This window comes from Metabacillus sp. FJAT-52054, assembly GCF_037201815.1.
GTDB lineage: Bacteria > Bacillota > Bacilli > Bacillales > Bacillaceae > Metabacillus_B > Metabacillus_B sediminis.
This window is the reverse complement of record NZ_CP147407.1, coordinates 1,718,541-1,776,211: the sequence shown is the minus strand read 5'-3', so window position 1 is coordinate 1,776,211 and position 57,671 is coordinate 1,718,541. Positions and strand designations below refer to the sequence as shown.

The following is a 57,671-nucleotide window of genomic DNA, read 5'->3' as shown; positions in this document are numbered from 1 at the left end:
TTCGTTTAAGCAGGGTCAGCCTCATCTAGTTTATATTCTATTTAATATTTTGCATATCTGCTGATATTTAGCAAGACCCCGATTCCCATCAGCATGAGCGTCAGGGAAGAACCGCCGTAGCTTAGAAACGGAAGGGTGATTCCGGTTACAGGCATCATTCCAGTGACCACCCCTATATTAATCATCACCTGAATGGCGACCATTGCAATGATTCCCACTGCCAGGAATGCTCCATATAAGTCAGGAGCGCCAAGTGCAATTCGGATTCCTCTCCATAACAGCAGGCAGAATAGAAGCAAGACCAGTGATCCGCCGATAAAACCTAATTCTTCAGATAGAATGGCAAAGATAAAATCTGTTTGCGGCTCAGGCAAGTAAAAAAACTTTTGCCTGCTTTGGCCCAGACCCATTCCGAACAATCCGCCAGGTCCAATGGCGTAAAGCGACTGAATGATTTGAAAACCGCTTCCCAATGGGTCCTGCCATGGATCCAGAAAAGACGTGATCCTTTTCATTCGGTAAGGAGCGGAAAGGACCAGAGCAGTAAATCCGCCAACACCAAGCAGTCCAAGAAATCCAAAGTGCCATATTCTCGCACCTGCCGTAAAGATCATGACAATACACGTTCCTACCATTACGGTTCCAGTACCAAGATCCGGCTGCAGCATGATCATGCCAAATGCAATAAACACAAGTCCTAATGAAGGAATCAAACCTTTTTTGAAGGACGTTATTTTTTTTTGATGTTCTGATAGATATTTAGCCAAAAAGATAATCATGGCAAACTTCATAAATTCAGAAGGCTGAATCGAAAATGCACCTACACCTATCCAGCTCCTGGATCCATTCCGTTCCATTCCAATCCCTGGAACCAAGACCGCAATCAGCAGTACAAAACAGATTAAAAGAATGATTTTTGCCCACGTTCTCCACGTCCAGTAGTCCACATTCATAATGAAGAACATCCCGGCAATACCTACTCCGGCAAAAAGGAGCTGCCTTTTTGCAAAGAAAAAGGAATCATCAAATTTATAATCTGCCCAGATTGCACTTGCACTGTAAACCATAATGAGACCAACCGTCAGAAGCAAAAGCGTCACAATAATCAGTATAAAATCCGGAGTCGTCCTTTTCGCCGTCAAAGCCGCACACCTCTATTTCCTCTAAAGGTCAGGCTCTAACTGGTACGAGCCCTTATTCTAGCTTATGCACGGCGCGGACAAACATGTCTCCTCTTTGTTCAAATGTCTTATACTGATCCCAGCTTGCACATGCAGGAGAAAGCAAAACCACATCCCCCGCTTCAGAAAGTTCATAAGCCGCGCCGGCTGCCTGTTCCACATTATCGACACGATTGATCACTTCTATTCCGAGTTCTCTGCAAGTCTTCTCGAGCTTAGGGGCTGTCTCACCAAAGCTTATCAATGCCCGGACGTTTTTCATCGCCGGTTTGAGCTCATCAAACTCATTTCCCCTGTCCAGTCCGCCGGCAAGCAGAATGACAGGCTGATCAAATGCTTCCAGAGCTTTTGAGGTCGCAAGGATATTCGTTGCTTTGGAGTCATTATAAAATTTACGGTCTTTCAAGGTACGTACAAACTGCAATCTGTGAATAACACCTGAAAAAGAAGTAAGGACGCTGCAGATTGCCTCATTTGAACAGCCTCTTGTTTTCACCAGCGAAACCGCAGCAAGGATATTCTCCAGATTGTGTTTCCCTGGAAGGACCACCTCGTTGACAGCGATAATACGCTCCTCGTTGTACCAAATTGCATCCTCATGAATAAACGCACCATGATCCAGCTTTTGTTTTACCGAAAAATAAAATTTAGTTCCCTGCGTCTCCTCAGAAAGTCTGCACACTTCCTTATCATCTGCATTTATGACTGCAGCATCTGCGGAGGTTAAATTTTCGTAGATCTTGCCTTTTGCCTGAGCGTAGGCATCTCTCGTTCCATGGTAATCCAAATGAGCATCAAATAAGTTCAAGATGACAGCTGCAGAAGGCTTGAATGAAAGGGTGCCCTGAAGCTGAAAAGATGAAAGCTCCATTACGATGACCTGATCAGACTTCGCTTTTTCTGCAACTTCACAGGCAACCGTACCAATATTTCCGGCAATAAGGGGGTTCTTTCCGTCTTTCTTCAGCATTTCATAAACGAGCGTAGTTGTCGTTGTTTTTCCATTTGATCCTGTTATTCCAAGGATGTCAGCTTCTGAAATCTCATATGCCAGCTCCACCTCTGTAATAACCGGAATGCCCTGATCCGCTGCCTGAAGCAGGATCGGATTTGAATAAGGAATACCAGGATTTTTCACAATCATCTCAATCTGCCGGTCGGCAAGCAAGTTTTGAGGATGGCTGCCGCATACAACATGTATTCCCAGCTCATGTAATTCCTTCGCTGCTTCATTTTCTTCAAACGGCTTCATATCATTTACCGTCACTGCAGCTCCGAGTTTATTAAGCAGTTTCGCTGCAGCAAGGCCGCTTTTTGCCAGCCCTAATACAAGTACAGGTTTCTTTTGATAGGATTCAATGGTTTTCACTTACATCCACACCTCAATATATATTCCGATCATGGCAAAAATTAATCCTACAGTCCAAAATGTCACAACCACACGCCATTCCGACCATCCGGAAAGTTCATAGTGATGGTGAAGCGGACTCATTTTAAATACTCTTTTTCCTGTTGTTTTAAAACTAATAACCTGAATGATGACTGACAGTGTCTCAAGAACAAAGATTCCGCCAATCAGAACAAGCAGAATTTCAAGCTTCGTCAAAATGGCCACGGTCACAATCGCACCGCCTAAAGCAAGCGATCCCGTGTCACCCATAAACACTTTCGCAGGATGGGCATTGAAAACAAGGAATCCAAGTACTGCCCCTGCAACAGCGACTGAAAAAATCGCCACATCATACTGAGACTGATTCCAGGCTAAAATGGCAAATGCACCAAATGCAATCGCAGCCGTTCCTGAAAGAAGTCCGTCAAGTCCGTCTGTAAGATTAACTGCATTAGATCCGCCGACAAGCATGAATACGATTAATAAAACATAGGCCCAGCCAAGATCGAATCCAAATTCTGTTCCCGGGACTCTAATTTCTGTTGAAAAGTTGTATTGCCTGAATACAAGATAAAAAACAATGGCAATCATGATCTGGCCAATAAGCTTCTGCTTGGAGGTCAGACCCAAATTGCGCTTCATGACCACTTTTATAAAATCATCGAGAAAGCCCAGGACGCCATATCCGAAGGTAACAAAAATCAGAAGCCACATTTCTACACTTGGCTCTGAAAATTTCCCAGTCATAACCAGCGTCGTCACGATAATGGATAGAATAATCATAATTCCGCCCATCGTCGGCGTCCCTGATTTTTTCATATGGGATTTCGGTCCTTCATCCCTTATGCTTTGTCCAAATTTCAATCTTCTTAAAAATGGAATAAAGATAGGAGAAAGCAGGACGCTTATTAAAAACCCCATCATAATGGTAAATAAAATGACTTGCTCAAGCACTGCGTTTTCCTCCTTCAAGCTCCATCCTTGTCTCTTTGAGACCATCATATGCTTCTGCTGATCTAATATGTTTACAACGATTTAACATTTCCATTTTCTTCACTGCTCTCTTTCATGATCTTTCTCTGCGCTCTGACTGATTTTCAGGGTGCTGATGGCTTTCAGTGCCACTTCCCTGTCATCAAAATCATAAATTTTGTCACCTATTTGCTGATACGTTTCATGCCCTTTTCCTGCGATGAGGACTACATCACCAGGACGTGCATTTGCAGCAGCGAAATAAATCGCCTGCTCTCTGTTAGCGATAGAATGGTAATAGGAATTCCGAACCCCATTTTCCATATCGGCCAGAATCGCAAGGGCATCCTCGCTTCTTGGATTATCCGATGTAAAGATTGGTTCGTCTGCATATTTCACAGCAATCTGAGCCATGATGGGCCTCTTCGTTTTGTCGCGTTCCCCGCCGCAGCCTACAACAACAAAAGTACGCCCGGAAGAAAACTGCTGGATGGTTGTCAGCACATTTTCAAGACTGTCCGGGGTATGTGCATAATCAACAATAACCGTAAATGGCTGACCGGCATCTACAAGCTCAAATCTCCCTCTTACACCATCTGCTTTCTCAAGAGCAGCAGCCGCTGTTTCTAGTGAGATGCCAGATGCTAAGCAAGCACCGATTGCAGCAAGGACATTGTACACACTGAATTTACCGATGAGTTTCAGTTTCATCGTTCGCGAACCGTATGGAGTTTGCAGGAGAAAAGCCGTTCCGCTTGACGTCATTTTTATATCAGAAGCCATAATATCCGCCTTCTGATCAATACCATAGGTAAGAATATGGGCTGCCGTCATGCTTTTGTATTCCTCAGTAGCAGGGTCATCCTGATTTAGAACCGCAAATTTAGGGTTTTGATGGTTAAAAGTATTTCCAAGCTGGGAAAACAGCAGACCTTTCGCCTGTTTATAAGCATCCATCGTTCCATGATAATCAAGGTGATCCTGTGTAAGATTTGTAAATACAGCCACATCATAGTCGCACCCATGGGCTCTGCCCATATGAAGGGCATGAGAGGATACTTCCATTACGGCATTCGATACCCCTGAATCTGCCATTCTTTTAAAAGTCTTTTGCAGAGTCAGACTTTCCGGGGTAGTGTTTCTAACTTCCAGGGTTTCATCCCCGATTTTTATGTACATCGTGCCAATCATACCGGTTTTCTTTCCGGCAGACTGCATAACCATATCAATTAAATGGGCGGTTGTTGTTTTCCCATTTGTGCCGGTTACTCCAATTAAATGAAGTTTCTGGGTCGGCTGTCCGTAAAATGCATCTGCAAGTACAGCCATCGCTCTGCTTGAATCAGGTACGATGATGACAGGTACAGGAAGATCCAGCTCTCTCTCTGCGATAACAGCGGCGGCTCCCATGTCTACTGCCTGCCTTGCGAAATGATGGCCATCTACCGTGTATCCTTTAATACAGATAAACAGGCTTCCTCTTCCTGCATTTCTAGAATCCATCTCTATCGATTCAATGTCAGGATCCTCGCTTACATTTATTTTTCCAAAATGCAAACGGGAAAGCAAATCAGTCAACTTCATCCTTATCAAACCTCTCAATTCACACTCTTTAAGATAACATTATGCCATTTATGCATACAGTTCATATTTTATCTCACTTCCTAGAAAAGAGCCATGATTAATTTAGAAAAGCAGTGTACCCTTTGGAATCGCAGGATATAATGCAAGTACCATTCTGATTAAACTAACCAAATGCCCCTCCGTACAGGTTCCTGACAGGAGCCATCCTTTATCGGAACGCAGACTCTGGCTGATCAAACCAAAAAAATCAGTCCGGCAAAGCTTTGACTGCGCTCAACCAGACTGATTCGCCTTTAGACAACAGCTAATCCACTATTTAAGGATTGATATGAAAAAGTGCCGCTTTAGGATATCCGCTTATCCATGGACGAGCGGCATTGCTCCAAGGTGGGCTTCACTTGCGGGTGTTTTTTAAATAAAACCGGATTATGGGTTTCCCATAAATACACGTATAGACGAACCCTCTTTAACCTTCGTTCCAGCTGCCGGTGATTGCTGGACTACAACCTCGCCGTTGCCCGCTACATCAAATTTGACATTCAAAAGCTGTTCTCTCAGTTCATCCATTTCCATCCCTAAAAGATTCGGAACCTCAACGGACTTTATGTCTCCCCATTTGTATACTTTATCCATCTGATCTTTACGCGGCTTAACACCCATTTCAGGAAGGCTGTCTCTCATAATATTGCCGACAATCGGAGCTGCCACCGTTCCCCCGAATTGAACAGTTCCTTTTGGATTATCAACAGCTACATAGACGACAAGTTCTGGATCATCTGCTGGAGCAAAGCCAATGAAGGAAACGATGAAATTGTTTTTTAAATAAACTCCATTGCTTACCTTCTGGGCTGTTCCTGTTTTCCCTCCGACCCTGTACCCTTCTACAAAAGCATTTTTACCTGTCCCGCCAGCTACTACGCTTTCCAGCGCGTATCGGATTTTCTTGGAGGTTTCTTCAGAAATGACTCTGCGCTTCTCTACTGGAGCTTTTTTGCTCGTTACTTTTCCGGTCACTGGGTCAACCAGCTCTTTAGCTACGTACGGAGTATATAAAATCCCTCCATTAACCGCAGCTGAAACAGCGGCTACCTGCTGAATCGGGGTTACCGAAACTCCCTGTCCAAATGCTGTTGTTGCCTGTTCCACTGGTCCGACTCTGTCAAGATTAAAAAGAATTCCTCTTCCCTCACCTTGCAGATCAATTCCCGTTTTTTGGCCAAATCCGAAATCCTTAATATATTTGAACAGCTTTTCTTTCCCTAGGCGCTGACCCAATGCAACAAATCCGGGGTTGCAGGAATTCTGAACAACTTCCAAAAAACTCTGCGAACCGTGTCCGCCTCTCTTCCAGCACTTCAGTCTGGCTCCCGCTACCTCAATCGATCCAGGATCATGAAAATGATCGTGCTCCAAATCGACCTTTTGTTCCTCTAATGCTGCAGCGAGAGTAATAATTTTAAATGTAGATCCGGGCTCATATGTGCTCCATACAGGCAAATTGCGGTTGTATACAATTGGTTTTACATCTTGATAATGGGCGGGATCAAAATCCGGCCTTGAAGACATCCCTAGAATTTCACCATTTTTCGGATTCATGGCAATTGCAATCATTCCATCGGGGTTATATTGTGCCTGAGCAAGATCAAGCTCCCTCTCCATGATTGTCTGCACCTTGGAATCAATTGTAAGTTTCAGAGTCTGGCCGTCTGTTGGGGATTTATAATCATCCGCTTCATTCGGCATTCGTTTTCCTTTTGCATCTGAATAAAATTTAACAAAACCCTTTTCGCCTTTAAGCTCTTTATCATATACTGCTTCAAGTCCAAGCAGCCCCTGGTTATCAATCCCTGCGAATCCGAGTACATGTGATAGGTAGCTGCCATTCGGATAATATCGTTTACTGTCCTCTCCTATATAAACACCCTTAATGCCAAGAGCTCTGACCTCTCCCGCTTTTTCATGGGAAATTTTCCGGCCTTCCGGCTTCAGCGTGACAATCATTTCATTTTTTGTCAGAAAATCATACGCTTTCTTCGCAGTCATATTCAATACCGGCGCAAGCTTTTCTGCCGCTTCTGCAGGATTCTCCACCTGTCTTGGCACGGCATATACCGTAGGCGCACTGATATTTGTAGCAAGCTTTACACCATTCCTGTCCAAAATTTCTCCCCGTTCAGGTTCAAACGGAAGATTACGGCTCCACAAATCCTTTGCTCCTGCAGTCAGCTTATCACCGAGTATGAATTGGACATATCCGAGCCTTACATCTATCACAGCAAATACAAGCACACCTATCAGCAAAACAGCGGCAAGCCTTTTTCTGACGGTAACCTGAGATACCCGCACCAAACATCACTCCTCGTCTATGCTCCTCCCACTATATGCTTGTACAAAGGACAATAGAACAGGCCGGGGACTGCATCAGGAAAGCAATCAGTATCTCTTCATAAAAAGAGAGGCGTTTAATAAGTCGTGCTGAGAGGAAATGCTTGAACCAAAAACCCCCTGAACGCTTTGTGAGCATTCCGGGGGTTTTGGTTTTGACATAGGTACTATGAACAATTATGGGTTAGGCTGATTGGAGCGGAAGGTGCGCGACTCCTTGCTAAGAGCAGCGGGACAGGTGAGACCCCACAGGCGCTTGCGCCGCGGAGGCTCACCGCCCTCCCCGCTGCAGCTTGAGCATCCTGCAGCTGAAATTAGCCAAAACACATCCAATTTAAAAATGTGAGAGGAGCTATAAAACTGACTTTCCTGAACAGTACATCCCGTTTTATGAAGGCGGCTTTAATTCAACAGTTAAAAGAGTTTCCTTACTGACAATTGTCCCTTTAGGTATACTCTGCTTGGCTGAAAAACCCTGTCCTGAAAATGAAACTCTTAACTGAAGCAAGTCAGCCAGTTTCATAATATCCCGCTTGGACCATCCGGAAAGATCCGGCATTTTTACTTTTCCGCCCGTTTGCAGAAATACTCTTTCCCCTTTTGAAATCACAGTCCGCTCTGAAGGGGATTGGGCCTCAACAGAAGGACCGGAGCCAAGAATAAGTGGTTGATACGCACTTGATTCAAGAAGTTTGGCAGCATCCTTTGCGTTTTTCCCAATATAAGATTCCATCACTGGATCCTGCGCTTTAGGTGCAGAATCATTCTCTTTTCCTTTACCTTCTTCAGGCTGAATCTGCAAATACTGCAAACTGTTCTGCATAACTGTTTTAAAAATAGAGGAAACAGGCATCGATCCGATTTCAGTCGGCTCAAGCTCAGGCTGCTGGACAGCTACGTACACGAGCAGCTCCGGATCATCTTTTGGCGCCATTCCCATGAAGGAGAAAATGAAGTTTTCTTTTCCGCTCATATAGCGTCCGTTATCTCCAGGAATTTGTGCTGTACCCGTTTTCCCCGCTACATCATAGCCTTCAATCGCAAAAGGCTTACCGGTACCGTTTTTAGAAGTTACGACCTTCCCCATCAAATCGCGGACCTGAGCAGCCGTTGCTTCTGAAATAGGCCGGCTAATCTGCTTTGGTTCATTCTTTTTTATTACTTTATTAGCGTCGGCATCCACGATCTGATCAATCAGATATGGCTTCATCAGCTTGCCTCCATTGGCAATAGCGGTTGCAGCCTGAATTTGTTCAATGACCGTAGCTGTAGAACCCTGGCCGAATGAGGCGGTTGCCAATGAAATTTTACTGTCACTATTGATCGTACCGGCTTTCTCACCCGGCAGATCAATTCCTGTCTTTTGTCCAAAACCGAATTTCTTCATATAGCTGCTATAAGCATCCGGACCGAGTTTCATTGCCAGATTGATCATCGCTACATTTGATGAGCGCTCAAAGCCCTCATCATAGGTGATTGATCCCCAGCCGGTTTTATTATGGTCTTTAATAACCTTGCTGCCGATTTTATAGCTGCCGGATTTATAGGTTGAACTGCCTTTATACACACCCTGCTCTATAGCAGATGCCACAGTATACATTTTCATTGTTGATCCCGGCTCAATCGGGTATCCGATTATATCATTATTAAAATTGGAAATGTCTCTCGTGTTGGGATTAAAGCTGGGACGCTGGCTCATCGCTAAGATTTTGCCTGTCTTTGGATCTGCTACAACAGCCATAATTTTTTTCGGACTGTATTCTTTTACAGTCTGATTCATTGCATCCTCAAGGAAGGTCTGAATCTTTTGATCAAGCGTCAGATAAATATCGCTTCCATTGTCGGGAGGTGTAATTTCATCACGTGTCCCAGGAAGCTTCCAGCCATAATGATCACTATTGTATTTTATGGATCCGTCCCTTTCCTGAAGGTAACTGTCCAGGCTTTTTTCAAGCCCCAGCATTCCAGAGGTAACGCCGTTCTCTTCATTTTTTTGAGCGTAGCCAATAATGTCAGAAGCGAAAACACCATTCGGATAAAAACGCTTTTGATTCTTCATAAAGGCAATACCTGGCAGCTTTAACTTTTCGATTTTAAGCTTTTCAGTTTGGCTTAAATTTCTTCCATCCGCACCAAACTCCACCTGCTTTGCATCTTTGTGAAGAATTTCAAGAGCTTTAGACGTGTCAATATCCAGAATCGGAGCAAGCTTTTCTGCTGTGGTTTCTTTATCTACCACATGCTGGGGCTTTTTGGGATCCGATGTCAATGACTCGTCAAGGATCGCAACGAGCGTATATGCTGACGTATCTTCCGCAATGGCTTCTCCGTTTCGATCGAGGATCGAGCCTCTCGACGCTTCCAGAATCTGCTTTTTTTCATATTTTTGTGCTGCGCGCGCAGCAAGCACCTGCCCATCAACTTGTCCAGTCAGCTGAATGTACAAAAATCTGCCTGTAATGATAAAGAAGAGCACCGCAAAAAATGTTGCTAATACGGCTGCTCCTCTATTCATGTTTTTATTCTTTTTCAGCATGCTCTAGTCCTGAACAACCTTTACGTTGTTTTTGTTAAGAGTCAGTCCAAGCTCTTTCGCTCTTTCCCAAATTCTCTCATAATTGCTCAATTCTTTCACTTGGATCTGCAGATCGGCATTTGTCTTGCCTTGAGCATCAACCTGTGCCTCCAGCTTTTGGATATCCATGCTGGCTTTATAGGAGGCCACACTGTTTGCGATAAGATGAATGCTCGCTGCTGCCAGTCCAAGGACAAAAAGGACAATCAGGACCTTTTCCCCTAGCGTAATCGGCAGTCTTCTTTTGACCGGCATTGCTTTTGGCTGAGACTGGGGCTGCGATTGGCGTGTCGTTTGTTCCTGTGCGCGCTGATTAACTTTAACAGCTAAATTACTCATGGCTGGACCTCCTCTTCTACCTTCTCATATTTTACTTTTGCTGATTTTCCATCAAAGGCTTTTCTCTCTATTTATCGGCCGATTATTTTATTTTTTCTGCAATTCTAAGTTTGGCGGAACGTGACCGGTTATTATCGGTCAGCTCCTCTTCAGCTGGCAGAATCGGCTTTCTCGTGACAAGTTTAATTTTCGGCTCAAATTCTTTTGGAATAACCGGCAGTCCTGGCGGAAGCTGCGGAAGCTCAGCCGCCTGTTTGAATGTCGTTTTGCAGATTCTGTCTTCAAGGGAATGGAACGTGATGACACTTATTCTCCCTTTCGGATTCAGAAGCTCAATAGACTGTTCAATCGCCTCTTCAAACACCTTCAGTTCATCATTGACAGCAATGCGGATCGCCTGGAAAATTCGTTTAGCCGGATGTCCTCCCGTACGTCTTGCAGGAGCTGGAATGCCATCCTTAATCAGTTCCACAAGCTCGCCCGTCGTTTTTATGGGTTCCTTTTCACGTCTTGCTTCAATTTTCCTGGCAATTTGCTTGGAAAATTTCTCTTCCCCATATCTGAAGAAGATTCTAACAAGATCTTCATAGCTCCAATGATTCACAACATCGTATGCGGACAAGTCAGATTGCTGATCCATTCTCATATCAAGGGGTGCATCATGGTGATAGCTGAAGCCCCTTTCAGGAGTATCCAGCTGCGGAGAGGAAACGCCTAAATCGAAGAGTATCCCGTCTACCTTTTCCACGCCTTGCTCTGCAAGCTTTTCTCTAATGTGCCTGAAATTGCTTTTGATGAGGATGGCCTGTCCTTCATATTCCGCAAGTTTGTGTTTTGCATTTTCAATGGCTGTGTCATCCTGGTCAAAAGCGAACAATCTGCCTTCTGAAGATAATTGTGAAAGCAGGTATTCACTGTGGCCTGCACCGCCAAGAGTGCAATCAACGTATGTACCGTTACGTTTAATATTCAGACCATCTACCGTTTCTTTCAGTAATACTGTTTTATGTTCAAACATGGATGAACCCACCTTTTTATCAAATTCGAATGATACAATATGCAGCCCGATTCGTATCCTTCGCAGCACATGCACAATGATTCATTATATATCAAAATCAATCATGTTTTCAGCAATTTCTGCGAAAGAGTCTTCCTGCTGGTCTATATAGTCTTCCCAAATCGGCTTGCTCCATAGTTCAATTCGATTTGATACCCCAATGACAACGCAATCTTTTTCAAGCTTAGCGTAATTCAGCAGAGGGGATGCAATATTAATCCGCCCCTGTTTATCCAGTTCACATTCAACTGCACCTGAAAAGAAGAATCGTGTAAACGCCCGAGCGTCTTTTTTAGTTAGCGGCAGAGTTTTGAGTTTATCTTCCATGATGATCCACTCTGACATGGGATAGCCGAATAGACATTGGTCCAGCCCTCTTGTTAGGACAAATGACTCACCTAACCCATCACGGAATTTTGCTGGGACGATCATGCGGCCTTTTGCATCGATTGTGTGCTGATATTCCCCCATGAACATGCCTTGTCCCCACTCTCTCTCCCAAACTCACCACTTTCCCCCACTTATCTCCACTTCCCATTCTACACGTTTTGAAAACAAAAAAAAACCCTGTACAGCACAGGATTTTTAAAAAAATTACGTTAAATTTTGACAACCTTATGTTGATTATTAAAGGAATATGACAAACCTGCAAGATTTTGCGGGAATTGACTTCCGTACTTGTTTAAATAGTAATATATGTTCCAGATTCTTTCCTGCAGACTGCCTTCCGGAGAAATAGCCCATTCTGCCCTGTCAAATTTCGCTAAAATGTGATGGTGTTTCAATTCGATGTTCTTCTTGGTTTCTTTCTTCAACAGGTCTATTTGCCTAACGATGAACTGCTTATTCTTATGAGAGTAAGCTTCCATACCGCGATATTCTCCAGCAATTTTAATTGCAAGCTGATCATGAATTCGGGTAATTTCACGAATAGCATCATCTGCCAGCCCATCAACTTCAATCTCCTGATTTTTAATCAGCCACTGTTCCTTCATTTTGGCAAGGTTTCCGTTTAATGCTTCAGGAATGCCCACTTGAATATCCTTCAAGTCAGTTTCGATTGAACGCTCCAGGATGGTTACATTTAATCTTGGCACGACCGGCGGCATTTTAATATCCATTGTTTCAAAGGCGAGCTTCAATTCCGCCCAGTAGGAAAGCTCACCTGGACCCGCAATAAAAGCCAGAGTAGGGAGAACAAGCTCCTGCATAATCGGTCTTGTCACAACATTGTTGCTGAATTTCTCTGGACAGGCAGCTAACTCGCTCAAAAACTCCTGCTTTGTGAAGGAGATTCGATTTTCTTTATCTGCGAATCCGCCTGATTCGAGGCGCTGCATAAGAAGCCGCTCATCATCCGCTTCATAAAACAGGTTAGCACTTTCAAAAACCGTTTCGATAATGGGCGAGAATCCATTTTCTCTGATTATTTGCTGCTGATCCATTACACCGCGCGCAAGTTTATCATTTTTATGAATCATAGCAGAGAAATACTCTGTTTCAAGCTCACGAAGACCTGCGTCTGCAGACTGAATCAGGACAATCCCCTCTGAGCCAAATAGATCCATAATCAGCCATTCGAAAAATTCGGTATAAGTAGAGGACTTCTCCATATACATAGTGAGTTTCTTTAAAAGCCCTTTTGTATGCTGTGTTTCTCCAAAGGACTGAATGACTTCTTCCATCCACCTTTTACAGGCTGCGTGATCGAGTTCCGCATAGGCTACAGAGCGCTTATTCAAATACCGCTGACTGATGGCTTTCTTTTTCACCCGATCATTTTTTTGAATATAAACATGATTGATTTCATCAAAATCATGGTCCTCACCCGCTACCCAAAACACAGGGATAACCGGAGACCCAAGCTTCTCCTCCTGCTGTTTGGCCAAAGCAAGGATGGATATGACCTTATGAATGGTATATAGCGGACCGGTTAATAACCCAGCCTGCTGTCCGCCTACTACAACAGTGCTTTTCTCATCAAGCAGCCGTTCAATATTCCTCATTGCGGCAGGAGCCTGAAATTTTTCATTGTAGGATTTTAAATAAGAGCATAATTCTGTTCGGTTAAATGACCGCTTTAATAGGTCATCACGTCTTTTTGTATAGACATCCTCCTGGCTGATGTCATAGTCAAAATATGTATGAATATCTAACGTTTTCTCAATCATTGCATTGACAAACGGATTCGCCGATTGCAGGGAGAACTCGAATATCTCCATGATGTACTTCCTTTCTCGGTTAAAAATGCATTCCGTCAAAAAGTATAGCACTTATTGATGGCTTTGTTAAAAAATACGTTTCCGTAAGCTAGTTGAGTTCATTCAGGATATAAAGACCGGCGCCATAAATCAATAAAATAAAGGACGCCATGAAATATACTAAGAAGGATAGTCTCCACATCTTTTTCAAAGCTTTCCTTGGCCTTTTCCATTTAGACATCGCAAAGAATAGTATGAACACGAGGAACCAGCCAACTAAACTCCAGTACAAATAGATTAAGGAAGGCATCTCCCAGATTGTGGTCATTTTTATATACACTGAGAAGAAAAAAAGAAAAACACTTAAATCAGATGCGGCGAGCAAAGCCTTTTTCCCATTTCCGGTCAAAGCTTTCAAAGTAAAGATTAACAGCATAAAGCATATAGCAGGTGCAAACGCTGCAGCACCGAGTAATACTGAAACTAGTCCCTTCACCAGCATCCGCTCCCCTTTAGTTGTTTTCCAGTCCTTTTATTGCGTTCGTTAAGAACGAAAGAATTGGAGCCGTTATGTTTTTATCTGATGCCAGATCCAGGACATAGCCTGCTATTGCATCAATCTCAGTTTTTCTGCCCATACGCAAATCCTGAAGCATCGACGACACGTTATTGGATGTTGCTCTGCATATATCCTCTACTGTTTTCCACTGATCGGCTTCATCCCCCAGTTCCAAAACCGGGAAAACCTCATCAAAAACTTGTTTTAGCAAAAGATGATAATGAGGATCTTCTATGAGCTGGCCATTACGGACATTGAGCAGCCCTGTAAGCGGATTAATGCATGCATTTACGAGCAGCTTTCCGGCAAGAATCTCATACCAGCCAGAACGATAGACAAACGGAAAATCTGCTGTGCTGAGAGATTCAATCATTTCACTGCCGGTTCCTTCCGGAAAGGGTGAGAAGATCGTCGTTCCGATGCCGTTTTCCTGAACTTCCCTTTCTCCTTTTTTTTCGGCGCCATGACTAACGGAGCCAGTGTAAATGGTGTGTCCTTTTAAATTAGACAAACTCTTAATGTGCCCCATTCCATTTTGTAAAAAGAGAAGGGTTTTTGGTTCTTCTGGGGAAAGATGATTGAAGATGAAAGGGAGGTGAAATTGCTTGACAGTCACAATCAGCAGCTTCTCTTCATAATGCCTGGCAGAAGAAGCATGAGGATAACTGATTTCAGTTTCTCCATCTTTAATAACCGCAATCCCCTGATTGCGTATATCAGCTGCCTGCGCTTCTGTATTTGTATAGACGGTAAGCTGATGATTCCGGTTTAAATAGGCTGCAAATAATAAGCCGATCGCCCCGCCGCCAATTATTCCGACTTTCATATGCCAAGCCCCCTTTTTCCCTAATCATACCAAAAATTAATACAGCAAAACATCCGTTTGGTTGCACTTCATGAAAAAAAGATGACCTGCGCTGCACACTAGCTGCAGGCAGCTTACTTGTGCAAGTATACAGGTCATCTCTTCTTAGTTATACCGGATAAACCGGGTGCTTACGGTAAGGCAGCGGTTCTTCCTTTGATTCATATTGTTTAAACCGGACAATCAATTCCTGTCGCAGATCATCCGCTCCAACAATATGGTCAATAATCATTTCGGATGCAAGCCTGTATATGTCGATCGTTTCTTTGTATTCCTGCTGCTTTTCCATCACATATTTCAGTCGTTCTTTTGGATCCTCTATTTCATTGATCTTATTGGAGTAAACCGCATTGACAGCGGCTTCAGGTCCCATTACGGCAATTTGCGCTGACGGAAGCGCAATACAGCAATCCGGTTCAAATGCCGGACCTGACATCGCATATAACCCTGCTCCATATGCCTTTCTTACAATAACAGAAATTCTCGGCACGGTGGCAGAACTCATCGCTGCAATCATTTTCGCCCCGTGGCGGATGATTCCCGCTCTTTCCACTTTTGTTCCAATCATGAAACCCGGTACATCTGCAAGGAAAAGCAGCGGAATTTGAAAGGCATCACATAATGCAACAAACTTTGCCGCTTTATCAGCTGAATCCACGAAAAGCACCCCGCCTTTAACACGCGGCTGATTGGCAACAATGCCTACAGGCTTTCCGTCAATCCTGGCAAGTCCCGTGATTAACTCCTGTGCGAACAGCCTTTTAATTTCAAAAAAGCTGCCCCCATCGATCAATGAATCAATTGCGTCATACATATCAAATGGAGCATTTTGATTTTCCGGAATAATCGAAGACAGCAATTTTTCACTTACCGGAGCTGCCGGTTCTGTTTCGGAGGGCCTGTTTTTAAAATTTGCCGGAAAATACGTCAAGTATGTCCGGGCTTCAGCAATTGCTTCTTCCTCAGTAGATACGAGCACATCACCGCAGCCGCTTACACTGCAATGCATTCTGGCTCCTCCCATTTCCTCAAGCGATACCTTCTCCCCAATGACCTTCTCTGCCATTCGAGGCGAACCAAGATACATGGACGCATTTCCTTCCACCATAATCACAATGTCACAGAATGCAGGAATGTAAGCTCCTCCAGCTGCAGATGGGCCAAATAGCAAACAAATCTGTGGAATCATTCCGGATAGCCTGACCTGATTATGAAAAATCTTTCCTGCGCCTCTCCGGTTTGGGAACATATCCAGCTGATCCGTAATTCTTGCTCCGGCTGAATCCACTAAGTACAGGAGCGGCACCATTAATTTCTCTGCCGTCTCCTGGATCCGGATAATTTTTTCGACAGTTCTTGCTCCCCAGGAACCTGCCTTAACTGTTGAATCGTTGGCCATCACACATACCGTTTGCCCGTGTATCTGTCCAATCGCCGTTACCACTCCATCAGCCGGAAGATCTCCTGCAAGGTGATTCGCAAACTTGCCGTCCTCCGAATACTGACCATTATCAAAAAGCTGTTTTAGCCGGTCCCTGACAAAAAGTTTTCCCTGTTCTCGGGATTTATCATGATATTTTTGATGACCGCCTGCTTCTGCTTGAGCAATTTTTTGCTTTAATTGATCGTTCAGCTCTACCATTTTCATTGCAAAGCCCCCCTTAATCCTCTAGTAAAACGAGGACATCCCCTTCGTTTACGAAATCGCCCATTTGAACTTTTATTTCCTTAACAGTTCCTGAATAAGCAGATTCAACAGGAATCTCCATCTTCATTGATTCAAGCATCAGTAAATCCTGTCCCGATGCTACGGCTGCACCTGCTTCAACTAATACGTTTAATACTGTACCTGCCATGCTTGCTGTAACTTCTTTCATGTTTGTCCCATCCTTTACCCGACGATTTTTGATTTTTTTAATAATGATGTAGTGTACTGGCCTGATTTAAACTCTTCGTCCTTTATCACCTTTACAAACAAAGGCAAATTGGAATTAACCCCTTCAATTTGCATTCCTTTAAAAACTTCGGCCGCCTTTTCCATAGCTGCATCGCGAGTTTCACCATATACAACCGCTTTTGCGATTAGGGGATCATAAAATGGCGTAATTTGATTTCCTTCTGTATAGGTCCGGTCCAAAATGAAACCTGTTGGCTCAGGGTATGTAAACACATTCAATTTTCCAGGTGACGGAATGAATTTTTCCGGGTCCTCTGCATAAAGTCTGAATTCAAATGCATGGCCAATTTTACGGATCTCACCCTGATTGAGGGGAAGAGTTTCTCCTCTGGCAGCCAGAATCTGCCACTTTACCAAATCCAGCCCTGTAATCATTTCAGTCACACGGTGCTCCACCTGCAGGCGGGTATTCATTTCAAGAAAATAAAATTGCTCCTGATCATCCATAATGAATTCGACGGTCCCCGCGTTTCTATAGCCCACATGAAGAGCTGCCTGAACGGCTGCCTTGCATATTTTTCCGCGTGTTTCTTCTGAAATACTTGGAGACGGCGCTTCTTCAATTACCTTTTGATTTCTGCGCTGAACCGAGCACTCCCTTTCATACAAGTGAACGATATTCCCATGCATATCCCCGAATATTTGAACTTCAATATGGCGGGACTCAGCAATATACTTTTCAATAAAAACCTCGTCATTACCAAAGTAAGCTTTTGCTCTGTTTTTAGCGGATGCATACACTTTTTCAAGATCTGATTTGTCCTGGCAAAGATGCATACCGATCCCGCCTCCGCCCCCGCTTGCTTTCAGCATCACAGGATAGCCGATTTGTTCTGCTTTCTCAGCAGCCTGCTCCAGTGTGTCCAAATCAAGCTCACTGCCCGGCACTACGGGTATTCCTGCTTCCATCATGGTTTTTCTTGCAAGAACCTTATCGCCCATTTTTTCAATCACATCAGACGATGGTCCAATAAACAGTAATCCAAGTTCCTCTGTTTTTCGGACAAAATCACTATTCTCCGAGAGAAATCCATAACCCGGATGGATTGCATCTGCCCCTTCTCTCACTGCTAATTCCAAAATAGAATCTGCGAGAAGATATGATTTCCCTACAGGTGCCTCACCAATGCGGAAGGAATAATCCGCTTCCTTTACATACGGCAGGTCCTGATCCGCATCTGAAAAAATAGCAATCGTCTCAATCCCCATCTGCTTGCACGTCTCAATGATCCGCGAAGCAATTTCACCCCTGTTTGCAATCAATACTTTTTTCAACGATTCCCACCCCCAGTTTAAAAAAGACCATCTTCAAATATATGTTTCTACAATATAATGCAATATCCTTTATTTTTTTGAAAGCGTTTCCTAACCCTTTGTGAAAAGTACTGAATACATGGTATAATGGGATTAGTCAATAAATTTAAAATTTTACTACTTTTCATCTGCATCAAGGGGGAAAAAATATGCATAAGGTTGAACGCCTTCTTATTAACTACAAAACACTTGAAGAGTTTAAAAGATTTAAAGAATACGGACTTCAAGAGCTATCCATGCTTGAGGATCTTGAAGGAAACATTATTGAGAATGACAGTGACTCCCCGTTTTACGGAATCTATTTCGGAGAAAAACTGGTTGCACGGATGAGTCTTTACAGAGTCGATAAAAAATTTGATCAATATTTTTCTCCACAGCAGGATTATTTAGAGCTTTGGAAGCTTGAGGTTCTTCCCGATTATCAGCGGGAGGGATATGGCCAATCCCTGGTGGAATTCGCGAAATCCTTCAAGCTTCCGATTAAAACGAATCCACGTGTCAAATCCGCAGATTTCTGGAGTAAAATGGATTTTGAAGCTGTTAAATACGATATGGACCGGGATAAAGGGGAAAACCCGCTGCTCTGGTCGCCGGACGCCTCCCGCCATTCCTCTGAATCCGCTTAAACGAACAGGACCGCTCTCAACGAGCGGTCCTGTTCGTTAGTCCTGGCTATTTTTCTATTCTCTCAAGATTCCCATTTCGATCCATCTGAAACTTCACTTTACGGTTCCGTTCATCTTCCTGCGAAATGGCCATCTTTCTTGCACGATCCATAATTTCAATAAGCGACTGATAGTCTTCCTCCACAAGCAAAAGCTGATTCTGCAGAATCTGCTTTTCCTTCTCCAGAATCGTAACCTGCTGCTCAAGCTTCTGCACTTTATCCGAAAGAAGCTGATTGCTCTCCTTTAAAACTCTCGCATCCTCTGAATCATCATAGGCTTCTAAAAATTTCACAATCTCTTTTATCGTCAGCCCGTTTTTATCATCCGAAACGGACGTAATCTCCTTCACCGCTTCCTTAACAGGTTCCAATTTCCCTCTAGACTCCTTGCGAAGCCTTTTCGCATGATCAATTCCGGACTTATACTGTTTTCTCACATATGAATTCCATCTGAATCCGCACGCTGCAGCCGTCCTGGACAAATGTCTGCCCACCTCTTCAAAAGCAGCCAGCTGGGTCCCGCCCTCTCTAATATGGCGAAGCACCACTTCAGCAAGCAAAAGATCCTCATCCTGCGTCCAAGCATCCTGTCTTGTAGCCGTCATCCCCATTTCCCCCCAATATCGTTTTCATATACATATGCTGATGATAGATTCGATAGACTATGTACTAAAACAAAAGCGGAGTTGATATGGTGTGGACGTCAGGCTGCGGATCAAAAGGTTATTAAGAGACGAAGGAAATCCATTTTGCTAATGAACATCTCCAGGTTACAATTTTCCGGCCTTGAAGGAGAATTCCCAAGCCTACTTAATGCGGGAACTGAAAAATTCTTATTTCCTTTTAAAAAACAGATCCACCGCATGATGATGCTCTTCTTTTCCCCATAATCTTGCACATTGGCGAATTTCTTCTTCCATCCTCTCCCACAGCTGACTGCTTTTCAGCTTTCGTACTTGAATCGTTTTATAAGCCCTTGTAACAGCTGGATTTTTCGCTAGCATGGTTTTTATGTATTGCACTCCTTCTTCCTGGAAAATGGGTTCCGGCAATATTTCATCCAGGACTCCTTTTTGAAGGAGCTCATGAGCACCATATATGTTCGCTGAACATAGAAGACCGATGGCTTTGGATGAATCCACTCTTTCCATTAATAAAGAGCCGCCGCCCCAGCCGGTAGTAATCGATAGCGTTCCTTGAATAAAGCCCATACGGATTCCCTTTTTTGCATATCGGATATCCGCTGCCATTGCAAGCTCGCAGCCTCCACCTACAGCCGTTCCATTTATAAGAGCACAAACAGGTGCCGGGAACATAGCAAAACGGTAAAGAATCTTTCCCATTCTATGAAGCATCCTAAATGATTCCTCTTCTGTTTTTAAAGAATGGAACGCTGAAAGATCACCTCCTGAACAAAAGGCTGCGTCTCCGGATCCTGTCAGAATAAGCCCCCGCACTTGATCATCCTGTTCATACTGATCCAAAAAAGCTTCCAGTTCCTCCATTACACCAAAATCTATTGCATTCCGCTTCTCAGCACGATTAAGTCTTACTTCGATCATCCCATCTCCAACATCTGAAACAAGTACCTTGTTTTCCACGATAACCACCCCTGTTATGTATATAAAACTATTATATCACCGGGATTATGAAAACGGATTCATTTTGGTGCTTACCCTTTTGTATTGCAGGACAGAAACTGTGGTTTAACTGGCAGGCTGCTCCTGTCCTCGTTTGTCTGACTACTTTGTCTGACAAACCGCTCTTTGTCTCGTTCGTCTGACAATTTTGTCTGACAAGCTGCTCTTTTCCTCATTTGTCTGACTACTTTGTCTGACAAACCGCTCTTTTCCTCGTTTGTCTGACAACTTCGTCTGACAAACCGCTCTTTTCCTTGTTCGTCTGACAATTTTGTCTGACAAACCTCTCTTTTCCTCGTTTGCTCGTTTGTCAGACTAAACAATTTCCAGACAACAAAAAACCCGCTCCGAAGCACTGGGCTTTGAGCGGGTTTTTTATGGTCTTATTTTTCCACTACTTCTTTTCCTTTGTATGTTCCGCAAGCTTTGCAGACACGGTGAGACAATTTCATATCACCGCAGTTAGGGCATTCTACCATACCAGGCACTTGCAATTTGAAGTGTGTACGACGCAATCTTTTTCTTGTTTTAGAAGTTCTTCTAAAAGGTACAGCCATTCTTCCCACCTCCTTAAAGAGTGTTAAACTTACATGTACTGGATGAAGACGGCGTAAATCCGATCATCTGGTTTAAAGCTAAAAATCAGCCTTTAGCTTTCATTATTGTTATCGAAGAATTTGGCCAGTTCAGCCATTCTTGGATCCACTTTGTTTTTGTTTTCCTCTTCAGACACGACCTTCCAGTCCCTGCCTTCCTGAGGGGCGGCTCCTTCTTCGTTAACGCTGTCGCTGAAGACCTGCATTGGAATTTCGAGAAGAATCAATTCTTTAATTGCTGGAATTAAATCAACTTCATCGCTATCAAGCGTATGAATTTCTCCTTCAAGTTCCTCGTCATAGTCTGTCGGTTTCAATAGGTATACTTCAGTCGTCTCAATATGAAAAGGGAATCGAACATCTACAAGCGTTCTGGCACATGGAAGAGTCAAGACCCCTGTTACAGTCAGCTGAAACGTTGCTTTATCCGATTGGATCGCGGCTCTGCCGGTTACATGGACAGGCGAAATATCTCTCACGTCTTTATGCTCATTGATGAGCTCGGTGAGATCGATTTTCTCGTCCAATTCCAATCCTTTGCTTTGATATTGATATAACTGGTTGATTAACCATTTCATTAGGTATCACCTCAAGGCAACAAAGGTAATTATAGCTTTCACTATTCCATTTGTCAATATTTTTTCTTTACACTATAATATAGTCATTCAAGCCGTCTTTCCATACATGCCGGGCACAATATTCAGCATTATATCACACTTTCGCAGAAGTGTGTTTTATGTTGGATATACTGTATGAATACTCTACCATATGAATGACCCGGAATTCAAAATAAAGGAGCCACTCTAATTGAATATTTTAGGGCTTGTTGTTGAATACAATCCTTTTCACAACGGACATTTATATCATATGCAGGAAGCAAAAAAGGCGGCTCAAGCCGATGTTACAATTGCCGTCATGAGCGGAACCTTCCTCCAACGAGGCGAGCCTGCTCTTTTGCCTAAATGGGAGCGTGCAAGAATGGCTCTGGAGGCAGGTGCTGACTTAACAGTAGAGCTGCCTTACGTTTATTCTTCACAAAAAGCAAGTACGTTCGCAAACGGGGCTGTTTCAATTTTGGATATGCTCGGTGCTTCTCATCTGTGCTTTGGCAGCGAGGATGGAAGAATTGAGCCTTTTTTCAATTCAATCAATCAAATCTCTCAACATGAAGAAAAATACAGGTCGAGCATTAAAGAATACATGAAACAGGGTCTGAGCTATCCAAAGGCTCTCTCCCTTTCATTTGAGGCCATCAATGGCTCTAAAGGAGATCTTGCTGATCTGACGAAACCGAACAATATACTTGGCTTTCAGTATGTTACCTCTATTCTTGAGCAAGGAAGTCCGATGAGGGCTCAAACCATCCAGCGGACTTCAGCGGGCTATCACGATGAAGAGCTTCCGTCAGGAAAAATCGCGAGTGCTACCAGTCTCCGCAAAGCCATTTTCAGCGGAAATGGAACGATAAATGAAATAAAACCATTTGTTCCGGAATCCACATATCGCATTCTATCCGGCTGGTCAAATGAGGGCAATCCATTCCTCAGCTGGGATCGATACTTTCCATATCTGCAATATAACGCTTTATTCATGACGGGTAAGGAGCTTTCTGAAATTTATGAGGTCGAGGAAGGTTTGGAAAATCGTCTAAGGTCCGCCCTCAAAGAAAGCTCTTCATTTCAGGAATTTATGGAACAGTTAAAAACTAAGCGGTATACATGGACAAGACTTCAGCGAATGTGTGTTCATGTGCTAATGAGAACGACAAAAAAGCAGATGGAAGAAGCCGTAAATGGAGAACGAAGTCCTTATATTAGAGTTTTGGGGATGAATCCAACCGGGCAGCGTTATTTAGGAAGCATAAAAAAGAATGTGAAAGTGCCGTTAATCACGAATGTTCATTCATTTGAGCATCCAGCCCTCTCACTGGATATAAAAGCAGCAAATCTCTATGCAATGGGTTTTCCAAAACAAAGCAGGATCTCACGATTAAAAGCAGAGTATGCAACACCGCCTGTAAGAATTGGGTTTGACAAATAAACAGCCGCCATTACATGGCGGCTGTTTTCTACTTAACCTTAAGCTGATCAAGATAATTTACGGCATCGCTGAACCGGTCAACTGGAACAATTTTCATTTTGGTTTTGATGTCTTTCGCGGTTTTGACGGCTTCTTCATAATTCGAGCCTTTTTTACCGTTCTCGCTTGGAGCAAAAAAGATTTCGGCTCCTGATTTATCGGCTGCGACAATCTTTTGTGAAATCCCTCCAATTGGACCTACCTCGCCAGTTTCAGCGATCGTTCCTGTTCCGGCAATCTGATATCCTCTCGTATAATCCTCTTTCGTCAGCTGATCGTATATTTCAAGGCTCATCATAAGGCCAGCGGAAGGTCCGCCTATGTCCTCTGTATCGAGCTTAATGTCGGGATTCACGGTTACTTCTCTGTCTGTCATAAGGGTAATCCCTATACCCGCTCTAGATTGACCGCCTTTTGTTAAGCTTTCAGGAAATTTCGCAATGGCAACGGTGACGGTTCTTTTGCTGCCGCGGCGCTCGAAGGTAATCGAAACTTGATCTCCTTCTTTTTTCTTTTCTACATAACTGACGAATTCTTCTGAACTTTTTAGTGCTTTTCCATCAACTTCGTATACTCTGTCTCCCGCCTTCAAGCTTTTTGCAGCTGGCATGCCTTTGATAAGCGAGTTTACATACACTCCGTTAAATTTGCTTGTCACTTCTTTCCCTGCCTTATGGTAAGCAAGGATCAGTGCAGATTCCTGGGAGCCTTCCATCAGCTTAAGCTGTCTATTCAAGTATTCCTCATCGGATTCTTCCGGTGCTTTGACCTGATTCATTGGGAGAATTTCAGCGTATTCATCGAATTGGGCTGCGAGATAGCCTAAAATGCTTGCCCTTCCTATACTTACAGTGGTAAGAGAAAAACTGCCTGCTGAATCGTATCCTCCATCCACTTTAATAATGGGTTCAAGAGCTGAAGCATTTCCGGGCTTTGTTACGTAATACGGTAATTTTATGTAGGAAATCGCCATGGCTATAATAATGCCGATGACAAAAGCCCGGATTGCCCCTTTTCGTTTATTCCTCATTCTGAGACTCCTTCCAATTTTCAATCAAAGAACGGATCGCCGGGAGGTTTTTTTGAGCCTCCACTTCTCCGCTTAAAATAATCTCTTGTATGTTCGTAAAAGACCTGGAGCTGAATTTCTCTACTTGGGGCCGTATCATGATGTCGGAGGCAACTGCACGGTGATGAACCAGTTCATCCTGCATAATATCAAGACTTTGAAGGATTACATCAAAAATCGATGTGATCGCTGCCTGTCTTTTTACAACAGAGACATCAACTGAAATAACCAGATCCGCTCCCATATCCCTTACAACGGATACCGGAACCCGGTCGACTACTCCCCCGTCAACAAGCATTCGGCCATCGATGATTTCCGGAACAAAAATTCCCGGAATGGCAATGCTCGCGCGGACGGCTTCTGCAACCGGACCTTTCGTGAATACTACTTTTTCACCTTTGCATAGGTCCGTAGCCACGATGGAAAGCGGGATATTCAAATCTTCAATATTATTGCCCTTTGTAAAAGCACGTATCAATCCTTTCACTTTTTCACCAGCAATAAAACCCATTTTAGGGATGGTCAGATCTAAATAATAGCTTCTTTTAAAGGCAGCAGCGATTTGGTACAGACTTTTTATATCAAGCCCCGCTGCATAAAAGCTTCCAACAAGTGCTCCCATGCTGCTCCCGGCTATCATGTGAACCGGAATTCCCTCGTCCTTCAATACTTTCAATACACCGAGATGTGCAAATCCTCTCGCTCCCCCGGATCCGAGCGCCAAACCGATTTTAGGTTCCATGTTCACCAGCCCTCCTTAATCATTTAAAGGCAGATACTGAATCTTATGGTCTAAAATAGAAGGCTATTCTCGTATATTAAGGTAATGAAGAGGTACATGCCTGACAACTATTTTATCATTACACGGTTCTCGTTGTATAGAACATAGAGAGGGGGAGCCTGATGGGCCGTGAAAAGTGGAATACCCTGCTGATCGCATTTTTATTGCTTACGCTCACCGCTTCAATTATCTTGCATCCAAAGGCTTCTCTGGAGGCCTCAAGGGGCGGGCTGGAAGTTTGGTGGACCATAGTATTTCCTTCCCTGCTCCCTTTCTTTATCATTTCCGAGCTGCTCATAGGCTTCGGTGTTGTCCGGTTTGCCGGCGTTCTTCTTGAGCCAGTCATGAGGCCGCTGTTTAAGGTCCCTGGGTCGGGCGGATTTGTTTGGGCAATGGGAATTGCATCTGGTTTTCCTGCAGGTGCAAAACTTACTTCCCGGCTGCGTAAAGAAAAGCAGCTAACCAGTATTGAAGCAGAACGGCTCGTATCCTTCACGAATTGTTCAAGTCCCCTTTTTATGTTTGCTGCCGTTTCTGTTGGAATATTTAAAAACCCGGCATTGGGCATTTTGCTCGCATCCGCGCATTATTTATCAAACCTGCTGGTAGGCATCCTCATGCGATTTCATGGAAGCCAAACAGAATCGAAAGAAGAAGCAAGGGTCAAGAAACTCCCTTTCCCTTCCTTTTCAGAGGCCTTTTCAGCACTTCATGAGACCCGGTTAAAAAATAAAAAGCCAATTGGAAAGATGCTTGGGGATGCTGTACTTGGATCTGTTCAAACGCTGCTAGTCATTGGCGGCTTTATCATACTCTTCTCCGTATTAACAAAAATTCTGGATATTGTTGGGTTTTCAAATATGGCTGCTGGGATTTTAAGCCAGCTTTTCACTATATTCTCCCTCCCGGAAAGCCTTACAAAGCCACTGATAGCAGGTATTTTTGAAATTACACAAGGAAATATGGAGACAAGCAAGGCGAGTGCGGGACTGTTATCAAAAGTCATCATGGCGTCCTTTATTTTGGGATTCAGCGGTTTATCTGTTCAAGCTCAGGTTGCAAGCATTCTCGCCGAAACCGACATTCGCTTTTTTCCGTTTTTCATAGCCAGGATCATGCAGGGATTTCTGGCAGCCATTCTTACCTGGCTGCTATGGAAGCCGCTATATGTAAACCGGGGAGGCGTTTCATTAACGTATGCACCTTCACAAGGAACTGAAGGTCTGGAGCCATTTAGCCTTTTATTTTCATCCGGTCCGCTCATTACATTATTTTTCCTTGGCTTGTATATTTGGCTTTACTGGCGAAAACATGGGGCTTATTAAGAGTAGCGTGTCCTGCCGTAGCGCAGAAGTGACCCGCATCCTGCGGGCCCCCGGCACCTCAGATTGGACCAGGCGCTGAAGCGGGATAAATCAATTTATACAAAGAAAGAGGATACAGTAGTAAATAAGGGCAGAGAAAATCCTCCGCCCTCATTCTGCTTTATTGAATTTTTCCTTAAGGGCTTCTTCAACACACGGGGGGACAAGGTCCGAAATATCTCCGTTGTATTTTGCCACTTCCTTGACAATGCTCGAACTTAAGAATGAATATTGGTTGTTTGTCATCATAAAGAAGGTTTCGATTTTATCATCGAGCACCCTGTTCATGGATGTAATCTGCATTTCGTATTCAAAATCCGATACGGCTCTTAACCCTCTTAGAATCGCATTGGCATTCTTGCTTCTGGCGTAATCAATCAGTAAACCTTGAGAGGACTCTACCGTAACATTGGGAATATCCTTGGTTACTTCTTTTAATAACGCGCATCTCTCATCCACACTGAACAAAGAATTTTTAGATGAGTTGTTTAATACACAAACGTAAACCGTATCGAATATATTGGCTCCCCGTCTGATAATATCCATATGTCCAAGAGTAACCGGATCAAAACTACCTGAACAAACTGCTACACTTGCCATTACATTTCCCCCATTCTCCCATCGCCGTGTCTGTAAATACTGACAGCAGCCATCCCATACTTCTCAAACTTTACTAATTCGAAGCTTCCAATTTGACCGGGCAATTCAACCTCCGTCCCATGCTCTGCAACGACAAAGCCGCCCTCTGTAAGAAGCTGTTCATCACTAATCTGTTCGATAAGCGCTTTCAATTTTTGTTGCTTATACGGCGGATCCAAAAACACCAATTGAAACTGCAGCTCTCTCTTAATAATCGCTTTAAGCGCCCGCTCTGCATCATTGCGATAAACCTCGGACTGATCCTGCAGCCGGCACGCCTCTAGATTGCTATGTATGGTTTGGATGGCTTTTGCGTCCCGGTCCACAAATATGCACCGCTCTGTGCCTCTGCTTAACGCTTCAATTCCGAGGCCGCCGCTTCCTCCAAAGAGATCAAGCGCGAGTCCTCCATCAAAATAAGGTCCGATCATATTAAAGATTGCTTCTTTGACCTTATCAGTCGTCGGTCTGGTCGACATCCCCGGAACTGCTTTTAAAGGTCTCCCTTTTAATGAACCTGATACAACTCTCATTTTCTATTCACCACTGCTTTACAAATTTCCTGTTTTTTCGCAAAGTCATCGTACCATAAATTAATGGGAGAGAAAAGGCAAGCCTTTTTAAGCATAAAAAAAACCCCGCAGTAAAACCGCAGGGTCCCTCTAAACCAAAAGGCTAGAAGGAAAAGGGAGAGGAGAAACCGGAGGAAGAACTTATGGGGAAACGTAAGTCTTCTCCGCGGTTGGCAACAACATCATGAACGAGATGCTGTTAATAGAGAGTATGGCCTGCCTTTTACATTTCTATACATTTATTTCCTTCAATGGCGCAACTTTCAGATTCATGCTACATTTGATATGAAAACCATCTGCAAAAAAGGAGAGTATGTAATGGTACAGCGTTTTATCGAGCTTGGCGAAGGCTATTCAGATTTATATGAATTACTGGAAATTATCCGGTCCAATAAACATAGAATTATCTCATTTCTTGATCTATCAACGGTACATAATAATAAAAAGGTAACGACTGCAGGAGTTATCATGTCTCCAACAGATCCCGGAAATTTTCAGGCCATCTATATTTGCCGCGAAGGAATTATTGATCCCAGTGAAAAAGATACACAGCGCTACCGGCTTTTTCGTGATGCGGCTGAAGAATCCGGAAAGCCCGTCTACCAATTTGCTGTAAAGTCTTCTTCTGTATTTCATGAACCCATTTTATATTATCAATACCTAACGGGAATCCTTCGGTTAAACCATATCCTTCCCCCATTAATATAAAAAACGCAATCCAGGTTACTGGATTGCGTTTGGATTATAAACCCATTTTGTAATCATATTCCTTCGCTTTATCTTGCTTTTTCTCGAATTCGAGCTTGAGAAATGGCTTGTAAGAGGGTTCAACATGCTTTACAAAAGAGTAAGATGCGATTTTCTCTTTAAGCGCCTCATTTTGCTCCATATCACAGTACAGAACAACATATTTGAGCCTTCTGGAAATATAGTGAACGTTTCCAAAACGGCGAAGCATTTTAACCTGCTTCAATGAGTGCATCCATACAATTAGACCTTGTCTTTTTCCATCCATTTTTTCTCACCCTTTTTCACATGTCCAAGAAAAGTTTATCAAAGTTCTCACTCTTTCACAATATGCATCTGAAGGAGGAAAAAAAATTGCCAGCTGAACTTGACCTGATTTGGAAGGATTTTTTGGATCATATGTCTTCTGCGTCTGTTTTATATTCAATACGTAAGGCAGTCATAACTGGAATCCCATTCCTATATATTACAGAAAATTCCGCATTAAGCAAAGAGCTGCTCAGGAGCCTGATTGATCAGGCTGCCAAAAAAGCCATGCTCCATAAAAAAGTTACGTACAAATCAGTTTTTGTACGTAATGATGGTCCTCTTTGGGTATATCGTCATCGTTTTTACGTCCCTCAGGAAAAAATGTTCTGCTGCGGAAATTTATGTACTGATTGTATCTTGAAAAATAAATAATAGGGGCGGATAACTTCCGCCCCTATGATCAGGAAACTTTGCAGCCGCAGCCTCCGCCAGAACCGCAGCCCCCGCCGCATGCTGAAAGGCTGTCAAAAAACGGATTTCCAGTCGGAACTTTCACATGTTCTGAAACTGCACTTCCCAGCTGGATGCTAATCTCATCCAGAAGGGTTTGGAGCCCAGTCTCAGCCCGTCTGAACGCAGCTACTTTCTCGTTTAAATCAAGTTCTCTTTTGATCTCCCGCATATCTTTTGAGATCTGTCTATAGTCAGGATGGTATTTTCCAAATCGCTGGACATCCTCGTATATGTCTTTTACTTTTACAAACCTGCTGACAATATCCTGTGCCGTTTGATCATTCTTCAAGTCTGCCAGACGCATGCGATAGGCTTCCGCAAGGTCCGACTGCAGGATCATTTCACTAATCTCGTCAGCCTGATCCAATATTTGCACACTCTCCATTGTTGCATAAACCAATGACAGCACCTCCAATGACCATTTTACCATGAAAAAGGCTGGAAGAGAACTATCCCCCTTCTGCAGCTAATCGACTTTAACCGTCAAGCTGCGAGGCTTATGGCTGATATCAGGCCTGTTATATGCATGAACATTCAGCAATATTTCATGATATCCTGTCTTTAAACCGGAAATTGAAAACGCAGGGGTCATGTATCGCTTCTCTTCATTCCCATCAATTGAAACGGTCACAAAAAGCTCTCCTTCTTTCAGTTTTTGATCCGGCACGCCAAAATTTCCTTTAGGAACAAAACACTCTACATAGACGGTATCGCCTTTAACAAAATGATGAATAGAGTAACTTCCCTGCCTCAGTTCCAGAGCTTTTGCCTCAGCTCCTCCCGTGAAACCCTTCGGCCTGGGCTTATCATTTGTACAGCCAGCTGCCAAGAGTGTGAGCATAAGAATAAGGATGGTCCTTGTCATAGGTGCACCTCCTTTTCTTACTAGGCTTTGCAATCTTGGACAAAACATGTAAAAAAAGCTTAAGCGTTTTTGCTTAAGCTTTAATCCTGCTGCTTCATAGACTGAAACATACCAAGCATCATAGAAGCCATCTGAATGGAATTTGAGAATTGCGCTACCTTATGGGGAATGGTTTTCTGGTAATAATTCATCATAGCAAGATTCATTTCTTCCAGCGCTTGAGGATTGCGGGAAAGCTTTCGGTACCATTGAGGCTGTTCCCTGATAAATTTTGTGATTTCAGGCTTGGATTGGATGTACTCCTGGATTTCTTGTCTCATAGTTTAGTCCTTTCTGAAGGAAAAGGGTCTGCTCCCTCCGCTTGAAGATGAGCTCCCCGATCCTTTAGCAACCCCCAATGTTTCCAGCAGGTTCTGAACCGTCGAAACAGCATTGCTCATTTTACTCAAGCTGATGTTCATTTCGTTTGCATCCATTTTTTTCACAGCGGAAAAAAGCTGTGTGACGAATCCTTTTTCTTCATCCGTTTCTTTTTCTTCCTGAGTAGCGTCTTTATAATCGTTCCAATAAGCATCATTTTCGCCAAGCAAATACCAATTTTCATAGTATTCCTGCCACGTTTTTGTTCCTTTTTTCGCTTCTTCAATCATTTTAGGATGCTTTCGGACAAATTCCTTAAACTCCTCAACTTTCGGATGCAGCTTTTTCGTAGCCATTTGCCTCACCCCTTTTACTTACGCCTAGTATAATTTAAGCAAAAGGTACCCAATTGGTTCGCCTAAATTTTTCACACAGCATTGTCATTCTGATAATATAAAAAGAAAACACCGAAAGGGATGCAGCAATGAACAAAGAACAGATGAAGCAGCAAACATTCGAGCTTATCGATCAGCTATCCCCCGATGAAACAGATGATTTTCTTCTGCTTCTTGAGGCAATGAAACGGAAAAATCAAAAAATCAGCAGTACATATATTGGGGCCCTTCTGCAGGCAGAAGGTCAAGATGGCGATGACGAATTTATCGTAACCATACCGAATACAGCATTAATCCAAAACTCCCTGGATATAGTACATGGAGGAATTACGGCGACACTCGCTGATTCAGCCATGGGTACCCTTGCACATAAACTTTTACCAGAGCATCTTGCAGCCGTCACTTCAGAGCTTAAAATCAATTATACAGCTCCAGGAATCGGGTCTTTCCTGACATGCAAAGCAAAGCTAATTCATAAAGGAACGAAAACACTGCTAATGGAATCGAGCATTTACAGGGAAGATGGGAAACTGATCGCATACAGCACGGCTACCTTTTTTATTATAGAAAGAAAAAAATGATAACCCGATGCGGTTATCATTTTTTACTTCCCTATGAAATCCTGTGTATAGTAATCTTTATAAACACCGACTCCAAGATGGGTGAACTCTTTATTGAGCAATGCTTTCCTGTGACCTTCACTGTTCAGCCAGCCTTCTACAGAAGAGATACTGTCACTGTAGTGGGCAGCAATATTTTCACCTGCCGTTTGATAAGGAATTCGGTCCCGCTTTAACCGGTCAGCAAGAGTCCCCTGTGTGGGTGAATCATGAGCAAAATATTGCTGGTCTGCCATATCTTTGCTATGTGAAAACGCTGTTCGGGCCGTATTCGGGTCCCAGCTTAAAGGGGCCAATTCATGACGGTTCCGTATGACATTGGTAATATCTAATATTTGCCTCTCCTGCGCACGCTGAATATTCTTCTCCTCTTCTTCAGACACAGTCTTGGCATTAATCAGCTTTCCTCTGTAAACGACTTCATAGGGACGCTGTTTTATAAAGGTTTCTTTGTCGGTCGCGCGAATACTTGAGAGTGTCCCATCAAACTTATCAATATAAAGCTGAATGATTGTCCCATCAGCTTCAATGGCAGGACGCGTATTCATATCTTCCTCTGAAAGTTCGAATCGATATGAATTTCCATCATGCTCCATTGATAGCGAGGAAGAAATCGGTGCAGTCTGATAAACCTCGCTCAGCGGCTCACCCAGCTTATAAGGATTCATATTCACACCATTTCCGATCGCATAGACAGAAACCACTTTATCCGCCAGAACACCAATCTGTACGTATTGATTGTTTCCTCCATTGTAGATCCACCATTGATAATCATATTGTGATGGATCTTTCCTTGAAGGTTCCCCGAGTTCTTTAAGAACCTGTCCTGATGACTGGCCCATTAAAGAAAGCAGTCCTTTATCGGGCAGGTCAATAGCTTGATTGGGGGTATCTTCTTCATTTGAAAGCTGTAAATCTTTCTTTTCTTCTATTCGGTTAGGAGGCTGTTCTGCAAACTTAATAAATACGGTATAGGTACTTATAATAATGGCAATGACCAAAATGGTTTTAAACAAACGTCTCAGCTAAATTACCCCCGCTTTTCATTTTAAATTAATCCTGCTGTTACAAGTCATTTAATCAGAAAAGACTTCCAATTTCAATAAATAAGGCGAAACTGTCATGTTATGGTTAAATAGTATGTCTAAAATGCTTGCATTTAATACCGATTTTCCCAAATGGACCCATATCCGGATTGAAAGTCTGACTGTTTCATACTATTATAAGAATATGGGATGAAAAGCGTTTACATAAGGGTGGAAGGGAGAATACGGTCTTATGAAATTCGAAGGAACAGGGCTTGACCAGCAAACCGCAGAATTAAGCAGGCTTGATTTTTTAATGGAGCAGCATGGATTAGTTCGCGCCGGACAGTGGGACTATGAACGCGTTACCTATGATAAGAAAATGGAACAGCTGGGGGAAATTTATTATTTTAGGATTCAAGGCTATATTACAGAAGGTGAAGTGGGTGGAAGACACGCGGTTGTAAAATTATTAACACCCCTTCTGGGAAAGCATTATTATCCCCATGGCGTGGAATATGGCGAGGGAGAAGATTTTCCCGAACCGATTGTCCAATCCTGCGAAAACACCATTAAGCGTTTAAAAAAAGACTTGGAAGCGATTACGCTTTAAAAAGACAGAAGCCTTGCTTTTGTCTTTTTTACTTTGACAGGCTCCAGCTTAAATAGGATTTCTCCTTCCTATTACATATGAGACCGAGCCTGCTAAGAATGCCAATCGTCTTTACCTGTTCAATATGGCATTCTGTAGAAATGCATTTCACCCCTTTTTGTTCAAAAAGCCAATCAAAAAAATGGCTTACTGCCTCAAATCCATTCTCTTTTCGATAGTCAGGGTGAATACGAAAGTCAAAGTCTACAGTGCCATCTTGATCCGGCTTTGAATAAATGTAAAAATCTCCGATCATCTTCTTTTCCCTGTGGTGAATAATCAGCCAAATGCCCCAACCATACTCAGACCGGTCCTTCTCCAGTCTTTCTATGTAAAAAGGCAAAATTCCTTGACTCATTGATGAAGGCCAGTCCTCTGGAATGACAATAGGAGATCGCTTGGCCAGTTCCTTTTTATGCAGAATGAGCGACTTCGCCAAATCCAAGGAGCAGGGAATGAGCAGCAGCTCATCTGTTAGAATTTCCATCGCTTTCCCTCCTTTGCATTTAACCAAATAAAAAAGGGTTACAGAATTATATTCTGCACCCCCCTTGTATTATGTTAAAAGCCAGTAATTGCCTTAATGACGGGAACTGTTTCTCCCCCGCCATAAATAATGTATAAAAGCATATAAACAGTGACTCCTGTTATTGCTGTCGAAAACCAGATAATGCTTGTGATTGGTCCAAGCCTTCTATGGCGGATTATTTTTCGTTTGTAGCCGGACCAGATCGAGATAATTCCAAAAACTCCCCCTGAAGCTGCAAGAAAGATATGAAAGATTAAAAAGATTAAATAAAAAACTTTAACACTCGGGGGTCCTCCAAAGGCCGTATTTCCGTCGAAAACAGTTCTGGAAACGTAAACGATAAAAAAAACAAGCGCAAAAACACCGGCCCATGTCATCGCTTTACGATGAGCCTCTACACGGCGTTTAGCAATCAAATACCAGCCAATGGCAACAAATACGGCACTGATTACAATAAAAGCTGTGCTGATCGTTGGAAGAAGAGGCAAGTACATATGCAAAGACTCCTTTTATTTGAATGATGTCACAATCAAATGCGATGCTCTTTTTCTGAGAGGATTGCCTGCAGCTCCCGATTATCCTTTTCTCTTTCGATTCTTACCCACTTAAAGAAAATATATCCAAGAATCGTGCCATAAACAGCCTCCTGGATGATTTTCATTAATATGCCCCCGAGCTGCTGATCCTCGGTTAACGGCATAGAAGTAAAAACTTCCGGGCCTGACAGGTTTAGCCCCGATAACATGTTTCCAGGTACACAGAGCGCCATTGCGTTCATCCAGGAAGCAGGATCGGAATAAGCTGCATAAAGCGGATCCTTCGCAAAAATGATCAGCGCACACGCAGGTGTCAGGAGAACACCATTAGCAAAAATATACCCTATTTTCATAAGGCTGGACATCTCGTCTGAATTTCCGCGTTTTCTAAATACAGGCCACCACATACATAGGGATGTCAAAAAAATAAGACTCGTAGCGGCAGCGTGATAGACAGGATTAGTTTTGACAATATCGAATACGAGTGGTGTATGATACAAGGAAAAAATGCCATTAAACAAAATTAATGCCAGGATCGGCTGAGTCAAAAACATAAAAATCTGCCTGACTGGCGAACGCAGTAAAATCACATTCCAAATCCAGCCTGGTATCCCAATGATAAGCAGCGGTGTAACAACTAAATATACCAAGGCCATCTGAGTCATATGCACACTAAAAAGGATATGGCCCAGCAGATCAAGAGGACTTCCTTTCAAAATGTAAAGAAGTGCTAGTCCTCCATAAAATGAAGCTTTCTGCTGCCAGGATACTTCCTCAGAGTACTTAAACCATTTTTTTCGATGCCTGACTGCTGAAAAATACAATGCTGCAAGGATTCCTAATATAGCGAGATAATAAGGACTCCATAACGCCTCAAATCCGAACAATGCCAAATTTCCCAAAGATGTCTCCTCCTTCCTGCTGCCCGCAGAAGGCAATTAGTCCATCGAAGCGGCCGAACTTAGCAGCTTACAGCTAAGGAAAAATAGGATTTCTTCCTGCTAATTAGCCAGTAATCCATTCAGATGCAAATAAAACAAGATAAAGGCCTTCGGAGCAGCGGCAGGACGCCGCGCTTTTAGCATACATTACTAGAAGCGCCCTCCGCTTTTCTGCTTTGTACAGCTCCAGGCGCTAGCGCTTCGGCCGCTTCGCTCTCTCGGGCACGCAGGATGCGGGTCAGTTCTGCGTTGCGACAGGACGTCGCGCTCTTAGCAGAACATCCCCTTATTTGAACGCCTTTCGGTCGAGAGCTCCACCGTCTCTCAGCGCTGGGCAAGCGCCCTCCGCTTTTCTGCTTTGTCCAGCTCCGGGCGCTAGCGCTTCGGCCGCTTCGCTCTCTCGGTCAAGGCAAAAAACGCCTTTCGGTCGAGAGCTCCACCGTCTCTCAGCGCTGGGCAAGCGCCCTCCGCTTTTCTTTTTACCACCAGACGATTGTCATAAATGTGAGTACAGTTAGGGCGGCGACGAAGACTCCTGAGTATAGGAAAAGGGCAGGTGCTTCGTGGCCTTTGTGATTCATGTGCATGAAATAGTAGAGCTGGAAAGCGACCTGCACTAAGGCCAAAAGGATAATGAATGGTACGGTGAACCAATGCTCGATACCCTTATAACCAACTGCCATAAATGCCAGTACGGTTAAAAAGAGCATCATTCCAAATGATACAAGCTGATATTTCATGTCTTCAGCGTTTTTCCTTTTACGATAGGCAAGATCTACCTTTGGGTTACCTGAATTTTGATGTTGAGCCATTTACCCCACCATCCCCATTAAGTATACGACTGTGAAAATGAATACCCAGACTACATCAATGAAATGCCAGTAAAGACTGGCTACATAGAATTTAGGTGCGTTATATAGGCTTAATCCTCTCTTGCTGTTTCTTATGATAAGGGTCGCAATCCACAAAAGTCCAAAAGTTACGTGGGCTCCGTGCGTTCCTACAAGAGTGTAAAAGGCTGATCCAAAAGCATTTGTTGTAATGGTAAAATCCTTCTCGTGAACATAGTGATTAAATTCGTAAATTTCAAGTCCAAGGAACCCCGCACCAAGAAGCAACGTAATACCAAGCCAAATCTGCATTTGTTTAAAGTTAAAATTTTTCATATGGTACATTGCATAAACACTCGTCAAACTGCTTGTCAACAACAGCATGGTTGCGATAAATACAATAGGCAGTTCAAACAGTTCTTCCGGCGGCCCGCCTTTAGGTGATTGCCTAAGTGCCAGAAAAGTAGCAAACAGAGAGGCAAACAGGACAGTTTCTCCTCCCAGGAAAAGCCAAAAGCCCACAAATTTATTTTTTCCTTCAAGGGTTGCTTTTTCAGGAGATTCCGGGAAAGTTTCAGCTGTTAGCTTTTCTTCAGCATGCATTATGCCTTCACCCCTTTATCATCATCTTCAAGATCCTCTTTATGAATATGGAACCCGTGGTCATCCTTAACAGAACGCAGGAACATGGATGCAAGCGTTATCGAGAAGCCAATAAACAGGACAATAATTGCCCATGGCTCTTCCGTGCGGTACATGAGACCGAATGCTGCAACAAAAAGCCCGAATGCCATAATCAGCGGAACAATTGATGAGTTTGGCATATGGATATCTGACACAGGTTCAGCAGGTGTCATTCCTTTTTTCCCTGCCATTTTTTCAACCCACAAAGCGTCAAGACCGCGAACAAGCGGTGTTTGCTTGAAATTGTACTCAGGAGTCGGCGCTTCAACCGCCCATTCGAGTGTACGGCCATCTACCCAAGGATCTTTACCTGCCGCTTTTCCATTTATCGCCGTTATAACGATATTGTAGAGCATGACGATAACAGCTGCTGCCATGAATATAGCGCCCAGGGAGCTGACAAGGTTTCCTGTCTCCCAGCCTTGATTCGGCAGGAAGGTAAACACCCTTCTTGGCATTCCATAAAGACCTAGAAAATGCTGAATAAAAAACGTTAAGTGGAAGCCGAAAACAAATAGAACAAACGTAATTTTTCCGAGCGTTTCATTAAGAATTTTATTAAACATTAGCGGCCACCAGTAATGAACACCGGCAAAGAGAGCAAACACAACTCCGCCAACAATTACGTAATGAAAATGGGCCACTACAAAGTAACTGTCATGGTACTGGTAATCAGCTGCTGCACTTGCAAGCATAACCCCTGTTACTCCTCCAAGAACAAAGGAAGGGATGAAAGCTACTGACCAGAGCATTGCAGTTGTGTAGCGAATGATTCCGCCCCACATCGTGAAAAGCCAGTTGAATATCTTAATGCCGGTCGGAACGGCAATGGCCATCGTAGCTACAGCAAAAATCGCGTTGGCAATTGGCCCTAAACCCGTTGTAAACATATGATGGGCCCAAACCATAAACCCTAAAAATCCGATTAATACGGTCGCAAAAACCATAGAAGAATATCCAAACAATCTTTTCTTGGAGAAAACCGGAATGATATCAGAAAACATACCGAACGCAGGAAGAATTAATATGTATACTTCCGGGTGCCCGAAGATCCAGAACAAATGCTCCCAGATGACTGTATTTCCTCCTTTTTCTGCGGCAAAGAAGCTTGTGTCAAACAGACGGTCCAGCATCATCAGAGCAAGCCCGACAGTAAGTGCTGGAAAGGCAAATAATATAAGTGCTGATGCAACAAAAGTAGTCCAGGTAAAAAGCGGCATTCTCATAAATGTCATTCCCGGGGCTCTCATGTTGATAATTGTTACAAGAAAGTTAATTCCGGCTGTTAATGTACCGATCCCGGATATTTGCAGCCCAAGTACATAAAAATCAATGCCATGCCCTGGAGAATAGAGAGATAAAGACGCGTAAGATGTCCATCCCGCATCTGGAGCTCCTCCTAAAAACCAGCTTAGATTCAAAAAAAGGCCGCCAAATAAGAAAAGCCAGAATCCCAGTGCATTTAAAAACGGGAATGCAACGTCGCGTGCTCCGATTTGCAGCGGCACGACCGCATTCATAAAAGCGAAAAGCAAAGGCATTGAAGCAAGAAAGATCATTGTCGTCCCATGCATCGTAATAATTTCATTGTATAATCCCGCCTGCAGAAAATCATTGCCGGGAACAGCCAGCTGAATACGAATCAGCAGCGCTTCAAGTCCCCCTATTAAAAAGAATAATCCACCTGCTGCAAGATACAATATTGCAATTTTTTTATGGTCAACAGTCGTTAAATAATCCCAAACTGTTGCACCGAACCCCTTCTTTTGAGCGATTGTACTCAAGTCAAACCCTCCCCTTTATTGCAGATTATTCAACCTTTAAACCCTTCATATATGCTGTAAGCGCTTCAATTTCTTGTCCGGATAATTTAGGGTATTTACCGGTCATCTTGTTGCCGGGCTTGTATTTTTCAGGATTTTCAAGCCATTTTTTTATGTTTTCATCCGTATGAGGCAAGATACCGGCCACTTTAGTTCGTTCACCAAAGTTGCCAAGATTAGGAGCTGTTCGCACTTCTTCTGGTCTCTCATCAGCAGGTGCTACAGCATGGCAGCCGATGCAGCTCTTTTCCTCAAAAAGCTGTTCCCCTTGTTTAGCAAGAGCAGTCGCAGCCTGAGGCTTGGCAGCTTTCATTTTATTTGTCCATTGATTAAATTCTTCCCGCGGTACCGCTTTCACTTTGAAGTCCATTAATGCGTGTGAAGGTCCGCAAAGCTCGGCACACTTGCCATACAAATACTCTCCAGCCTTATTGACTTTATCTGAATCAAATGTAAGCCAGAATTTGTTGACATTTTCCGTGTTCGTATCAATTTTCCCACCTGCAGAAGGAATCCAGAAAGAATGTTTTACATCGGATGCTTTTACACTGAAGTAAACCTTTTCATCTGTCGGTACGACTAAATCCTGACTCGTAATGATTTTGTAGTCAGGGTATTCAAATTCCCACCAGTATAGATTGGCGCGTACATTTACGACTAATGCATCCTCCGGCTTGCGGTTTTTCTCTTCCATTGGCTTTACATTCGCCAATTCAAAAGTTGCAGCAACAACCGGTACAGCTAATACAAGCAGAAGCAAAATCGGAATAACAGTCCATATAATTTCTAATCGCTGATTTCCCTCTACTTGTTCAGGTATTTTCTTTTCGTCCCCTTTTCGATGTCTGAAACGCACGATGACATAAAAGAATATAACAGTAACGACTGCAACGACCACTACCATAATAATAGTGCTTAAACTCATAATCCAAAATTGGTTCTCCGCTACCTCTCCAGCTGGCCGCAATGTTGAAAGGAACGGTTCTCCGCATCCGGTCATGACAAACGCTGCTAAGATGAACAAAGTCATCAAACGCCATGTTGTCCGCCATTTTTTCATAGCCAAATCAAACCCCTCTTCCAGTAATTTGGTTGTGTGACGTTTTAAACCTTTTGAATATTGCAAAAAATTTATTTATGGAAAATCCTTTTAAATAAAAGAATTTTTTACAGGGATAGGTATGAATAATGCGTGGCGGATACATACCGCCACGCCTATTCATTTATTAAACGATCGTGAAGAGGATCATAGATACGAAGAGGATCGTTAAATAGTTGAGTGAGTAAATAAACATCCATTTAGCCCAAACGAGGTCATCTTTTATTTTGAAGCCTGATAGTGCTAAAGCAATCCAGCCTACATTCAGCACGGTAGCCAAAATCAGAAATCCAATGCCAAGATCATAAAGATAGAATGGCAGCGGGAGAAGACAAGCTACCCAGACCATCATCTGTCTTTTCGTCATAGCAAATCCGCGTACTACTGGAAGCATTGGTATATTAGCTGCCCGGTATTCTTCCACTCTTTTCATAGCAAGAGCCAGAAAATGCGGCGGCTGCCAGATAAACATAATCATGAACAGGACCATAGCCTGAACTGTAATATGCGGATCAACTGCCGTCCATCCAATCAGCGGCGGAACCGCGCCTGGTATGCTTCCAATTACAGTGTTGATTGTGTAGCGTCTTTTCGACCACATTGTATAGAGAAATACATACGAGAATACTCCAATTGCTCCGATAAATGCTGCCATCATCGTTGTCATGAGCAGGGCAGCCATTCCAAGTACAATTAGAAAAATCCCAATCCAAAGCGCTTGGTTTGGTTCATATTTACCGGTAACAGTCGGACGGTTTTTCGTCCTTTCCATGATCGGATCAATATCCCTGTCATAATAGTTATTTACTGCACATGAACCTGCCATGACAAGCGCAGATCCTACGAGCGCAAACACCACAGTATCAAGCGAAGCCAAAAAGCTTTGTCCGCTGAAATAAAAAGCGAGCCATAGCCCGGCAAAGGCTGTGATCATATTGGAATTAACAATTCCTATTTTTATGAGAGCCAGGAAGTCCTTCCAGGCGGAAGCCTTAGTGATCTCATGAGGACCTTGTTCGCTCATCGCTGTCTCGCCAGCTGTCCTCGAATTCGGCATAATACATCCTCCTTTGCTTATGGTGCCTTTATGAAAAGCACCTCAAACCTGTTTCAACACAAACAATACAAGCCTGAATCTACTCATAATGATACAGGAAGTGTAACTGGAACAAAATGCTCTAAATGATTTAAACAAGAATTCGACAAATATTTATGGCTAATTTGTGAACATTTTGTGTCATTACCGTGAAAATTTGTGTGAATTTGAACAGGATCCAAGCCATTTTATTTTACCATAAAATGCGGAGGAATAAAGTTGGGCATTTCTTTTCAAAAAAAACCTTCTTTATTATTTCTAGCAAACTCTTTTCCATTTATCAACCTTTTTTCAAGTAATAGGTAAAATGACCGCTGTTTTTAAGCGTTTTGTGAACAATGTTCCACTCTGGTTGTATTTTCCGCCTCTTTTTCTTACAATCAAAAGCGTGTTATGTCAAAATACTATTAGGTCCATAATTGAATTGACTAGAAGAATAAGAAGGTGAATCATTTGAAGCGTGTTATCGCGTTGAAATGGCTGGCTGTCGTCACGACACTAGTTATGCTAGTTGTGCTGCTTGGCGGTGCATTAGTTACAAAAACCGGTTCAGGAATGGGCTGCGGGCGGTCCTGGCCCCTATGCCATGGGAAATTCGTTCTTCTTCCCAGTGACATCACCCCTCAGCTGTTAATAGAGTTAAGTCACAGAGCAGCAAGTGCAACTGCGGGTATTCTTGTTTTGGCCCTTGCCATTGCTTCCTGGAGGCTCATTGGACATATAAGGGAGACAAAGTTTTTAGCTGTCCTGTCTGTCGTTTTTCTTTTGCTTCAGGCACTGCTTGGTGCAGGAGCGGTCGTATGGGGGCAATCCAGTGCAATGAAAGCCATTCACTTCGGGGTGTCGCTTATTTCTTTTGCATCCGTTTTGATTCTCGCACTCCTCATTTTTGAGGTTGACAGAAAGTTTGACGCCAATCGTCTAATCATCGACAGGAAAATGAAATTTCATATGATTGGCGTACTTATTTACAGTTATATTGTCGTCTATACAGGGGCCTATGTCCGCCATAGGGGGGCAAGCCTTTCCTGTTCCAGCTGGCCTCTATGCAATGATGGTTCCGCTATGCCTATGCGATTCCAGGAATGGGTGCAGATGGGCCATAGGTTTGCTGCGGGACTGATATTTGTTTGGATTGCCTATGCAGCCTGGCAGGCAATCAAGCATTACAAGCATCAAAAGGTTGTATACTGGGGATGGATTATTTGCTTCATTCTCGTATCCCTCCAGGCCACTTCAGGTGCTCTTATCGTCCTGACTCAGCTAAATCTTGCCATTGCTTTGGCACATGCTGTTTTCATATCATGTTTGTTCGGGGTATTAAGCTACTTCCTCCTGCTTGTATCAAGAAGCAATGCAAACATGAAAAAACAATAAGCAATGGGATGCCCCGAAAAGGCATCCCTCTTATTTTTCATTTTTAAATAGATTAATTACTTTTTTCCTCTGCTCCTGATGATCAACGGCCGGAGCAGGGTAATCTTTTCCTATCATGCATGAACTCTTACTTTGTTCTTCCTCAGACATTTTCCATGGCTCATGTATATATGATGACGGAACCTCTCTGAGTTCACTCACATATTTGCGTATGTATTCCCCATCACTATCAAACCTCTTAGACTGGGTAACAGGGTTGAATACTCTGAAATATGGAACAGCATCCGTTCCAACAGAAGCCGCCCATTGCCAGCCGCCAATGTTCGATCCGGGATCATAATCCACGAGCTTGGCAGCAAAGTATTCTTCTCCAAGACGCCAGTCAATCATTAAATCCTTCGTCAAAAAGGACGCAGTAATCATCCGCAGCCGATTATGCATCCAGCCCTCCTGATTGAGCTGTCTCATCCCTGCATCCACAATCGGGTACCCTGTATTGCCCTCTTTCCAGGCTTGCAGCATCCGGTCATCCTGATTCCATTGGATAGATCTGTATGCTTCCAGAAACTCCTGATTCTTCGTTTCGGGATGGCGGGCGTAAATCATTTGGTAAAAGTCCCTGAATGCCAGCTCTCTAATATATGCTTCTTTACTGTCCTCCTCCCCATCTGCTTGAGCGATGGCCGTGAAAACCGTTCTTGGTGAAATTGTACCTGTCTTTAAATACCTGGACATAAGGCTTGTGCCCTTTACAGATGGAATATTCCGACCATCAGGGTAATTCGCAAGCGCCTGCTCGATAAAATGTTTCAGCTGGGATCGGGCAGCTTTTTCTCCAATCTTCCAATCCATGCTTTCTGAACCGCCTGAAAGCTTTTCAATTTCTGATGCTGCCCTTTTTGAAATCTGTTTGGTTTTACGGACGTATTTACCAAGTTCATCGAAGGAGAGCTTTTTCACACCGGGCTTGTCCTTTTGCTTCCAAGCCTTGTAATAGGGCGCAAACACTTTATAAATGGAGCCATCCTTTTTCAATACTTCGTTTGGACCATGTATGTATGCATCCTGAAATGAATGAACACTAATCTCTCTATCTTTAAACCAATCTCTCATCTTCTGATCTCTTTCTTTCCCATATCCCGCTTCATCCAGATTAAAGAATACGGCCTCAGCATCAGCATGCTCTTTCAGCACCTGCTGAAACGCCTCATCTGTGTCCCCCTCTACAATCAGCAGCTCCGTTCCTAGCTTGCGGCATCTTTCACCAAAATCCTTGACTGTAGCCATAAAATACTGGAGCCTGAGGCTATTTTCCGATTCCTGAAAAAACCGGCGGTTCAGCTGGAACACAAATACAAGCTCACTTTTATTTTTCTTGCAATAAGTCAGCGCTTCTGAAAGCGCAAGGTGATCCTGCAAGCGAAAGTCTCTCCGGAACCATACAAGCACACTTCCCATCCTTAAAGCCTCCTCTCCCTCTATCCATTCCCTTTTGGAGACGATTGTAACGGAGCAATAGGGATTGCGTACAGAACGGATGTGCTGACATAGAAAAAGCAGCCAAATTGGCTGCTTTTCAAATTAATTGGATAGCTCTATTAATAAATCACCTGTTTGAATCGCTTCACCGTTGCTTACGTGGATCCCCTTTACAACACCGGTATAAGGCGCCTGTACAGTCGTTTCCATCTTCATCGCTTCCGTGATCATTAAATGGTCGCCTTTATTGACTTTTTCTCCGTTTTCAACAAGAACTTTAATAACTGTCCCCGGCATTGAAGCACCGATATGCTCCGGATTGGCATGGTCTGCTTTTGCCTTTGCGGCAACCGCAGATTTAATGCTCTCATCCTTAATTACGACTTCACGCGGCTGGCCATTCAGTTCGAAATAAACCACTCTTGTCCCATCTGCATGAGGCTCACCGATGGAGACAAGCTTAACGATCAAGGTCTTCCCTTGTTCAATTACCACTTCAACCTCTTCACCAAGCCTCATTCCATAAAGGAAGGTCGGTGTGTCCAAAACAGATACATCCCCGAATTGTTCGAACGTTTTTGCATAATCCAGGAACACTTTCGGATAAAGGGCATGGGCAATTGCTTCAAAGCTTGTTACAGGCCTATTCAATATCTGGAACAGCTCTTCCTTGCTCTTATCAAAGTCCACCGGTTTGAGAAGCTCCCCTGGACGCACTGTAATCGGCTCTTTGCCTTTCAGGATAATACGCTGCAATTCTTTCGGGAATCCGCCGTGAGGCTGTCCAAGATATCCTTCAAACAATTCAACGACAGAATCAGGGAAGTCAAGGGTATCTCCGCGTTCATAAATATCATCCTCTGTTAAATTGTTTTGGACCATAAATAGAGCAAGATCTCCAACTACCTTGGAGGATGGGGTAACTTTTACAATGTCTCCGAAAAGTGCATTTACACGCTGATACATTTCTTTCACTTCGCCCCAGCGGTCTCCTAGGCCGACTGCCTTTGCCTGCTGCTGAAGATTGCTGTACTGTCCGCCCGGCATTTCATGCTGGTACACCTCTGTGTGCGGGGCAATCATGCCGCTTTCGAAGTCCTGATAATACTTGCGGGCACCTTCCCAGTAGTGGGACAGCTGCTCTAAAACTTCTACATTTAATTTAGGCTGGCGCTCCATGCCCGACAGCGCGTAATAAAATGTGCTGGCGCTTGGCTGAGAAGTCAATCCAGCCATTGAACTGACAGCTACATCCACAATGTCAACGCCTGCCTCTGCAGCCTTAGCATACATGAATGTACCGTTTCCGCTCGTGTCATGTGTATGCAAATGGATAGGAATATCTACAGTTTCCTTCAAAGCAGAGATCAAGTCATAGGCAGCCTGAGGCTTTAAAAGACCTGCCATATCTTTAATTGCAAGAATATGCGCTCCAGATTCTTCAAGCTCCTTCGCCAAATGCTTATAATAAGTCAAATCATACTTTCGGCGGGATGGATCCAGAATGTCACCTGTATAGCAAATTGCCGCTTCTGCAAGCTTTCCGCTGTCACGAACTGCATCAATGGCAAGCGTCATCCCTTTTACCCAGTTCAAACTGTCAAATATTCTGAATACATCGATTCCTGCATTTGATGATTTTTCAACAAATTCTTTGATAACGTTATCCGGATAGTTTTTGTAGCCAACTGCATTTGAAGCACGCAGCAGCATTTGCAGCAGGACATTCGGAACCTGCTTCCTAACTGTCAGCAAACGGTCCCAAGGATCTTCTTTCAGAAAGCGGTAGGCAACATCAAAAGTCGCTCCTCCCCACATTTCAAGAGAAAACAGCTCAGGAGCAAGCTTTGCAGTCGGCTCTGCAATTTTCTTAATATCAATTGTTCTTAGACGGGTTGCCAGCAGGGACTGATGTGCATCACGGAATGTCGTATCAGTAAGAAGAACTTGCGGCTGTTCCTTAATCCAGTTGACAAGGCCGTCTGCCCCGCGCTCTTCCAGAATATTTTTCGTTCCGGAAGGAAATTGCTCCAGACGGGAAATGTTAGGAATCGGAGGAGTTTCAAAAACCGGTTTCTTTTTCTTCCCGATACCTGGAAAGCCGTTAACTGTTACATTTCCAATATAGCTCAGCATCTTTGTTCCACGGTCTTTTCTTTTTGGGAAAATAAACAATTCTGGAGAGCTGTCAATAAACGTCGTATTGTATTCTCCGCTTAGAAACTGTTCATGCTTCACTACATTTTCCAGAAACGGAATGTTCGTTTTAATTCCGCGTATCCTGAATTCCTTCAAATTACGGACCATTTTTGAAGCAGCCTGTTCAAACGTTAATGCCCAAGTAGAAACCTTTACCAAAAGGGAATCATAGTATGGCGTAATGACCGCTCCCTGAAATCCATTTCCCGCATCAAGCCGGACGCCGAAACCTCCGCCTGAACGGTATACCATAATTTTTCCTGTATCCGGCATAAAGTTGTTTAATGGATCCTCTGTAGTTACACGGGATTGAATAGCGTAGCCGTTTGTATTTATATCCTCTTGTGATGGAATGCCAATCTCGCTGCTATTCAGAGCCAGGCCCTCAGCAACCATAAGCTGGGTTTGGACGATATCGATCCCAGTAATCATCTCTGTGATGGTATGTTCAACCTGGACTCGGGGATTAACCTCGATAAAATAAAATTCGCCGCCTGAAACAAGAAATTCAACAGTGCCAGCGTTCACGTATTCTACTTTTTTCATAAGTTTGACTGCTGCCTCACAAATGGACAGCCTGAAATCTTCGCTTAAGGAAACACTAGGTGCAACTTCAACAACTTTTTGATGACGTCTTTGGATAGAGCAGTCGCGCTCATATAAATGGACGATATTCCCATTCCGGTCACCAATAATCTGGACTTCAATATGTTTAGGATTTTCAATCAGCTTTTCAACATAGACTTCATCATTTCCGAAAGCAGCCTTCGCTTCGGACTTAGCGCGTTCAAATGATTCCTTCACGCTTGCTTTGGAACGGACAATCCTCATCCCGCGTCCGCCACCGCCTAGAGAGGCTTTAATAATGAAAGGATACCCGTGCTCTTCCCCGAATTTTACAACATCCTCTACATGGTCAACCGGCCCGTCGCTTCCAGGAATTACAGGTATGCCTGCCGCTTCAGCCTGGCTTCTTGCCTTAACTTTATCTCCAAACATATCTAAGTGCTTTGAATCAGGTCCTACAAAAATAATGCCTTCCTGCTCGCATCTTCTTGCAAAATGAATGTTTTCAGATAGAAAACCGTATCCGGGGTGAATCGCATCTACGTCATTAGCTTTTGCAATTTCAATAATCCCATCAATGTCCAGGTAGGCATCGATTGGTTTTTTCCCTTCTCCGATGAGATAAGCTTCATCCGCCTTGTACCGATGATAAGCCCCTGCATCCTCTTTTGAATAAATGGCAACGGTTCTAATATTCAACTCTGTACAAGCCCTGAAAACACGAATTGCAATTTCTCCCCTGTTAGCTACAAGCACTTTTTGGATTGTTTGCATGAGATGTTTCTCCTCCTAAGGCAAAAATATTAGTATGTCACATAATTAAATAGTATATCACATTCTGTTATGCATCGGCTTCTGAATGTTTTGCTGTTTTTTCTTACTAACTGCTTTTTCAGCGCCTGTTTTGTATTTTTCTCTATAGTTTGTGAACATTGATACATTTACCAGTAATCCGGCTGAAATCATCAGAACAAGCATCGATGAGCCTCCATAGCTGATGAAAGGCAGTGTGACTCCTGTAATTGGAATTAAACCCGTCATCCCGCCAAGATTGATGCCAGCCTGAATGGCAATCATACTTGAAATCCCTATAGCCAATAACGTTCCAAATGCATCCTCGCATTTTCTTGCCACGTAAAACCCTTTAAAGATGAGCACCCCGAGCAGACTCAACACAAAGAGAACTCCAAATATCCCCAGCTCTTCAGCCACAATAGACATGATAAAATCCGTATGGGACTCCGGAAGATAACCGTATTTTTGTACACTGTTTCCAAGGCCAAGACCGGTTATTCCGCCGGAACCGATGGCATAAAGGGAATTGGCAAGGTGATAACCCGCGTCCTTCTCCGTTCCAAACGGATCCGTAAATCCTTCAAATCTGGAGACACGCTCTTCGGTGATAAACTTGTCCGAATTCAAGAGAATAATAGGGCTGATCAAGGCTAGAAAAAGTAAGGCCAAAAGCACTAGCCCAATGATGCTTTTCCAGTTCATACCTGATGAAAATACCATGGTCATCATAATCAGAGCAATGATCATAGCCGTCCCCAGGTCGGGCTGAATCACAATTAATCCGCATATAAATGTTGTAAAAAAGAGCGGAGGCATAACCGCTTTTTTAAAGTTGTTTATGTATGCCTGTTTTTTCTCGTAAACCGCTGCAAGATAGATGATGACACTTAGTTTCACAAACTCAGCAGGCTGCATGGTGAAACCCGCAATTTTTATCCAGCTCTTTGCATTACCGGCTGTATGCCCATAGACAAATAGGATCAAAAGGAGCCCGACTGAAACAAACATTATGCCTTTTAGTAGTTTTTTAGTCAGTAAGATCCGATACGGGATCACAGCGGCTGCAAGAAACGCGAGACCGCCGATGCAGACAAAAATAAGCTGTTTGTTAAAAAAATAAGCGCTATCCGAATTAAATCTGGTGACTGCTGAGATCATGCTGGAACTGTATACCATGACCAGACCAAACATACAAAGCAGAAAAACAGAAAAAATCAGAGTATAATCATATGATTTTAGGATTTTTTTAATCATAAACTCTCTTCCCTACTTTTTCAATTAATTCTTCTAAAAATTTTGTATTTTCGATTTACTTACCGGCGGAGAGAATGTTTCTCCCCTGTCTATCGTATCAGGGTAATCTACATCGCACAACGAACGAATGGAGCAAAAACAAGAGGAAAAGCATGGATTGGACCTGATACAAAAGTAATCCTTTAAAAGCTAAAAAAACCCAAACTATTGTCATCCAATCAGTTTGAGTTCTAGGTTTTATTTTTTCGTAAATGCCTCATGCAGAACAGATAACTCACGTTCAAGGGAATCCAGCAAAACTTTTCCTTCATGCTCAAACACCAGTCCAAGACGGACAGCGAAGTCAATTTCTCTGGATAGACCAAACATTTGTGTATCTAAAACCTCTTCATAAAGAGGGCATTGGGGCATGGTTAAATTGTCCATCTGAACCTTGATCAACTTCATGATTTTATCAGCGTCAGCTTTCAGCAGCGCAAGTGCCTTTTCACGATGATCAATCGCAATCTCAGAAGCCAAATGAATCCCTCCGTTCCCGAGCGATTACCTCTAATCTACCTATTAATATTAAAGGGAAAAAAGGAAAAAAGCAAGGTATAAGTGAAGGACAAAACATGCTTGCCTTCGCCAATTTCCAACATCGAGCGGATTCATCTCATGACAAGCATAAAATAAGCGCTTATAATGTCAAATAGAGGAGTGATTAAATGACAGATATCATCCAAATTTCAGGGAAGGTTAAGTTCCCGATCACCATTGACCCAAGCGTCTGGATTTTCGATGACCGCAAAGCAGATCTTACCAGTTTCTTCTTAAAAACAGGAGAAACCCAAAATGAACAGGATGAATATACAAAGCAAATTTCAAAGCATTGGGACAGGGAAATTAAAGAAGGAAATGAAGCTCCCGCAGAACCTTTAAAAAACATTTTTAAGAAGCAGGAACTGGTTAATGGAACATTCGGGATCAGGTTCGCTCCTTTTCTATCTAACGCCGAGCTGGACGAAACCGCTTCAGCCGTTCAGATTATTGCTGAAGAGGATATAGTTGTCTTACCGCTGGAAAAAGCCAGAGAACTGATAGCTGCATTCAGTGAGGATGGAAAACCGCTAAAGAAAGACGGCCCCATGCATTTGTATTACGGAGACGGTTCAAATCGGGACCGCCCGATTAAAGCAGTCCGTGAGATAATTATATTGTAAAAGGAAGGTGCCGGATGCAGGCACCTTCCTTTCTTTTAGGCTCTGTTAAAAGCCTGATGATGATTTTTAACACCTGTTGATTGGAGTGGAAGGCGCGAGACTCCGGGCTTTAGAGCAGCGGGACAGGTGAGACTCTGCAGGCGCATTGCGGCGACGAGGCTCACCGCCCGCCCAAGGATAAGCGAGCGCCTGCCAACTGAAATCACAGGCCAAGTTTAACAGAGCTTTCTCTTAAAGAAGATCTGCAGCAAGCTGTGCAAGTCCTGAGCGTTCACCTTTGACAAGTTTCACATGACCGGCGATTTGCTGCTCTTTAAATTTTTCGACCACATAAGTGAGACCGTTATTATACTCATCCAGGTACGGGTGATCAATTTGCTCCGGATCACCCATCAGCACAATTTTGCTTCTTTCCCCCACACGGGTAAGAATAGTCTTGACCTCATGCTTCGTAAGATTCTGCGCTTCGTCAATTATAATGTATTGATCCGGTATACTTCGGCCTCTTATATAAGTGAGAGCCTCCACTTCAATCGAACCCATACCAGCTAGAATAGCATCCAGCTCTCCAGGTTTTTTCGTATTAAATAGAAACTCAAGATTATCGTAAATTGGCTGCATCCAAGGGCGGAGCTTTTCTTCTTTTTCACCCGGCAAAAACCCGATGTCTTTTCCAACAGGAACAATTGGCCTCGCAACAAGGAGTTTCTTGAAGGTTCCCATATCCTCCGTTTGCAGAAGTCCGGCTGCAAGAGCAAGCAATGTCTTTCCTGTACCCGCCTTTCCAACGAGGGTTACGAGAGGCAGGTCATTTCTTAAAAGCAATTCAAGAGCCATTGTCTGCTGAACATTTCTAGGCCGGATCCCCCAAATATGATCATGATCCGTAAATAGTCTCTTTACTTTTTTACCAGTTTTATCCACCATACCAACCGCAGATGCAGATCCGCCTAATGCATCCTTCATGACGACAAACTGATTCGGGTAAAACGGGTGATTGGTCACTTCCGTGAGTGTCAGTTCATTCTTTTCATAAAACCTGTCCAAATTTCCCCGGTCTATGTACAAATCGAGGAAACCTGTATAGATATGATCAACCTCAACGACCCTGTCACTCAAAAAATCTTCAGCAATCAGTCCGAGTGCATCTGCTTTCACGCGAACCAATGTATCCTTGCTGACAATAATGACAGGCCGGCCATTTTCTTTTAATTTTTCCTCATTTGAGAGGTTATTGGCAACAGCCAATATCCGATTATCATTCGTCTTTTCAACAAATATATCCTGAAGTTCGTGAAAGGATCGATGATTTAATTCGATTCTTAGTGCTCCCCCATTGAGGAGCGGTATTTTTTCATGCAGTTTTCCCTGCTCACGCAGTCCGTCAATGAGCTTTGAAACCTGACGGGCATTTCGTCCAACTTCATCCATATAGCGTTTTTTGGAGTCCACTTCCTCCAGCACAACGGCTGGGATGACCACTTCATTGTCATCAAAAGAAAAAATTGAATTCGGATCTTGCAGCAAAACATTTGTGTCCAATACATAAACCTTATTCAATATTCCGCCTCCTAGTCCGCATATGGCGGCAACCGCCGCCTTCTCTCTCACCACTGCCTGTTCATAATCGATGCTAAAATATATGATTTTGTGAATAAAGATAGAAGGTTATTTAGACAATAAACTTAAAAGCCATTAAGAAGGAGTGCTCGTATGCTGCGATCCATACTATTTTTCGTTATTTCCGGCCTTTTCATGCTTACTGCATGCTCGGCCAATGAAAATTCACAAGGTGAAACATCCACTGATTATAAAACCAAACCCATCACAGTCAAAAACAGCATTGAAAGGCCCGTGGACCGCAAAACCGGCCAGCAAATTTCCAAGCATTTAGTTGAAATCGCCAACCGCGTTCCAGACGTAAATGATGCCACCGCTGTCGTCCTTGGCAAATATGCCATTGTCGGAATTGATGTAGAATCAGAACTAGACCGAAGCAAAGTGGAATCAGTCAAATATTCAGTAACGGAAAGCCTGAAAAACGACCCTTATGGTGCAAATGCTGTCGTTGTGGCAGATGCAGACACAAACCAGCGAATCCGGCACTTAGCAAAAGAAATCCAGCAGGGCCGCCCTATTGGCGGGCTCTTGGACGAACTAGCTGCAATCGTCGGCCGGATAATGCCGGATGTACCTAATGATACGATGGATAACCAAGAAAAAGAACCAACTGAACAGGACAATGATCAACTGCCTAAAGATCAGCAGGATGAGCTGGATAAACACCAGAACGATGAATCCAATAAGGAATTGAAAAAGAACTAAATGGATAAAAGCTTAGCCAGAAAATTCTGACTAAGCTTTTTTCATGGCATCCATCACCTGCTGATCAAGGCGGGCCGCTGCTTTTTCATCATACGTCTTGGCATACTGAGGCTCATTTGAAATTCTTGAACCGTAAAACATCACATCCCGAACCTCCGAAATCTCAAGCTCAACCAGCGACAGCTTAAGCGGAACCCCCTCAAGCTTTTCAATTTTCACATGGGCATTCCCAATAATTGAGTATGCCGACTCATTTGCCAGAAGATTAATAACCGCAGCAGGATGCTTATGTATGTTCTCCAAAATGCGCGAACGCGTATCCAATGCGAAATAAAGCCTTTGGCGATCTGGAGCAAGCACCCATGAGATTGCATTTACATTCGGAGCCCCAGTCTCATGATCAATTGTTGATATGGTCACAAATCTTTCTTTTTGCAAAGCATCAAACAGCGGGTCAATCAGCTGAAGCTCTATCTTATTTGCCATATCCATCCCTCCAATGCCGCAGTATACCTCTATCATAACGATTTTTCATAAATGTTCCAATAAAAACAGTCCTTACAAAGAAACTTTTTCAGCCTGTGGTATAATCGGTCTATACAAACAGTTTAGAGGTGTTATCCATGAGAGTAAAATGCGTAATATGCGACCAAGTACACACAATAAATGACGAAACGCTGCTGGCTAAAAGGCTGCGGAACAGACCCATCCACACTTACACCTGCCCCGAATGCTACGAACGTATCGAAACTAAAACAAAAGAAAGACTAAGCACAGGAAACTTCAGGCTTTATCGCGACAAACAAACCGGAGATTTCCTGTCATGATCCTTCGCGGCGGACTCTCCGGTCTTGCCGGCGGCCTGGCTCTCGGCTTTTTTTTGAAATGGATTCAGATCGTCACAGGATTGAAAGTTTATACTCTGTTGCTTAATGTTGATTTTGTCTACTCTAACCCATTGCCAGAGTGGGTGGAATTTGTAATACACCTGATTGTAGCTATTTTTATAGGGATGGGATTTGGATTTGCAATAGAGAAGCTGCGGGTGATTGGCTTCTTGAAAACATACGGGGTTGCGCTGCTCATAACATTACCGGCTCTATTTTTATATTTCCCTCTTTCTATGCTGGCACGCAAGGAAGTTCCTTCTGTTTTTGATTTGGAGGCTTTTGGGTGGTGGGGGGGTGGGCATTTGGTGTTTGCGGGTGTAATGGCAGGAGTTAAGCGCGCAATGAAGAATACCAGCTAAATTTTGATTTGCATTTCGTTTTTAAAATAGTTCGAATCTAACATATAGCTTCTCCCTTTTGTATCTCCATTCTTTTTTAGCGCTGATTTGCTAAGCAGCTTACTTGCAGTAGAAACAGATGCCAATCCAGTGAATTCTCTGAATTGCCGATTGGTAATACAATAATCTTTCAGAAGGTAAAAATCCATAAGTGCAATTCTATGTGCATCCACTGATCGATCGAGACATATAGAGCAAACCCACGCTTTCCGCATACGCTTCATAGTCAACATTCTGCACCTTGAACATTCAACTCCGGACAAAATTTCGCTTTTGTTTATCTTGTAATATTCCAGCACTTCAAAATCTTTCTCTGCATGACTTTTTAATAGCATATCAATTATTGTCTGCTTACTTGTATTCATCCTTCCTGATAAAGCAGTTTCGAGCTCCTTAACCTTCGATAAAATCCCTCCAGCGTGAATAACTCGGTCTTCTACTATGTGATGCTCTTTACTTGTTTTTATAGCAGTTGTTGGGTTACTGATGATGACAATAGGAAATATCACAGGTTGTGATATTCTCTGATTTTTTAAAAATTGAATAAGAGCATTTTTCTGCCTTTCCACCTGCAAAATAGGGTCTGGAAAGCATTCCTCCATACCCTGTGAAATTCTAAGCAACTGTTTAAAAGATTGGTCAAAAATTAGTGTTCCCGAGAAGTTTTTCACCTCGAGTATAAAGATGCAATGATCCGAGATAATTAGGGTGTCCATCTGTAAGGAGGATGTATAAAAAGGAATATTGATATTATGCAGAATACTATATTTTTCAGAGGGTAATTGCTGCAGAAAATAATCAATGGACTCCTCACCTTTATATCCTGCTAAGCATTTTGCAAAATCTTCCTGAATCTGCTTCCGTTTTGAATGATTTTTATTCAGCCTCCTCAATAACGACTGTAATTTTAGTATTCGAATTGGGGTTCCTCTTTCTTTTACTACCACATCTTCCCTCCTGTTCACTATTATCACTCTTTATTAAAAAGTATATCTTAAACAATATGTTTAGACGAAACACCACTAAGCAGCTTTCTGAATGAAAAATGCGATTTTGCAGCGAGGCGGGGTAAAAATAACTCATTATTTAATTTGAATGAAGAATTTTTATGTAAATTGATATTTTTACTACCCTCCATAATATGTCGAGTGCCACCTGCTTTTTAGCCAATCTCTTACTCTATTTAGCCGTTCCATTTTTCTATCCATTCGCATCGGTTATTTAGCCATTCCCCTCCATTTTCTGTCCATTCGCATCGGTTATTTAGCCATTCCCCTCCATATTCTGTCCATTCGCATCGGTTATTTAGCCATTCCCCTCCATATTCTGTCCAGTGCCCCCTGCAATCTAGCCGTTCGCCCACTCTATTTAGCCGTTCCATTTTTTCTGTCCATTCGCATCGGTTATTTGGCCGTTCCCCTCCATATTCTGTCCAGTGCCCCCTGCTTTTTAGCCGATCTCTTAATCTATTTAGCCGTTCCATTTTTTCTGTCCATTCGCATCGGTAATTTAGCTGTTCCCCGTCATTTTCTGTCCAGTGCCCCCTGCTTTTTAGCCGACCTCTTACTCTATTTAGCCGTGCGATTTTTTCTGTCCATTCGCATCGGTTATTTGGCCATTCCCCTCCATATTCTGTCCAGTGCCCCCTGCTTTTTAGCCGGTCTCGCACTTTATTTAGCCGTGCGATTTTTTCTGTCCTTCGCATCGGTTATTTGGCCATTCCCCTCCATTTTCTGTCCAGTGCCCACTGCTTTTTAGCCGGTCTCTCACTCTATTTAGCCGTTCCATTTTTTCTGTCCATTCGCATCGGTAATTTAGCCGTTCCCCTCCATTTTCTGTCCAGTGCCCCCTGCTTTTTAGCCGTTCTCGCACTTTATTTAGCCTTGCGATTTTTTCTGTCCATTCGCATCAGTTATTTTGCCGTTCCCCTCCATTTTCTGTCCAATGCCCCCTGCTTTTTAGCCGGTCTCGCGCTCTGTTTAGCCGTTCCATTTTTCTGTCCGATCGAAGCTGTTATCCGGCCAATACCGGCCATATTCTGTCCATCGAATATAGTTCAAATAACAAAAACCCCCCACTCCAAGAGTAAGGGGTCACAAATCACCGATAATTCCGAAACCGTTCCGGTTCTCTGCGCATTTGATCCTTCATGACGTCGATCAGTTCTTGCGGGAAACGGGTGCGGTATTCTTCTCCATGCTGAAGACAGGATATCCAGTACATTTCATCTTCGGTATGGAATGTAAGCTGTTCGATTCCGTGATCTTCCTGCAGGACGTTTTCAAAGAGTGCTGCGGTTTCGAGCGCTGATTGGTCGTCAGGACGGTCGAGGGCTACTACTTTTATAGTGAGCCAGTTGTAGAGGGCATCCTGGAGGGATCTCATGTAGATTGCTCCATCTTTTTGTGCCGATTGAGGCGGATTTTATAGATGATGAGGATGAGCGCTGCGATAACCAGACCTTCTGCAATGGGAAGAAATATAGCGAAGAAGGTTAGAAAGCTGCATCCTAAAAAGAGAAAGAAGTAAATAAGTGCTGCTTTTAGCGGCGGCAGTTTTTTGGAGAAGCCTAGTTTGAAGACGAGTATGGATAGCAGCAATATGACAGTAAACATGGCTTGTCCTCCACCAACGGGATCCATTGTTGTGTAGATGAATTTAGCCACGGGCCACATGCTGTTGTATACTTCGCTTGATTCCATTGCTGTTGCCCCCTTTTTACAGGATTTTCAAATATAAAAAATTGGTTTCTTTCAGAGTAGCAAAGAAACCAATTTCGGACAAGCATTTATTCGGTTTACAGACCAGAGAGTTTCTTTTTCTTGGCTGCTCTTTCACGTTCGTTTTTGTCTAGAATTTTCTTTCTCAAACGAATGGATTCAGGTGTAACTTCACAGTATTCATCATCATTCAGGTACTCAAGGGATTCCTCAAGTGTCATGATGCGAGGTTTTTTCATGGTTGTTGTTTGATCTTTTGTTGCTGAACGGACGTTTGTTTGCTGCTTCATTCTGCAGATGTTTACAACAAGGTCGCTGTCACGGTTATGTTCGCCGACGATCATTCCTTCGTAAACGTCTGTTCCTGGCTCAACAAAGATTACGCCGCGGTCTTCGATTCCCATGATCCCGTAGCCTGATGATTTACCGTTCTCCATGGATACAAGAACACCTTGACGGCGTCCGCCAACCTGGCCAGTAGCCATTGGCTGGTAGCTGTCAAACGTGTGGTTGATGATTCCGTAACCGCGAGTCAGAGAAAGGAACTCAGTGGAGTATCCAATCAATCCGCGCGAAGGAACCATGAAGATCATTCTTACTTGGCCGTTACCGTTGTTGATCATGTCCTGCATTTCACCTTTGCGGGCACCGATGGATTCCATTACTGCGCCAGTGTAATCTTCAGGAACGTCGATTTGAACGCGTTCCACAGGCTCGCAGCGGACACCGTCAATTTCACGTACGATAACTTCAGGTTTAGACACTTGAAGCTCGTAGTTTTCACGGCGCATGTTTTCGATCAGGATGGAAAGGTGAAGCTCTCCGCGTCCTGAAACGGTCCATGCATCTGGAGAATCTGTGTTTTCTACGCGCAAGCTGACATCTGTTTGCAGCTGCTGCATGAGGCGCTCTTCAATTTTACGTGAAGTAACGAATTTACCTTCGCGTCCTGCAAACGGGCTGTTGTTTACAAGGAATGTCATTTGAAGAGTAGGCTCATCAATCCGCAGTACTGGAAGTGCTTCCTGGTGTTCAACCGGGCAGACAGTTTCACCTACGTTGATGTCTTCCATACCGGAAACAGCAACAAGGTCTCCAGCGCGTGCTTCTTCGATTTCGACACGTTTCAATCCTTGGAAACCAAAGATTTTCGTTACGCGGAAGTTTTTCGCTGTTCCGTCAAGCTTCATTAGGGAAACTTGCTGGCCAACTTGCATGGTCCCTCTGAAAACACGTCCAATTCCGATACGTCCAACATAGTCGTTATAGTCCAGAAGAGCTACTTGGAATTGAAGAGGATCTTCACTATTATCAACCGGTGATGGGATGGTTTCCATGATGGATTCAAAGATGCACTCCATGTTTTCTTCCTGTTCAGCAGGATCCGGGTTCATGCTTGCGGTTCCGTTTACTGCGGATGCAAATACAACCGGGAATTCAAGCTGATCTTCTGTAGCATCCAATTCAATGAACAAGTCGATAACTTCGTCTACAACTTCCTGCGGGCGGGCAGAGTCTTTATCGATTTTGTTTACTACTACGATTGGAGTCAGTTTTTGCTCCAAAGCTTTTTTCAAAACAAAGCGTGTTTGAGGCATACATCCTTCATATGCGTCGACAACAAGCAGAACGCCGTCAACCATTTTCATGATCCGCTCTACTTCACCGCCGAAATCAGCATGTCCTGGAGTGTCCAGGATGTTGATGCGAGTGTC

General features: G+C 43.4%; 59 protein-coding genes (1 of these 59 only partly in view). 12 read left to right on the top strand and 47 right to left on the bottom strand.

The genetic code is table 11. The features are described 5' to 3' along the window. Positions 1-41: 41 nt before the first annotated feature. From spoVE to WCV65_RS09290, 15 genes are all read right to left on the bottom strand, one after another. Positions 42-1,142 (bottom strand): stage V sporulation protein E, encoded by a 1,101-nt coding sequence (gene spoVE / locus WCV65_RS09360; protein WP_035412936.1) that lies wholly within the window; start codon positions 1,140-1,142, stop codon positions 42-44. 52 nt (positions 1,143-1,194) lie between these two features. Further along, positions 1,195-2,550, bottom strand: a complete 1,356-nt coding sequence (gene murD, locus WCV65_RS09355; protein WP_338781808.1) for a UDP-N-acetylmuramoyl-L-alanine--D-glutamate ligase — start codon at positions 2,548-2,550, stop codon at positions 1,195-1,197. Next, on the bottom strand, positions 2,551-3,525 hold the full coding sequence (gene mraY, locus WCV65_RS09350) for a phospho-N-acetylmuramoyl-pentapeptide-transferase (RefSeq protein WP_035412941.1): 975 nt from the start codon (positions 3,523-3,525) through the stop codon (positions 2,551-2,553). 99 nt (positions 3,526-3,624) lie between these two features. Continuing rightward, positions 3,625-5,127: a UDP-N-acetylmuramoyl-L-alanyl-D-glutamate--2,6-diaminopimelate ligase gene (locus WCV65_RS09345; protein WP_338781807.1), complete on the bottom strand. Its 1,503-nt coding sequence runs from the start codon at positions 5,125-5,127 to the stop codon at positions 3,625-3,627. A gap of 426 nt (positions 5,128-5,553) precedes the next feature. Then, positions 5,554-7,473 (bottom strand): stage V sporulation protein D, encoded by a 1,920-nt coding sequence (locus WCV65_RS09340; RefSeq protein WP_035412945.1) that lies wholly within the window; start codon positions 7,471-7,473, stop codon positions 5,554-5,556. 427 nt (positions 7,474-7,900) lie between these two features. Further along, positions 7,901-10,048 carry a penicillin-binding protein gene (locus tag WCV65_RS09335; protein WP_338781804.1) on the bottom strand — a complete coding sequence of 716 codons (2,148 nt, stop codon included), beginning with the start codon at positions 10,046-10,048 and terminating at the stop codon, positions 7,901-7,903. A 3-nt stretch (positions 10,049-10,051) separates the two neighbouring features. Continuing rightward, positions 10,052-10,426 (bottom strand): cell division protein FtsL, encoded by a 375-nt coding sequence (gene ftsL, locus WCV65_RS09330; RefSeq protein WP_035412952.1) that lies wholly within the window; start codon positions 10,424-10,426, stop codon positions 10,052-10,054. A gap of 82 nt (positions 10,427-10,508) precedes the next feature. Further along, positions 10,509-11,444, bottom strand: a complete 936-nt coding sequence (gene rsmH / locus WCV65_RS09325) for a 16S rRNA (cytosine(1402)-N(4))-methyltransferase RsmH (protein WP_035412955.1) — start codon at positions 11,442-11,444, stop codon at positions 10,509-10,511. A gap of 84 nt (positions 11,445-11,528) precedes the next feature. Next, on the bottom strand, positions 11,529-11,960 hold the full coding sequence (mraZ, locus tag WCV65_RS09320; RefSeq protein WP_338781801.1) for a division/cell wall cluster transcriptional repressor MraZ: 432 nt from the start codon (positions 11,958-11,960) through the stop codon (positions 11,529-11,531). A 122-nt stretch (positions 11,961-12,082) separates the two neighbouring features. Next, a complete protein-coding gene (gene bshC, locus WCV65_RS09315; protein WP_338781799.1) occupies positions 12,083-13,705 on the bottom strand; it encodes a bacillithiol biosynthesis cysteine-adding enzyme BshC in 1,623 nt (540 codons plus the stop codon). 88 nt (positions 13,706-13,793) lie between these two features. Further along, entirely contained in the window at positions 13,794-14,180 is a 387-nt protein-coding gene (locus WCV65_RS09310) for a DUF3397 family protein (RefSeq protein ID WP_338781797.1), read from the bottom strand. A gap of 16 nt (positions 14,181-14,196) precedes the next feature. Beyond that, positions 14,197-15,069, bottom strand: a complete 873-nt coding sequence (locus tag WCV65_RS09305; protein ID WP_338781795.1) for a 2-dehydropantoate 2-reductase — start codon at positions 15,067-15,069, stop codon at positions 14,197-14,199. Between the two features lie 148 nt (positions 15,070-15,217). Continuing rightward, entirely contained in the window at positions 15,218-16,750 is a 1,533-nt protein-coding gene (locus tag WCV65_RS09300; RefSeq protein ID WP_338782225.1) for an acyl-CoA carboxylase subunit beta, read from the bottom strand. 19 nt (positions 16,751-16,769) lie between these two features. Next, positions 16,770-16,985: an acetyl-CoA carboxylase biotin carboxyl carrier protein subunit gene (locus tag WCV65_RS09295; RefSeq protein ID WP_035412975.1), complete on the bottom strand. Its 216-nt coding sequence runs from the start codon at positions 16,983-16,985 to the stop codon at positions 16,770-16,772. Between the two features lie 14 nt (positions 16,986-16,999). Further along, positions 17,000-18,340, bottom strand: coding sequence for a biotin carboxylase N-terminal domain-containing protein (locus WCV65_RS09290; RefSeq protein ID WP_338781792.1), 1,341 nt, complete (start codon positions 18,338-18,340; stop codon positions 17,000-17,002). Positions 18,341-18,528: 188 nt separating this feature from the next. Here WCV65_RS09290 and WCV65_RS09285 point away from each other — a divergent pair, with 188 nt between their 5' ends. Then, positions 18,529-19,005 carry an N-acetyltransferase gene (locus tag WCV65_RS09285; RefSeq protein ID WP_338781790.1) on the top strand — a complete coding sequence of 159 codons (477 nt, stop codon included), beginning with the start codon at positions 18,529-18,531 and terminating at the stop codon, positions 19,003-19,005. 46 nt (positions 19,006-19,051) lie between these two features. Here WCV65_RS09285 and WCV65_RS09280 read toward each other — a convergent pair whose 3' ends face one another. From WCV65_RS09280 to WCV65_RS09265, 4 genes are all read right to left on the bottom strand, one after another. Continuing rightward, entirely contained in the window at positions 19,052-19,651 is a 600-nt protein-coding gene (locus tag WCV65_RS09280) for an RsfA family transcriptional regulator (protein ID WP_338781788.1), read from the bottom strand. Between the two features lie 228 nt (positions 19,652-19,879). Then, the gene (locus tag WCV65_RS09275) at positions 19,880-20,647 is read right to left on the bottom strand and encodes an enoyl-CoA hydratase/isomerase family protein (protein WP_051860850.1); all 768 of its coding nucleotides are present in this window, start codon (positions 20,645-20,647) and stop codon (positions 19,880-19,882) included. 422 nt (positions 20,648-21,069) lie between these two features. Continuing rightward, positions 21,070-21,243, bottom strand: a complete 174-nt coding sequence (gene rpmF / locus WCV65_RS09270) for a 50S ribosomal protein L32 (protein WP_123916290.1) — start codon at positions 21,241-21,243, stop codon at positions 21,070-21,072. Positions 21,244-21,335: 92 nt separating this feature from the next. Further along, positions 21,336-21,860: a DUF177 domain-containing protein gene (locus WCV65_RS09265; protein ID WP_338781785.1), complete on the bottom strand. Its 525-nt coding sequence runs from the start codon at positions 21,858-21,860 to the stop codon at positions 21,336-21,338. Between the two features lie 229 nt (positions 21,861-22,089). Here WCV65_RS09265 and WCV65_RS09260 point away from each other — a divergent pair, with 229 nt between their 5' ends. Beyond that, the gene (locus WCV65_RS09260) at positions 22,090-23,322 is read left to right on the top strand and encodes a nucleotidyltransferase (protein ID WP_338781783.1); all 1,233 of its coding nucleotides are present in this window, start codon (positions 22,090-22,092) and stop codon (positions 23,320-23,322) included. Positions 23,323-23,350: 28 nt separating this feature from the next. Here WCV65_RS09260 and WCV65_RS09255 read toward each other — a convergent pair whose 3' ends face one another. Together WCV65_RS09255 and WCV65_RS09250 are read right to left on the bottom strand one after the other, a co-directional pair. Continuing rightward, entirely contained in the window at positions 23,351-24,391 is a 1,041-nt protein-coding gene (locus WCV65_RS09255) for a SepM family pheromone-processing serine protease (RefSeq protein ID WP_338781781.1), read from the bottom strand. Continuing rightward, the gene (locus WCV65_RS09250) at positions 24,381-25,172 is read right to left on the bottom strand and encodes a patatin-like phospholipase family protein (RefSeq protein WP_338781779.1); all 792 of its coding nucleotides are present in this window, start codon (positions 25,170-25,172) and stop codon (positions 24,381-24,383) included. The genes WCV65_RS09255 and WCV65_RS09250 overlap by 11 nt, the downstream gene beginning before the upstream one ends. Positions 25,173-25,333: 161 nt before the next feature. On the opposite strand from WCV65_RS09250, the gene ylbJ reads away from it, so the two are divergent. Further along, positions 25,334-26,536 carry a sporulation integral membrane protein YlbJ gene (ylbJ, locus tag WCV65_RS09245; protein ID WP_338781777.1) on the top strand — a complete coding sequence of 401 codons (1,203 nt, stop codon included), beginning with the start codon at positions 25,334-25,336 and terminating at the stop codon, positions 26,534-26,536. Positions 26,537-26,686: 150 nt separating this feature from the next. Here ylbJ and coaD read toward each other — a convergent pair whose 3' ends face one another. Together coaD and rsmD are read right to left on the bottom strand one after the other, a co-directional pair. Continuing rightward, the gene (coaD, locus tag WCV65_RS09240; protein ID WP_035412992.1) at positions 26,687-27,175 is read right to left on the bottom strand and encodes a pantetheine-phosphate adenylyltransferase; all 489 of its coding nucleotides are present in this window, start codon (positions 27,173-27,175) and stop codon (positions 26,687-26,689) included. Beyond that, positions 27,175-27,747, bottom strand: coding sequence for a 16S rRNA (guanine(966)-N(2))-methyltransferase RsmD (gene rsmD / locus WCV65_RS09235; RefSeq protein WP_035412994.1), 573 nt, complete (start codon positions 27,745-27,747; stop codon positions 27,175-27,177). The genes coaD and rsmD overlap by 1 nt, the downstream gene beginning before the upstream one ends. A 357-nt stretch (positions 27,748-28,104) precedes the next feature. Between rsmD and WCV65_RS09230 the strand changes: the two genes are divergently transcribed. Further along, a complete protein-coding gene (locus WCV65_RS09230; RefSeq protein WP_338781774.1) occupies positions 28,105-28,494 on the top strand; it encodes a methylthioribose kinase in 390 nt (129 codons plus the stop codon). A gap of 34 nt (positions 28,495-28,528) precedes the next feature. On the opposite strand, the gene WCV65_RS09225 is transcribed toward WCV65_RS09230, so the two are convergent. After that, the gene (locus tag WCV65_RS09225) at positions 28,529-28,801 is read right to left on the bottom strand and encodes a YlbG family protein (RefSeq protein WP_035412999.1); all 273 of its coding nucleotides are present in this window, start codon (positions 28,799-28,801) and stop codon (positions 28,529-28,531) included. Between the two features lie 86 nt (positions 28,802-28,887). On the opposite strand from WCV65_RS09225, the gene WCV65_RS09220 reads away from it, so the two are divergent. Next, positions 28,888-29,214, top strand: coding sequence for a hypothetical protein (locus WCV65_RS09220; protein WP_338781771.1), 327 nt, complete (start codon positions 28,888-28,890; stop codon positions 29,212-29,214). 28 nt (positions 29,215-29,242) lie between these two features. Here WCV65_RS09220 and WCV65_RS09215 read toward each other — a convergent pair whose 3' ends face one another. The 4 genes from WCV65_RS09215 to WCV65_RS09200 form a co-directional block, all read right to left on the bottom strand. After that, the gene (locus WCV65_RS09215) at positions 29,243-29,725 is read right to left on the bottom strand and encodes a YlbF family regulator (protein ID WP_338781769.1); all 483 of its coding nucleotides are present in this window, start codon (positions 29,723-29,725) and stop codon (positions 29,243-29,245) included. A 36-nt stretch (positions 29,726-29,761) separates the two neighbouring features. Next, positions 29,762-30,160, bottom strand: a complete 399-nt coding sequence (locus WCV65_RS09210) for a hypothetical protein (protein ID WP_338781767.1) — start codon at positions 30,158-30,160, stop codon at positions 29,762-29,764. 80 nt (positions 30,161-30,240) lie between these two features. Continuing rightward, the gene (locus tag WCV65_RS09205) at positions 30,241-30,480 is read right to left on the bottom strand and encodes a YlbE-like family protein (RefSeq protein WP_035413007.1); all 240 of its coding nucleotides are present in this window, start codon (positions 30,478-30,480) and stop codon (positions 30,241-30,243) included. 3 nt (positions 30,481-30,483) lie between these two features. Continuing rightward, positions 30,484-30,876, bottom strand: a complete 393-nt coding sequence (locus WCV65_RS09200; RefSeq protein ID WP_338781765.1) for a YlbD family protein — start codon at positions 30,874-30,876, stop codon at positions 30,484-30,486. 128 nt (positions 30,877-31,004) lie between these two features. Here WCV65_RS09200 and WCV65_RS09195 point away from each other — a divergent pair, with 128 nt between their 5' ends. After that, positions 31,005-31,496, top strand: a complete 492-nt coding sequence (locus WCV65_RS09195) for a PaaI family thioesterase (RefSeq protein WP_338781763.1) — start codon at positions 31,005-31,007, stop codon at positions 31,494-31,496. 23 nt (positions 31,497-31,519) lie between these two features. Here the strand turns inward: WCV65_RS09195 and WCV65_RS09190 are convergent, their stop codons facing one another. Continuing rightward, the gene (locus WCV65_RS09190) at positions 31,520-32,560 is read right to left on the bottom strand and encodes a CAP domain-containing protein (protein ID WP_338782223.1); all 1,041 of its coding nucleotides are present in this window, start codon (positions 32,558-32,560) and stop codon (positions 31,520-31,522) included. 253 nt (positions 32,561-32,813) lie between these two features. Here WCV65_RS09190 and WCV65_RS09185 point away from each other — a divergent pair, with 253 nt between their 5' ends. After that, positions 32,814-33,173 carry a YugN family protein gene (locus WCV65_RS09185; protein ID WP_338781761.1) on the top strand — a complete coding sequence of 120 codons (360 nt, stop codon included), beginning with the start codon at positions 32,814-32,816 and terminating at the stop codon, positions 33,171-33,173. A 28-nt stretch (positions 33,174-33,201) separates the two neighbouring features. On the opposite strand, the gene WCV65_RS09180 is transcribed toward WCV65_RS09185, so the two are convergent. The 8 genes from WCV65_RS09180 to cyoE all read right to left on the bottom strand — a co-directional run bounded on the left by WCV65_RS09180 (position 33,202) and on the right by cyoE (position 40,711). Then, positions 33,202-33,699: a GNAT family N-acetyltransferase gene (locus tag WCV65_RS09180; protein WP_051860853.1), complete on the bottom strand. Its 498-nt coding sequence runs from the start codon at positions 33,697-33,699 to the stop codon at positions 33,202-33,204. Between the two features lie 74 nt (positions 33,700-33,773). After that, positions 33,774-34,235 carry a DUF420 domain-containing protein gene (locus WCV65_RS09175; protein ID WP_035413015.1) on the bottom strand — a complete coding sequence of 154 codons (462 nt, stop codon included), beginning with the start codon at positions 34,233-34,235 and terminating at the stop codon, positions 33,774-33,776. A gap of 35 nt (positions 34,236-34,270) precedes the next feature. Then, on the bottom strand, positions 34,271-35,179 hold the full coding sequence (ctaG, locus tag WCV65_RS09170) for a cytochrome c oxidase assembly factor CtaG (RefSeq protein ID WP_338781757.1): 909 nt from the start codon (positions 35,177-35,179) through the stop codon (positions 34,271-34,273). 518 nt (positions 35,180-35,697) lie between these two features. Next, entirely contained in the window at positions 35,698-36,030 is a 333-nt protein-coding gene (gene ctaF, locus WCV65_RS09165) for a cytochrome c oxidase subunit IVB (protein ID WP_035413019.1), read from the bottom strand. Next, positions 36,031-36,651: a cytochrome c oxidase subunit III gene (gene ctaE, locus WCV65_RS09160; protein ID WP_035413021.1), complete on the bottom strand. Its 621-nt coding sequence runs from the start codon at positions 36,649-36,651 to the stop codon at positions 36,031-36,033. Then, the gene (gene ctaD / locus WCV65_RS09155) at positions 36,651-38,516 is read right to left on the bottom strand and encodes a cytochrome c oxidase subunit I (RefSeq protein ID WP_338781753.1); all 1,866 of its coding nucleotides are present in this window, start codon (positions 38,514-38,516) and stop codon (positions 36,651-36,653) included. Before ctaD ends, ctaE begins: the two co-directional genes overlap by 1 nt. A gap of 25 nt (positions 38,517-38,541) precedes the next feature. Then, entirely contained in the window at positions 38,542-39,615 is a 1,074-nt protein-coding gene (gene coxB / locus WCV65_RS09150; RefSeq protein WP_035413397.1) for a cytochrome c oxidase subunit II, read from the bottom strand. A 166-nt stretch (positions 39,616-39,781) separates the two neighbouring features. After that, complete coding sequence (gene cyoE / locus WCV65_RS09145; protein WP_338781751.1) at positions 39,782-40,711, bottom strand: heme o synthase; 930 nt, start codon at positions 40,709-40,711, stop codon at positions 39,782-39,784. 492 nt (positions 40,712-41,203) lie between these two features. On the opposite strand from cyoE, the gene WCV65_RS09140 reads away from it, so the two are divergent. Further along, complete coding sequence (locus WCV65_RS09140; protein ID WP_338781749.1) at positions 41,204-42,127, top strand: heme A synthase; 924 nt, start codon at positions 41,204-41,206, stop codon at positions 42,125-42,127. Positions 42,128-42,157: 30 nt separating this feature from the next. Here the strand turns inward: WCV65_RS09140 and WCV65_RS09135 are convergent, their stop codons facing one another. The 4 genes from WCV65_RS09135 to WCV65_RS09120 form a co-directional block, all read right to left on the bottom strand. Then, positions 42,158-43,585 (bottom strand): deoxyribodipyrimidine photo-lyase, encoded by a 1,428-nt coding sequence (locus tag WCV65_RS09135; RefSeq protein WP_338781747.1) that lies wholly within the window; start codon positions 43,583-43,585, stop codon positions 42,158-42,160. Between the two features lie 123 nt (positions 43,586-43,708). Beyond that, positions 43,709-47,146, bottom strand: a complete 3,438-nt coding sequence (gene pyc, locus WCV65_RS09130; RefSeq protein ID WP_338781745.1) for a pyruvate carboxylase — start codon at positions 47,144-47,146, stop codon at positions 43,709-43,711. Positions 47,147-47,203: 57 nt separating this feature from the next. Beyond that, entirely contained in the window at positions 47,204-48,421 is a 1,218-nt protein-coding gene (gene ftsW / locus WCV65_RS09125; protein WP_338781743.1) for a putative lipid II flippase FtsW, read from the bottom strand. A gap of 237 nt (positions 48,422-48,658) precedes the next feature. Continuing rightward, a complete protein-coding gene (locus tag WCV65_RS09120) occupies positions 48,659-48,940 on the bottom strand; it encodes a YlaN family protein (protein ID WP_035413036.1) in 282 nt (93 codons plus the stop codon). Positions 48,941-49,128: 188 nt separating this feature from the next. Here WCV65_RS09120 and WCV65_RS09115 point away from each other — a divergent pair, with 188 nt between their 5' ends. Then, complete coding sequence (locus tag WCV65_RS09115; RefSeq protein ID WP_338781741.1) at positions 49,129-49,623, top strand: peptidyl-prolyl cis-trans isomerase; 495 nt, start codon at positions 49,129-49,131, stop codon at positions 49,621-49,623. Positions 49,624-49,854: 231 nt separating this feature from the next. On the opposite strand, the gene WCV65_RS09110 is transcribed toward WCV65_RS09115, so the two are convergent. Then, a complete protein-coding gene (locus WCV65_RS09110) occupies positions 49,855-51,186 on the bottom strand; it encodes a PhoH family protein (protein WP_338782220.1) in 1,332 nt (443 codons plus the stop codon). Between the two features lie 150 nt (positions 51,187-51,336). Between WCV65_RS09110 and WCV65_RS09105 the strand changes: the two genes are divergently transcribed. Beyond that, the gene (locus WCV65_RS09105) at positions 51,337-51,948 is read left to right on the top strand and encodes a YhcN/YlaJ family sporulation lipoprotein (RefSeq protein WP_035413045.1); all 612 of its coding nucleotides are present in this window, start codon (positions 51,337-51,339) and stop codon (positions 51,946-51,948) included. A gap of 30 nt (positions 51,949-51,978) precedes the next feature. Here WCV65_RS09105 and WCV65_RS09100 read toward each other — a convergent pair whose 3' ends face one another. After that, positions 51,979-52,434: a pyridoxamine 5'-phosphate oxidase family protein gene (locus WCV65_RS09100; RefSeq protein WP_035413046.1), complete on the bottom strand. Its 456-nt coding sequence runs from the start codon at positions 52,432-52,434 to the stop codon at positions 51,979-51,981. Positions 52,435-52,571: 137 nt separating this feature from the next. On the opposite strand from WCV65_RS09100, the gene WCV65_RS09095 reads away from it, so the two are divergent. Both WCV65_RS09095 and WCV65_RS09090 read left to right on the top strand, forming a co-directional pair. Then, entirely contained in the window at positions 52,572-52,775 is a 204-nt protein-coding gene (locus WCV65_RS09095) for a YlaI family protein (protein WP_082883920.1), read from the top strand. After that, complete coding sequence (locus WCV65_RS09090) at positions 52,772-53,197, top strand: hypothetical protein (protein WP_338781735.1); 426 nt, start codon at positions 52,772-52,774, stop codon at positions 53,195-53,197. The genes WCV65_RS09095 and WCV65_RS09090 overlap by 4 nt, the downstream gene beginning before the upstream one ends. On the opposite strand, the gene WCV65_RS09085 is transcribed toward WCV65_RS09090, so the two are convergent. From WCV65_RS09085 to typA, 4 genes are all read right to left on the bottom strand, one after another. Further along, a complete protein-coding gene (locus WCV65_RS09085) occupies positions 53,194-54,183 on the bottom strand; it encodes a nuclease-related domain-containing protein (protein ID WP_051860856.1) in 990 nt (329 codons plus the stop codon). The genes WCV65_RS09090 and WCV65_RS09085 overlap by 4 nt on opposite strands. Before the next feature lie 1,153 nt (positions 54,184-55,336). Next, the gene (locus WCV65_RS09080) at positions 55,337-55,621 is read right to left on the bottom strand and encodes a hypothetical protein (RefSeq protein ID WP_035413049.1); all 285 of its coding nucleotides are present in this window, start codon (positions 55,619-55,621) and stop codon (positions 55,337-55,339) included. Next, on the bottom strand, positions 55,618-55,911 hold the full coding sequence (locus WCV65_RS09075; protein WP_338782218.1) for a YlaH-like family protein: 294 nt from the start codon (positions 55,909-55,911) through the stop codon (positions 55,618-55,620). The genes WCV65_RS09080 and WCV65_RS09075 overlap by 4 nt, the downstream gene beginning before the upstream one ends. A gap of 122 nt (positions 55,912-56,033) precedes the next feature. Continuing rightward, on the bottom strand, positions 56,034-57,671 hold the 3' portion of the coding sequence (gene typA / locus WCV65_RS09070; protein ID WP_035413052.1) for a translational GTPase TypA. It continues 204 nt past the right edge of the window; the window shows 1,638 of its 1,842 coding nt (coding positions 205-1,842); its start codon lies off the right edge, out of view; it ends in the stop codon at positions 56,034-56,036.

What these genes read in the sequence shown, in the direction of transcription:
- WCV65_RS09345 (WP_338781807.1), bottom strand. Translation starts at nt 5,127, where the DNA reads ATGAAGTTGACTGATTTGCTTTCCCGTTTGCATTTTGGAAAAATAAAT.
- WCV65_RS09335 (WP_338781804.1), bottom strand. Translation starts at nt 10,048, where the DNA reads ATGCTGAAAAAGAATAAAAACATGAATAGAGGAGCAGCCGTATTAGCA.
- ftsL (WP_035412952.1), bottom strand. Translation starts at nt 10,426, where the DNA reads ATGAGTAATTTAGCTGTTAAAGTTAATCAGCGCGCACAGGAACAAACG.
- rsmH (WP_035412955.1), bottom strand. Translation starts at nt 11,444, where the DNA reads ATGTTTGAACATAAAACAGTATTACTGAAAGAAACGGTAGATGGTCTG.
- mraZ (WP_338781801.1), bottom strand. Translation starts at nt 11,960, where the DNA reads ATGTTCATGGGGGAATATCAGCACACAATCGATGCAAAAGGCCGCATG.
- bshC (WP_338781799.1), bottom strand. Translation starts at nt 13,705, where the DNA reads ATGGAGATATTCGAGTTCTCCCTGCAATCGGCGAATCCGTTTGTCAAT.
- WCV65_RS09305 (WP_338781795.1), bottom strand. Translation starts at nt 15,069, where the DNA reads ATGAAAGTCGGAATAATTGGCGGCGGGGCGATCGGCTTATTATTTGCA.
- WCV65_RS09300 (WP_338782225.1), bottom strand. Translation starts at nt 16,750, where the DNA reads ATGGTAGAGCTGAACGATCAATTAAAGCAAAAAATTGCTCAAGCAGAA.
- WCV65_RS09295 (WP_035412975.1), bottom strand. Translation starts at nt 16,985, where the DNA reads ATGAAAGAAGTTACAGCAAGCATGGCAGGTACAGTATTAAACGTATTA.
- WCV65_RS09285 (WP_338781790.1), top strand. Translation starts at nt 18,529, where the DNA reads ATGCATAAGGTTGAACGCCTTCTTATTAACTACAAAACACTTGAAGAG.
- WCV65_RS09280 (WP_338781788.1), bottom strand. Translation starts at nt 19,651, where the DNA reads ATGACGGCTACAAGACAGGATGCTTGGACGCAGGATGAGGATCTTTTG.
- rpmF (WP_123916290.1), bottom strand. Translation starts at nt 21,243, where the DNA reads ATGGCTGTACCTTTTAGAAGAACTTCTAAAACAAGAAAAAGATTGCGT.
- WCV65_RS09265 (WP_338781785.1), bottom strand. Translation starts at nt 21,860, where the DNA reads ATGAAATGGTTAATCAACCAGTTATATCAATATCAAAGCAAAGGATTG.
- WCV65_RS09255 (WP_338781781.1), bottom strand. Translation starts at nt 24,391, where the DNA reads ATGAGGAATAAACGAAAAGGGGCAATCCGGGCTTTTGTCATCGGCATT.
- WCV65_RS09250 (WP_338781779.1), bottom strand. Translation starts at nt 25,172, where the DNA reads ATGGAACCTAAAATCGGTTTGGCGCTCGGATCCGGGGGAGCGAGAGGA.
- ylbJ (WP_338781777.1), top strand. Translation starts at nt 25,334, where the DNA reads ATGGGCCGTGAAAAGTGGAATACCCTGCTGATCGCATTTTTATTGCTT.
- coaD (WP_035412992.1), bottom strand. Translation starts at nt 27,175, where the DNA reads ATGGCAAGTGTAGCAGTTTGTTCAGGTAGTTTTGATCCGGTTACTCTT.
- rsmD (WP_035412994.1), bottom strand. Translation starts at nt 27,747, where the DNA reads ATGAGAGTTGTATCAGGTTCATTAAAAGGGAGACCTTTAAAAGCAGTT.
- WCV65_RS09230 (WP_338781774.1), top strand. Translation starts at nt 28,105, where the DNA reads ATGGTACAGCGTTTTATCGAGCTTGGCGAAGGCTATTCAGATTTATAT.
- WCV65_RS09225 (WP_035412999.1), bottom strand. Translation starts at nt 28,801, where the DNA reads ATGGATGGAAAAAGACAAGGTCTAATTGTATGGATGCACTCATTGAAG.
- WCV65_RS09215 (WP_338781769.1), bottom strand. Translation starts at nt 29,725, where the DNA reads ATGGTAAAATGGTCATTGGAGGTGCTGTCATTGGTTTATGCAACAATG.
- WCV65_RS09210 (WP_338781767.1), bottom strand. Translation starts at nt 30,160, where the DNA reads ATGACAAGGACCATCCTTATTCTTATGCTCACACTCTTGGCAGCTGGC.
- WCV65_RS09205 (WP_035413007.1), bottom strand. Translation starts at nt 30,480, where the DNA reads ATGAGACAAGAAATCCAGGAGTACATCCAATCCAAGCCTGAAATCACA.
- WCV65_RS09200 (WP_338781765.1), bottom strand. Translation starts at nt 30,876, where the DNA reads ATGGCTACGAAAAAGCTGCATCCGAAAGTTGAGGAGTTTAAGGAATTT.
- WCV65_RS09195 (WP_338781763.1), top strand. Translation starts at nt 31,005, where the DNA reads ATGAACAAAGAACAGATGAAGCAGCAAACATTCGAGCTTATCGATCAG.
- WCV65_RS09185 (WP_338781761.1), top strand. Translation starts at nt 32,814, where the DNA reads ATGAAATTCGAAGGAACAGGGCTTGACCAGCAAACCGCAGAATTAAGC.
- WCV65_RS09180 (WP_051860853.1), bottom strand. Translation starts at nt 33,699, where the DNA reads ATGGAAATTCTAACAGATGAGCTGCTGCTCATTCCCTGCTCCTTGGAT.
- WCV65_RS09175 (WP_035413015.1), bottom strand. Translation starts at nt 34,235, where the DNA reads ATGTACTTGCCTCTTCTTCCAACGATCAGCACAGCTTTTATTGTAATC.
- ctaF (WP_035413019.1), bottom strand. Translation starts at nt 36,030, where the DNA reads ATGGCTCAACATCAAAATTCAGGTAACCCAAAGGTAGATCTTGCCTAT.
- ctaE (WP_035413021.1), bottom strand. Translation starts at nt 36,651, where the DNA reads ATGCATGCTGAAGAAAAGCTAACAGCTGAAACTTTCCCGGAATCTCCT.
- coxB (WP_035413397.1), bottom strand. Translation starts at nt 39,615, where the DNA reads ATGAAAAAATGGCGGACAACATGGCGTTTGATGACTTTGTTCATCTTA.
- cyoE (WP_338781751.1), bottom strand. Translation starts at nt 40,711, where the DNA reads ATGCCGAATTCGAGGACAGCTGGCGAGACAGCGATGAGCGAACAAGGT.
- WCV65_RS09135 (WP_338781747.1), bottom strand. Translation starts at nt 43,585, where the DNA reads ATGGGAAGTGTGCTTGTATGGTTCCGGAGAGACTTTCGCTTGCAGGAT.
- pyc (WP_338781745.1), bottom strand. Translation starts at nt 47,146, where the DNA reads ATGCAAACAATCCAAAAAGTGCTTGTAGCTAACAGGGGAGAAATTGCA.
- ftsW (WP_338781743.1), bottom strand. Translation starts at nt 48,421, where the DNA reads ATGATTAAAAAAATCCTAAAATCATATGATTATACTCTGATTTTTTCT.
- WCV65_RS09115 (WP_338781741.1), top strand. Translation starts at nt 49,129, where the DNA reads ATGACAGATATCATCCAAATTTCAGGGAAGGTTAAGTTCCCGATCACC.
- WCV65_RS09105 (WP_035413045.1), top strand. Translation starts at nt 51,337, where the DNA reads ATGCTGCGATCCATACTATTTTTCGTTATTTCCGGCCTTTTCATGCTT.
- WCV65_RS09100 (WP_035413046.1), bottom strand. Translation starts at nt 52,434, where the DNA reads ATGGCAAATAAGATAGAGCTTCAGCTGATTGACCCGCTGTTTGATGCT.
- WCV65_RS09095 (WP_082883920.1), top strand. Translation starts at nt 52,572, where the DNA reads ATGAGAGTAAAATGCGTAATATGCGACCAAGTACACACAATAAATGAC.
- WCV65_RS09090 (WP_338781735.1), top strand. Translation starts at nt 52,772, where the DNA reads ATGATCCTTCGCGGCGGACTCTCCGGTCTTGCCGGCGGCCTGGCTCTC.
- WCV65_RS09080 (WP_035413049.1), bottom strand. Translation starts at nt 55,621, where the DNA reads ATGAGATCCCTCCAGGATGCCCTCTACAACTGGCTCACTATAAAAGTA.
- WCV65_RS09075 (WP_338782218.1), bottom strand. Translation starts at nt 55,911, where the DNA reads ATGTGGCCCGTGGCTAAATTCATCTACACAACAATGGATCCCGTTGGT.